We start from the raw sequence: 57,421 nt of genomic DNA, 5'->3' as shown, positions 1-57,421 counted from the left end.
CGCACGACCTGCCCGGCTTCGAGCTGCATCGGCTTGAACCGCGGGATCGCGTAGAGCTTGCGGAAGTCGTCGACCTCGTCGCTCGTCCGGACGAGCGGCGGCCCCGCGCTCTCGCCGAGCCGCGCCTTGCGCCCGTTCTTCATGTAGTCGACGAGCCCGTCCGTTCCCCCGTACAGGCCCACATCGGCCGCCTCGCGCAGGCCGTACACGCACGCGCCGTACGCCGCGTAGTACTGCGCGTTCTCCGGGACGAAGATCGTCTCCTCGATCGGCCGGTCCTTCGGCCACGCGTAGCCGCGCTCGTTCCACGTCTCGGGGATCCGCTTGCGCCAGCACTCCTGCAGGAACGGCAGGTACGTGTTCGGCCCGCCGAGCAGGATCACCTTGTGTTTCAAGGTTGACCCGCGCGTCAGTACGGACAGGTTCTGCAGGACGATCGCGTCCGCGAGCGAGCACAGGATCTCCGTCGACGGGATCCCGCTCTTCACGAGGTTCACGATGTCCGTCTCGGCGAACACGCCGCATTTCGCCGCGACGTGGTGCAGCTTCGTGTCGTCGAAGTGGATCTCGCGCACGACCTCGGGGGGCAAACCCACCTTGATCATGCACTTGTCGATCGTCGCGCCCGTGCCCGAGGCGCACTTGTCGTTCATCGACGGCGCCGCGGTCTTGTCGCCGGTCTTCTCGTCCTTCTTGAAGATGATGATCTTCGCGTCCTGCCCGCCGAGCTCGATCACGCTCCCCACGTCCGGGTGGAGTTTTTCCACCGCGAGCGTCACGGCGTTCACTTCCTGAACGAACTTGGCGCCGAGCGAGGGGCAGAGCGGAGCTGCGCCCGAGCCCGTCATGAACACGCGCCATTCGGGGCGCGGCGAGTCCGGGAACGCCTGCTCGATCTGCTGGAGCATCTCCAGCACCTTCTCGGGCTGCTTCGTCTGGTGGCGCTGGTAGTCGCTCCAGAGGATCTCGAGCGTCCCTGGATCGAGCACGACGGCCTTTACCGTCGTCGAGCCCACGTCGATCCCGACCACCACCGGATCACGTCTCTCCATGCCGTCCCTCTCCCGTCCCGTTTGCCCCCGACTGACTGTCCAGTCAGTCAGAATGGGGTATCATGGTGACCCGATCGGGGCAAGGTAGAGCCCGCTCGTCTGGCGCGTATCCGTTGTGCGCATCACGCGGGTGAGGTGGTACAAGGCCCTTCATGGACAAGGCCGAGCGCCGTCTCGAGCTCCTCCGTGCGGCTCGCGACGTCTTCGCGACGAAGGGCTATCACGCGGCGAAGGTCGACGACATCGTGGCCCGGGCGAGCGTCGCCAAGGGCACGTTTTATCTCTACTTCCCCGACAAGCGCTCGGTCTTCGTGGAGCTCGTCGACGGCCTCTTCTCGCGCCTCGGCGGCGCGATCCTCACGGTCGACACGCAGGGCGACATCGAGGCGCAGATCAAGCACAACATCCGCGGCATCGTGGCCGTCCTGCTCGACGACCCCGCGCTCACGCAGCTCCTGCTCTCCTTCGCGCCGGGCCTCGATCCGGCCTTCGCCGCGAAGATCCGCTCCTTCTACGACGGCGTGAAGACGCTGCTCCGCGTGAGCCTCGACGAGGGCCAGCGCCTCGGGATCGTGGCCGAAGGCGACACGACGATCTACGCGACGTTCACCGTCGGCGCGCTGAAAGAGATCTTCACCGAGAGCACTGATCGAGGCCAGGCGTGGCCCCGCGAGCAGCTCGTCGAACAGCTCTTCCGCCTCCTGCAGCGCGGCTACCTGCGCATCGACCGCGCCCTCGAGCCGCCCGTCTCGGTCCCCCCGAAGCCCCGCAAGACCCGCAAAACGAGCGCTTAGAGCGCGGAAACCCGCCGGTCATTCAGGACCTCCAAGAGGGTTCGTCCGGACCTGACCCGCGAGTCAGTTTTTTACGATGCTGACGTAACGTGAGGAGGGCGCCGGGGAACGTCAGCGCGCGTCGCGCGGGAGGATGTGGCGGATGAAGTTCAAGAGCGTGCGCCGCCCGAACTCCCCCTCTTCGATCCCGGCGTGCAGCGCCTCGACGGAAAATCCCTCGCCGGCGAGGACTTCCCAGCGGTGCTCGATGTAGCCGCGCATCACGTCAGCATCGAGCTCGGGGTGGAACTGCACGCCGTAGCAGGTCTCGGTGAAGCGGATCGCGTGGTGATCTTCGAGGTCGTTCTTCGCGAGCACCGTCGCCCCGTCCGGCAGCCGCACGACCGAGTCCACGTGCGTCACGTTTGCCGTGAAGACCTCGGGGAGGCCGTCGAAGATCGGGTCGGCGGCGAGCCTCTGGATCGAGCGCGTGCCGATCTCGCGGCCGCGCGGGTTGCGCTTCACCTCGCCCCCGAGCGCCTGGGCGAGAATTTGGTGGCCAAAACAAATCCCGAACGTGGGCAGGCCCATGCACACGACCTCGCGCAGGAACCCCTCCGTGGCGAGCATCCACGGCTCGCGGTCGGGCACGTTCGCCGCCGAGCCGGTGATCACCAGGGCGGCGGCGCCCTTCATGTCCGGCGGCGCGCCTTCGCGGGCGTCGAAGGTCTCGTAGCCTCCGCTCCAGGCGTCGCCGATCACGGACGTGATGAGATCCGCGAACTCGCCGCGGCGCTCGCGCACCTTCGGGACGGGCTCCCCCGTCTTCATGATGAAGATTTTCCGGTTCGAAAGGTCCGAGCGCTCGGCAGCCATCCCTCCGATCATAATCATGTTTCCGGAAAAGGTCCCCTCCCGGCGCCGCGCGCGTGATAGGGGCTCCCCATGTCCGCACCGCCCGTGGAGCGCCCCGTCTGGCGCAGGTTCCGACCGCGCTGGCTTCTGCGCGCGGCGGCCCACGTGCGCGCGGGCGGGCTCGCGGCGATCGTGGACGAGCGGGATTCCGTGCAGATCCTGCTCGGCCTGACCACGGAGGGAAAGCTCACCGAGCTCGGCCTCTGCGCCCTGCTCACCCTGGAGCAGCGGCGATTTCGGCGCGTGAAGACAAGCCCCCTCTCCGGGCTCGCCCTCGTGCGGGTCCGCCCGCGTTTCCGGCCGGTCGTGCTCGACTGGTGCGCGCGCGACGTGCTCTTCGAGGGGCCGACGCGGACGATGCCGCTCGATTGCACGACCTGCGCGGCTTGCTGCCACCACGCGGACGTGCGGCTCGACGAGCACGACCTCGCGCGCTTCCGCGCTGCGGGCCGGCGGGACCTCGCGGGCCGGGCGTACGTGAAGCGGTCGCGGGACGGGCGGGTCACGCTGCGCCTCGCCGCCGATGGCCGGTGCCAATTGCTCGGCCCGGACAAACGGTGCACGATTTACGAGATTCGCCCCGGCGACTGCCGGGCGTTCGTGGCGGGCAGCGAGGCGTGTCTTTCGGCGAGGCGGGAGACGCTCGGGCTCCGGGACGGAGCGGCGTGGGACGAGATCCTCGAGGCGTTCGAATCAGGCCCTCGGGAACGAGGGCCCTGAATCAACGCTCGGGGATGTCCTTGTTGAGGAATGCGTTCGCGGCCGCGTCTTCCACGCAGGTGAGCGTGTTGTCCGCATTGAGGTTGCAGCGCAAAAGCTTCGAGTTCGTGTCCGAGCAGCCCTTGCCGAAGCCGGCAAATCCGCTCGAACACGTACCCTCGAGGTACGTCTGGTACAGGGCGATGGGCTTGCGGTCTTCCGAGAAGAGCCAGCCGCCGGCGGTCCGGTAACGGACCTTGTTGCTGCACCCGGAGAGCAGGCAGAGCGCCGCACCGAGCAGGAATATCGTCTTCTTCATGGCAGTCGCTCCTCCGCTCAGTAAATGCTCTGGGGGACTACGTTCTGGAGAACCTTCGTCTCCTTGCAGTTCGTGGAGCCGGTCTCGGTCGCGTCACAGACCTGAACGGAGAAGTCGAAGAGCACTTGCTTGGTGCTCGGGTCGACCTCGCCGCGCGTCTGCATGCGCTCCTGGTACACCTTCTCCGCGCCGAGGAACGTCTGGCGCGTCAACACCTTCGGGGGCGGACCACACGCGATGCCGAAGAGGGCGATCAATGCGACGAGCGCGATACGAATCGATTTCATCGTGATTCCTCCTCAGCGGACGTTGCTCCCCGCGCCGCCATAGCCGGCCTGCCCCTGCGGGCAAACGACATCATTCTGGGCGTCGCAGGACAGCTTGCACACGAGCTTGTCGCCCGTGTCCTGGCACAGGTAGAACTGGTGCGTCCTCTTCGCGAAGAAGAGGTAGTTCTCGGTCTTCATGACCTCGAGCGCCGTCACCGGGCTCTTGAGGTTGTCCTCGAAGTTCGTGATGCTTCGCGTGACGCAACCCGTCGAGAGGGCCGCGAGAGCGAGGGCGAAAAGCGCCATCGGGATGCGGGACATGGTCATTCCTCTCAATCCTCGTCCTGCAGGACGAGCTGCATCGTTTTGCATCCGGAGAGCGCGCCGTCGGCGGCCACCTGGCACTTGACGATCTGCTGAGAATTGCCCTGGACGACCAGGAATTTCATCTGATCACGAGCGCTCGTGATCTGCGTGACGACCTTCGGCGGCGTACATCCGAAGGCGCCCGACAGCACCACGAAGGCACCCGCGCTGAGTAGCCATTTGCTCATCTGCACCAGCTCCTGTGATCGCGCGGAGCCTGCGTGAGGCCCCCCGCCGCGCGTAGAAATTCGCCAACTTTTACGTCCATGTCAACGTTTTACGACGCGCGCGTGGTGGCACGGAGCACGCGGACGCACCACGCGAAGGACGCGGGGCAGGCGAGGAGAAACGGGCTGCGGTGAGGCGAATCAGGGCGTCGGCGCAGGCTCGACCGGCGCGTCGAGCGCGCAGCGGAACCCGATCGTGACGTGCGCCGCGCTCGGGACGACGCCGAGGCGGCGGCTCGCGCGGACGCGGCTCGCCGGATCGAGGAAGCTGCCGCCGCGGACGACGCGCATGGGCACGCTGGTCGGGCCCTTGGGATCGGTGCCCGCGGGCGGCGGCGAGGCAAAGCCGTCGGCGACCCACTCGGCCACGTTGCCGCCGAGATCGTAGAGGGCGTCGGGCGTGCGATCGAGGGGCCTGCCGCCCGCGGGGCACGTCGCGACGCCCTCGCTGCCCTCGACGCACTTGCCGTTGCGATCGAAGCACGCGCGGTTGCACGTGGGCGCGTTGTCGCCCCAGGGGAAGGCGCGGCCCGCGGCGCCGCGCGCGGCGAGCTCCCACTCGGCCTCCGTGGGCAAACGGCGTCCGCGGAACGCGCAATACGCGTCGGCGGCCGCGTGCGTGACGCAGTTGATCGGGTGATCCGTGGCATCGCGCGTGTCGTTGCACTTCGACGTCCACGCCTGCGCGAACTCCTCGGGCGAGGCCTTCGCCTCGGGATCTTCCTCCGCGTCGGTCGACGCCATGAGCTGCGCGGCGCTCTCCGCCGGCAGGACGACCTGCTTCGCCGCCGGGCATTTTCCGGCCGCGACGCAGGCGCGGTACTGCCCCGTCGTGACCTCCATCGCGTCGAGGTAAAACCCCTTCGAGAGCGTCACCTGCCGCTGATCCGGTCCCTCCCCGAGCTTGGCCGAGGCCGGCGCGACGAGGACCATGTCTCGCGGCGGCACGAACGGCGCGGCCGCGGACGCCGAGGGCATCGCCGACGCGCTCGCGCTCGCGCTGGCGCTCGCGAGGGCCGTCGGCAGCGTGGTGTTCGGCCCGCCGGAGGGCGAGCCCTTCACGGGCACCGTCGCGCTCGCCACGGGCTTCTGCGGGAGTTTGCCCTTGGGCGAGCCCATCGTGAGCAGCGTGTAGCCGAGCGCCCCGCCGCCCACGAGCAGCGCGAAGGCGAGCCACGGCCAGACCGGCCGACCTTTCCCCTCGGCCGTCGCCGTCGCTTCGAGCCCGGTCTTCTCGGTCGTGTCCTTTGCGGGCGGCAGCGGCGTCGCGTTCGCGGTCGGCTGCTTCGGCCCCGTCTGCGAGGGCTGCGGCAAGCGCTCGCCGAGCGGCGTCTCCGCCATCGGATCACGATCGCGCGTCGCCGCGGGCTTCGCGCCCGGCTTCGCCACCGTGGGCGCGGCCTCGGTGGCACCGAACGCGTCGCTGTTCCGGATGTTGCCCGTCGCGCGGTTCTGCTCCGTGGCCACGCCGAGCTGCTTCTTCTCGGCGAACTCGGCCGTCGAGAGCAGGCTGTCCGCGGACTCCTGGATCGTCGGCGGGATGGACGCGGCGTGTTTGTCCGGGGACGAGGCCCTGGCCGCGCTTGCGTTGGCCTCGGCCGCGGATGCGACGAGCGCGTCCCAGAACGCGCCCGCGTCGGCGAAGCGGTGCTTCGGCTCCACGCTGAGCGCGCGCTCGATCACGCGCTCGACGGCCTCGCTCACGTTGGCTCCCCGCGCACGCGGCGTCGGCCGCAGGCTCGGATCCGCGGCGATGATGTAGAGCTCCGTCGGGTCGTCGCCTTCGAGCGCTTTGCGCGCGCTCACGAGCTCCACGAAGATCAGCGCGAGCGCGAACACGTCGGTCCACGGGCCCGTCGCGCCGCGTTGCTTGTTGAACTGCTCGGGCGCGCCGTAGCGCGGCGTGAACGCCGTCGGCCCCTGCCGCGTCGCAGCGAGCGCCTCGGTGAAGCTCGCGTGCTCGGTGAGCACCTTCGCGATGCCGAAGTCGAGCACCTTCACGGTGCGCTTGCCGCCGACGTCCGTCACGAAGAGGTTCGCGGGCTTGACGTCGCGGTGCGCGATCTTCTGCGCGTGCGCCACGGCGAGCGCGCGCGCCGCCGGTTCGAGCAGCGCGATCGCCTCGGCCGTGCTCATGCCGCCGCGGCTGCTCTGGTTCTTGATGAGCTCGCCGAGCGTCTCGCCTTCGAGCCACTCGAGCACGAGGTACGGCACCCACGTGCCGTTCTGCGTGACGAACGCGCCGACGTCGAGCGCCTGCACGATCCCCGAGGTGACGCGCGAGAGCCGATGGAGCAGCCGCCCCTCCTCGCGGAGCTGTTCGAGGAACTGGGCGCGCTGCTTCTCGCCGAGCTCCGCGGGCAGCTTCAAGCACTTGATCGCGATGCTCTCGCCGAAACCGATGTGCTCGCCGCGGTAGACGACGCCGAAGCCGCCGTCGCCGATCACCTGGGTGACGCGGTACTTGCCCTCGATGGTGGTGCCGCAGAGCTGGAAGGGATCGCGGTTCTTTTCGGGCTCCGACATGGGCGGGGCTAGCTTCTACCGCGACCGGCGCCGCGCGTCATCGCTTCGTGCCGACGATGTCGGCGATCGCCTGGTAGTCCGACTCCTCGACGGCCCCCTGGATGAGGCAGGCGAGCTGCCCGCTGGGCGCGATGAGGGCGTGGACGGGGAGGTTGCCCGCGTCCTTGACGCCGAGGGCCGCGATCCAGCTGTCGCGCCCGCCGCCCTCGGGCAGCCAGTAGGACGCACGCACCCCGGCCTCGGGTTGGGCTTCGAGGAACCGCGAGAGCTGCCGCTCGTCGTCGTCGAGCGAGACGAACGCGAGGTCGATCATCACCCCCGCATTGCGCAGGCGGCTCTGGAAGTTCTGGAGCCGGGGCATTTCTTCTTTGCACGGCCCACACCAGGCCGCCCAGAGGTTCACCCAGACCCATTTGCCGACGCCGAACGAAATGCTTCCGGGCAGCGCCGTCGCGCCCGGGGCCGCGGCGGTCCTCAGGGCGCCCTTCGGCGCCGGGCGCGCCGTCGTATCGGCGCAGAGCTTGCGAGGCGCGGCAGGAGCGGCGCTCGGCTTCGCGGAGGCCGTGGTTTGGGTCGGGCTCGTCGCGGCCGTGCCGCTTCCAGCCGTGACCGCATTGCTACGGCCCGTCACCGGAGGCTCTGGTTTGGCGCCGGCGCCGGTTTCGCAGGCGAGCGCGACGAACGCGAGCGGGAGAATCAGAGCTGACAGTCGACCCATGACACGAACGCGCTCCGGTTGATCGCCTCCGCGGCGCAGGCCTTGCCTTTCCGCGAGACATTCCATTCGCAGTATTCCTTGCCGAGCTGGGCGAACTCGTTGCCGAGCCAGAGGAGGCCCACCTGTTTGTCGAGGTCGGGCTCCTTGAACTTGTCGCCGATGTGGAAAAACGCGCTGTTCGCGCGCTTGTGCGAGAGCGACCGGTTGAAGTCCGGCGTGCCCGTCTTCGAGGCGCGCGCCACGATGAAGAAATACCGGGCGCCCTTCCGCTCGACCCAGAGCTCCTCGAGCATCTTCTTGCCGTCGTCGTCGAGCTTCTCCGAGCCGTCGTCGAACATCACGACGCCTCCGCGATCCTTCAGCGGCGTGAAGAGCGCGTTGAAATCGTCGTCGCTGATCGAGGCCAGGTTCTTCACGTCGGCCGGCTGGCAGCCGCGACGCGCCTCGCCGCCTTCGAGCCCGCACGCGTGAATCACGCGCGCCAGGACCTCCTTGAATTTCGGCGTGCAATACGGGGCCTCCGCGTCGTTCGCGATCGCCACCGCGGGCTTCACCGACTCCGCGATCCCCGTCTTCAGCCGCTCCGCCGACGACTTCACCTCCGCGTGCACCGCGAAGGCCGATCCCGCGAGCAGCGTGCACCCGGCCACGATACCGACGATCCCTGCGTATTTCATGGGAGCCCCAGGTCCGGCGCGAGCTTGCGGATGCTGTAGGCGAGGCCGATGTCGCTGTCCTCGTCACAGAGCCGCGTGTCGCCGAGGAAGAGCTGCGGCGTGGAGACCTGCAGCTGGTTGTTCACGATGTAGCGGAGCATTCGTTCGAGGCGGAGCTTCGTCTCTTTCGAGTCGATGCACGCGTCGAGGTTCGACCACTTCTCCCGGATCGCCGAGCGAACCGTGGCGAGCCCCGCCGGCGACTTCGCGCCTTCGAGCAGCCGCTCCTGGTTGTCGTAGGCCCATTCGAGCACGTCGACCGCGCGGTTCTCCCCGCAGAGCACGGCCTTCGAGACGAGGCACGCGCCCGGGTGCAGCGGGCGGTCGAGCATCCAGTTGCACTCGTTGTCGAGCGGGAAGAGCACGAGCGTCGTGTCGAGGCGCTCGAAGATCTTGTCGGCCTCGAGGCGCTTGTGGAAGGCCTTGCACGTCGGGCAGAGCGGGTCGACGAAGAGCGTCGCCGGCTGCTTCGCGCCGGCCGGCGTGTGCCGGAGCAGCGCGTTGTTCGGCTCGGTCGGCTTCGCGAGCTTGCCGCAGCCCGAGATGTACGAGGCGTAGCTCGGCAGCGCGCTCAAGTAGATCAAGGTCGGCGTGATCGTGAAGATCCCGAGCGCGACGAGCCAGGCGGGCACGAGCCAGATCGCGCCCACGGGCCGCCCTGCGCTCGCGCCTTCCGCGGCGCCCTCGGGTTTGTCCGCGGCGGGAGCCGGCGCGCCCTTGGCCCGCGCGTCGAGCAGGATCATGACGCCGCCCACGGCGAGCAGGACGGACGAGATGTAGATCCCGACGCACGTCTTGCAGTACTGCCCGAGCTTGAGCGCCGAGATCGCGAACATCAGGCCCGAGACGACGAGGGGCGTGAGGCTCACGGCGCCGTAGAACTGCGCGGCGCGGCGCGGGGCCCGGGGCCCTGCGAGCAGGAGGTAGAGCGCGAAGGCCGCGAAGAACGCGAAGGCCCCGACGGCGAAGAGCGAGATCGGGATGCCGCCCCAGTACCGGTCGCGGAAGAGCGCCGAGTACGGGCTGTACATGGCCGCGCGGCAAGCGTTCTCACCCGCCCCGCCCGCGGAGAGCCCGGGGACGAACGAGCAGTGGATGTCGTGGACCTGGCGGTCGAGGTGCTTCGAGTAATCGAGCGTCGAGAGGCCGCCAAAGACGAGCCCGAGCAGCGATGCGACGAGCGCGAGGGCCGGGGGCCAGCGACGAGGTGCGCCGGACATGTCGTCGGCTTACGCCGGAGGCCCCGGCCCGTCAAACGGTCTCTGGGGTGGAGAGGGCTCGTGGTCGAGCGTTTCGGGTCTGCGCAGCCGGACATCCCGGAGAAGGAGCGAGCGTCCGCGATCCGTCTCGGTTCGGGACGGCACCACCGTTGCGAGGCGGGAGGGGGGAGGCCCACCGGGACCTCGGGGGGGGAACCAGGCTCGTCATGGCCCGGCTTCCCGAGCGTCGAATGGGTCGGAGGAGACGGAAAGCCATGAAGAAACTCTTGGGTCTGATGGCCGCGGCCGCGCTCGTGGTGGGCGCCAGCGCCGTGATGGCCGAAGAAGGCACGCAGCAGCAGCCGCAGCAGCAGCCGCAGCAAGGCGCCCAGCAGCAGCAGCAGCAAGGCGCCCAGCATCAGCAGGGCATGCAGCAGCACAAGCAGCAGCGCGCCCAGAAGATGGCGCAGGCCGGGATCGGCCGCCATCAGGTGACCGGCCGCATCGTCGACATCGACAAGGAGAAGGGCGACCTCAAGGTGCAGACCGAGCAAGGGCAGCTCGAGTTCACCTTCCCGCCCGCGTCCCTCCAGAACTACAACGAGGGCGATCAGGTGCGGCTCGACGTCGTGCTCCGGCCGGCGCAGCCACAACCGGCGCCGCAGCCGAAGCAGCAAGCGCCGCAGCAAAAACCGTAGGGCAACGGCCCGTAGATCCCAATCGTTCCGTTCGTCGGGGGAGCGGCGCGCTCGCGCTGGCTCCCCCTTTCCGTTCGTCCGGGATCGTCCTTGCCCGAAAACGAGAGGGACCGGCGAGCTCGCGCCGATCCCCTCGTCGTTTCTTCTGTCGAGGATCGCCTGGAGCATCGAACAGTTCGATGCTCTGCGAGATCGCGAAGCGAGCTCGCCTCGGGGGGTGAATCGGCCGGGCTCCGCCTGGCCGAGAGGGGGACGCGAGGCGTCCCCCTCGGGACAAAAGAGCTAGAACGTCGAGCGGTTGTAAACCGATCGATGTTCTAGCGGCTGCTCTTCCGGCCGCTGCTTTGCTCCTGCTCGCCCGCGCCTCCGCCGCCGCCCTCCTCGGCCTCGTGCCCTTTTTGCACGAGCTCGCGCTCGCGTTGCCCACCCTTCTCGCCTCCGAGCCGACCGGCCTCTTGCACGGTCATCGAGCCCTTCTCGGTGTCCTTCTTTTGCTCGGCCATGGACCTTCCTCCTGGGCGGGCGTGCTGCAAGGTCGGGGCCGAGATCGCGAGCGTCGCGCGCGCCCGCGTGGAGGCAGCCCCGGGCATCACAATTGCCCCGGCACGTTCGTGCGCGGCGCGGACGCCGTGAAGGTGTGCGTGCGCCGCGAGGAACCGACCAGAGAGAGGGAGCCATGGCAGCACGGAGGTTCACGCAAGGGATCGTCGCGCTCGCGACGATCGCGGCGACGAGCGTGGCAGGAGCAGAGGAGGCGCCCGAAGAGCAAGGGGCCGTCCTCCTCGATCGCGCCTTTTTCGGGCTCGACGCGGATCAGAATGGGAGGATCGAGCGAGAGGAGGCGATGACGCAGCTCAACATGCTCGTCGGCGCCGTGTTCTTCCGGGCCGACGCGGACGGAGACGGCGTGGTGTCGACCGACGAGGCGCGCGAAGCGTCGGCGTCGATGCCAGCGCTGTCGCGGGCGCTCGGCGCGGTGATGGGGCAGATGACCGGGGAGTCACTCGACGCGTTCGAGGCGCGGCTCGGCGTGGATTTCGGCGCGTCGATCTCGGCCGCACAGGCGCACGAGGCGACCGCGCGCGCGGTCGACGCGCTCTTCTCCACCGTGGACCAGGACGGCGACGGGGGGATCTCGCGCCGCGAGCTGCACGAGGGGGCCGCCGCGTTCGCCGCGCGGATGGCGACGTCGGCATTCGAGAAGGCCGACGCAAACGGCGACGGCACGCTCGACGCGAGCGAGTTCGAGGCCGCCGTGCGGGTGCCGACGCGCGCGGCGTTCGCGGCCGCGGACGAGAACGACGATGGGCAGCTCACGCCGGACGAGGCGCGCGCGGCGACGGCGCTGCTCGGGGGCTGGGTCTCGCTCGTGCCGGGGGCGGCGGGGCAGCCGCAAACGAGCCCCGAGCTCGAGCGGCGGATGCGGGAGCGGATGCGACCCGAGGGGCCGGGGCGCGAGCCGCATTGACGCGCGGGGAGGGGCCTTGCTACCACGCGGCGCATGCCCCTTCAGCCGTTCGACGACGCGTTCCTCGCCGACCTGCCCTACGACCCGGAGGTCCTCTTGTTCGACGCGATCGTCGAGCTCGACCCCGCGGAAAAGCGCGTCGTCTGCCGGATGCCCACGGACAAACCGCTGCCGTTCACGACCTCGCAACGCGTGCACCCGGTGCGCCACCCGCGGCACGTGGCGGGCGGGGCGCTGGTGCACGCGTCGGGGATGCTGGGGTTCATCCATTCGTATTACCTGCACGGAATGCGGCACGCGGCGGGCTGGATCGGATACGGGACGCACCTCTATCAGGTGGTCTTCCGCAAGCTCGTGCCGCCGGGGGAGCCGATCATCGCGACCTGCCGTGAAGTGCGCGCGCGGCGCGGGGCGACGAAACACTTCGTGCGATATGCCTTCGAATTCCGGCACGAAGGCGACGTGTGTTACGAGGGGGAGCAGAGCGCGGTTTGGATGAAGGTGGGGGAGGGGGGCGCCGGAGCGGTCGTGGGGGACGACGAGGTGGGCGGATGAACCCGGTCGCTACCGGACAAACCTGACCCGAATGGGCGGCGTCTTGGAGGCCACCGGCTGGCCCTTTTCGTCCCGCGCAGGCGAATACTTTTTGCCCATCGCGCAGTCCGCCGCGACCATGCCGAACCCGTAACCCGGGTCATTCAAGATTTGCACCCACGCCGGTGCTCCACTGGCGTCTACTGCGACCGTCAAGACGACGGTGGCCGTGTCGATGCCTGGCGCATCGGCCGCTTTGGGGAAAGGACAGTCCCACGTGTTGCGCGGCGTAGCCCCGGAGAGCCTCGGATCGTCGCCGTTGCCCGGCGTGACGGCGAATGCGAGCTTCGTGATGCCGGCCTGCTGCAAGAGGGACATCGTGTTCGCGACGCTCTTCCACAGGGTGAGCGCGTCCGCCTGAATGAGGGCCCGGATCTCGGGGGCCTGCTCGCGGGCGCGCGCCGCGAGCGTACGGAGTTCTTCCTCGGATGCGATGTTCCGCCCGCCGACCGTCATGGTGCCGAACGCGCCGAGCACGACGGTGAAGACCGCGCCGCCATTCGCCCACGCGGCCACCTGCGGCTGGTCGTCGGGGACCGCAGACGTCACGGCCCCTTCGGAGGGCGACGACGCGGGAGGCGTCGGGGTCGCGGCCTGGCACGCGGTGAGACCGAGGAGGGATACGAAAAGCGTGCGAGGGAACGGCGAGGTTCGTCGCATGGAACGGGTTTGGCTCACGGCGACATCTTCATCAAGAAGATATCGTCATACCCGCTGCTCTCGAGCTCCGTGTTGTCAAACCTGATCTTCCCGTCGAACGATCCCGCGAAGACCGTGTTCCCCTTCGTGTCGACGGCCATTCCCTCGGTCACCTGCCGGGGCGCGTCCCCGAACCGCTTGGCCCACAGGTACTTTCCGTTCGGATCGAGCTTCAGCGCGAAGAGATCGTAATCCCCTGGGTTCAGCCCGCTGTTCACGAGCGCGTCGTCGCCCGTGAACTGGAGCGTCCCCGTATAACTGCCCGTGACGATCACGTTGTCGTCCGCGTCCACGCCAATGGCCTTCCCCTCCTGCGGCCCGACGCTGCCGGCGCGGAAGCTCCAGAGGTGGGCCCCGTCGGGCGCGAATTTCGCGACGAACAGATCCGAATCCCCATTCGCAGGGCTCGAGAGCTGCTCTCCGCCGAAGCTGATGGTGCCGGCGATGTCGCCGGTGAGGAGGATGTTGTTCTTCGCGTCGATCGCGAGGGCGCGGCTGCGTTGCTCGGCGTTGGCGGCGCCGAAGACCTTCTGCCAGAGCGGCATCCCCTCCGTGTCGAACTTCGCGAGCAGAATAGCGCGGCTGCCGGGGCTCGCCTCGTCCTGGAGCCCCCCACCGAGGCTCATCGTGCCCGAGAACGCCGTCTCCAGGACGATGTTGTCGTCGTGATCGAGCGCGACGCGGCAAAGGAGATGGTTCGGCTGGCCGCCCGGGTTCCCATTGCCGAGGCGCTTGCTCCAGAGCGGATTGCCGTCCTTGTCGAGCTTCGCCAGGAAGACGTCGCGGCCGCCCATCGCGTTGATCGGCTGGTCGGCGAAGAACACGAGCGAGCCCTCGAAATAGCCGGCGATGATCGTGTTGCCCTTCGTGTCGACGGCGATCGTCGTCGCGAGCTTCGGCGACTGCGAGCCGTCCCCGAACCCCTTCGCCCACACGGGCACGCCGTCCGGGTTGAGCTTCACGACGAACACGTCGTCTTTTCCGCCGGTGGTCGCGAGCTTGACGTCGTTCGGCAGCGCGAGCTCCCCCTCGAACGAGCCGGCGAGGAAGATGTGGCGATCGGCGGAGACCGTGACGCCGTTGACGAACTGCGCTGCCCAGTCGCCGGATTGGACGGACCATTGAAATGCGCCCGTCGAATCGAATTTCGCGAGGTAGATGTCGCCATTGCCGGCGTGCGGCAAGTCGTCCGTCCCATTGAACGAGAAAGCGCCCTCGTAGTTGCCCACGAGCAAGATGGTATCGTCCGTGGGATCCGTGGCGACGCCCGAGGCGCGCTCGTGGTTGAACGCGCCGCCGAACGCCTTTCCCCAGAGGACGTCGCCCTTCGCCGCGCTCGATCCGCCGCCGGCGCCGCCGCCCCCGCTCGACGAGCTGCCCTGCCCGCCCATGCCGCCCGCGCCGGCGTCGCGCTCCGGCGAGGGGACGGCGTCGGCCGTGAGGCAAGCCGCGAGGAAGATGGCCGACGAGCCCAGAGCGACAAAACGTTTCATTGAAATCGACCCCCGATGCCAGCGCCTGCGACGTTCGGTCCGATCCACGGGACGACGACAGTGCCCGCCGTCGCTGCCCGGGAGGGCGATCGGGATCCGAGGACGAACCCCGTCACCGCCGCGCCGAGCGCGATCACGCCCCCGGCGCCGAGGCCCACGAAGAGCGCGAAATCCCGCTTCTTGGTGGCGTTGTCGTCCGTCGGATCGTATTGCGAGAGCGGCGGGCACCCGCGCTCGAGGTCGCCCTTGCAAAGCGCGTCCTGCCGGCCTTCGACGCGGGCTTGATCGATACGGAACGCCGCGGCCGCGACGCCGAGCGCGACGCCCCCGCCCGCCGCGACCCACGCCCACGCCGGGATGCGCCCGCTCCCCGGCGCGGCCGCATCTCCGCGCTCCGGTTCGAGCTTCAGCGTGATGTCCTCGGTCTTGCCCTCGGTCGCGGTGAAGGATTTGCGGAGCGCGCGGAATCCCGGGGCCTGCACGGCGATCGTCTGCGGCCCTGGATCGACGGGAATGGCGCTCCCGAGCATGGCCGCGGGCATCTCCTGGCCATTGCGCGTGATGTAAAGGCCGACGGGCGCGTTCGCGATCGTGATCTTCACGCGCGGCAGCTTCGGCTCGATGTTGGTGATGCCTTCGTTCGCAATCGTGTCGAGCGCGCTTTTTCGCTCTGCGCCCGGCGTCTCCTGATTGAGCACGAGCGACCGTTTGTACGCCGACCACGCTGTGGCGAGCTTGCCGTCGTGCTCGTAACACTTCGCGAGGTTGAGCATCGTGCTCGGCGCCGCGTAGACCATCAAGCTCGCCTCGAACTTGGCGCAGCCGGCCGCCCAATCGCCGTTGTCCACGAGCTCCCGCGCGCTCTCGAAGAGCGCCAGCGCCGCGGGATCCGGCACGCTCGGCTCGGCCGCGACCGCAGGGCGAGCCCACGCGGCCAGGGCGAGGCCGAGCCACGCGGCGCGCCGAGAATGCCTAGAGAGTCTTGAGCTGATCATAAACGGATGTCTTGCGGGCGGGCTTGGACGGTGCATTCGGCGAGGTCTTCCCGCGAGGCGAGGCCGAAGCGCTGGCGGCCGCCGCGGCCGGGAGCGCCGAGGCCGTGGCCCCGACCGACGCAGGGACCACCGCGGCGGACGTGGGCGGGGCGGGCGCAGGCTCGGGCGGCGCCGCGTTCGGGGTCGCGGCCGCGGCGACGGTCGTGGTCTTCGTCTCCTCCGGCGCTCGGCGCGCGAGGAGGACGACGAGCGACGCGCCGAGGAGAAGGGCCAAGACCGCGACGAGGGCCGGGACGGCCCAGCTGACCTTGGAGATGGGTTTGTCCGCGGCGATCACCCGCGCCGCAGCACGTGCCTCCGAGGGACCCGGCGGCGTCACACCGAGGGACGTCGCGAGCGCGTTGATCTGGTCGGAGGCGCACTCGTACCGCACCGCGGGCATGATGTCGGTGGCCCGGGCAAACCAGGCGTCGAACGCCTCGGGCAAGGTCACGCCATATCGCTTCGCGCGGATCGTCGGCGGCTCCTTCGCGCCCTGCATCATCGTCATCAGGAACGCGTAGACCGTGTCGCTCGTCTTCGCCTCCTCGCCCCAGTAAGGCTGCCCCACGAGCAGCGCATAAGCGATGTGCCCGAGCGCATACAGGTCGGAGCGCGGTCCGATCGTCCCGTCGCCCGTGATCTGCTCGGGCGACATATAGGGCGGCGTGCCGAGGTTGCGGGTTTGTCGGTCCGCGGCCTCACTCTGCGCGACGATTTTCGCGATTCCGAAATCGAGCACCTTCACGCGCGGCGAGCCGTCGTCGCGGCGCGTGACGAACAGGTTCTCGGGCTTGAGATCGCGGTGCACGATGCCCGCGGCGTGGGTCTTGTCGAGCGCGCGCGCGACCTGCCAGAGCAGCGTCACGATCTCGGCGGGCGCGAACCGGCCGCGCTCGGAAAGGAGCGTCGCGAGGTCGTCGCCCTGGAGCAGCTCCATCGCGAGGAACGGCGCGCCCGTCTCGGGATCGACGCCGGCGTCGAGCGTCTCGACGAGGTGCTCGCTCACGATGTCCGCGGTGATCGTGGCTTCGAGCTTGAACCGCTCGCGCATCTCGGCGTTCTGGATGATGCTCGGCAGCATCACCTTCAGCGCGCGCCGCCGCTTCGTCTTGAGGTCGACGACCTCGTACACGGCGCCCATCGCCCCGGCGTTGACGGAACGCACGATCTGGTAGTGACCGTGAAAGATCGAGCCTTCCGAGAGCTCCGTTTGCGGGTGGGCGTTCACGCGAAGGTCATCGTACCCCGTTCGCGCGCGGCGGTTCAAGAAGGAGGAGGCGGCGAGGGAGTGCTCGTGACGGCGATTGCCCGCGGGCGCGGGCCCGGTTTCACTTGGGTGATTCCATCACGCATTTCTGATCGCAGCCGTCGCCGGGCGTCTTGTTGCCGTCGTCGCACGACTCGAAGCCCGTCTGCACGACGCCGTCGCCGCAGCGGGGCCCGAGCGTGCAGCCGGCGGCGCATTCGCCGTAGCCGCCGTCGTTCGTCCCGTCGTCGCAGAGCTCACCGAAGAGGCTGTCGATCTGGCCGTCGCCGCAGGACGCGGCCGCCTTGCAGCCCGGCGCGCAGCCATTGCCGTACGGGGTCAAATTCACGCCGTCGTCGCACGCCTCGTTGCCCTCCGGCTGTACGATGCCGTCACCGCAATACGGGCCCTTCTTGCAATCGGGCGTGCACGAGCCGTAGCTGCCGTCGTTCGTCCCGTCGTCGCAGGCCTCGTTCGGGGTGACGATGCCGTCGCCGCAGACGCTCTGGCAGGTCGACTTCGTGTTCACGAAATTCGAGAGCGTGAGCCTATAGTTCGATTGCGTCGTGTGTCGCTCGGCCTGGAGCACGACGGTCTCGTAGATCTTGCCGACCTCGAGCCCGAGCTCCACCGCCTTCGCCGCGTTCAGCAAGACGCTGCCCGTCAGCGCGCCGTGCACGCCGCCGAGGTTCACCGCGAGCCGCTTGTTCACGAAGACCCACACGTCGTCGTCGCCCGTGAAATCGAGCTGCTCGTTGCCCTTGTACTCGAACCAGTACCGGACCTCGCTCGTGAAATGGAAGTTGTTCGCGTTCCCCTCGTTGCCGAAGCCGAGGCCGTTCAGCGGGAAAAACGTCGTGTCGTCGAACCGGTACGCGCCCGAGGGCAATTTCGTGAGCGTGAGCTTCTGCAGCACCGTGAAATTCACGCCGGCGACGTCGTGGTACCATTGATCGAAGTTCGCTTTGCCCGAGGTGGTCGGCGTCGTCGGGTTGCCCGCGTAGACGGGTTTGCCGTCGGGTCCGAGCATGTTCTGCACGATCCCGAGGTCGCTGCCGTTCGGTCCCTCGAAATCGGGGTGCGCGATCTTGAAGTCGCGCAGCACGATCGGGATCTCCAGCGAGTCCCCCGCGTTCTCCGCGACGTCCTGGCAGGAAAAACCAGGCTCGATCTGGCAGGTCGCGGAGCAGCCGTCGCCGCTCGCCGTATTGCCGTCCTCGCATTGCTCGTCATCGCCCGGAAGCTTGAGCCCGTCGCCGCAGGTCGACTTGCACGCGCCCATCGCGCAGTCGGGCTCGCGCTGGCAGAACGGCGTGCAGCCGTCGCCCATGTCGTTGTTGCCGTCGTCGCAGGGCTCCTTGCCCTCGACCACGGCGTCGCCGCAGACGGTGGGCTTGCACGGCATTCCAGGCGGACAAACCCATCCGATTTCGAGCTGGCAATTCGCGTCGCAGCCGTCGCCGGCCGCGACATTGCCGTCCTCGCATTCTTCCTGTCCCGCGAGGATGCTGTCGCCGCACGCGGCCGCCTGGCAGGACGCGCCGATGACCGGGCATTGCCAGCCGAGCTCGACCTGGCAAAGCGTGTCGCAGCCGTCCCCCGCCGCCGCGTTCGTGTCGTCGCACGTCTCGGCGCCCGTCACCTTGCCGTCGCCGCAGACGACCGTGCTCACGCAGGCCATGCCCGGCATCGGGCACGCGTAATCCTTCTCGATCGTGGTGCAATCGTTCGAGCAGCCGTCCCCCGCGTCCACGTTGCCGTCGTCGCACGTCTCCCCCGGCTCGATGACCCCATTGCCGCACACCGGGCCGCACGGCCCGCCGTCACAATCGACCCCGCCAGCGCCCCCCGCGCCGCCAGCGCCCCCCGCGCCGCCGGAGCCACCGGAGCCGACGAAAAGGCCCCCGCCCTCGCCGCCACCGCCGGAATCGCCGCCGTCGGGCGCGCCGCCGCTCCCCGTTCCGCCCGGCGTCCCGGGGTTTTCGCCGCCTCCGCAGCCCGCGGCGAGCGCGGAGGCGAGGGAAACGGCCGCGAGGGGGAAGAAGAGCAAGGCGTGGTGACGTCGCATGGGCAAGCTCCTTGGCTGGGGGGCTGGGTGTCCTTTGGGGACAATCTTGAAAGATAGCGCGAACGGGCGAGCGCGCTCGCACATGGCAAGGGCTTGACGGGTCCGCTGGCCCGCTCTAGCCCGAAGAGCCCCGAGGCCTTGCCCCGATCCCGTCCGAACCCCCATGAAGCTCCGAGCCCCATGAGCGAAAACGACATCGCCCCGCTGCGCCGCGCCCTCGCCGAAGGCGCGCTCCTCCTCCGCGCGCCCGAGCTCGGGACGCTCTCGGTGCGCGGCAAGGACCGACAAACCTGGCTGAACGGCATGATCACGTGCGACCTCGCGCCGCTGAAAGCAGGCCAGGGCGCGTATGGATTCGCCGTCGCCAAGACCGGCAAGATCCTCGCGGAGCTGCGGATCCTGATCGACGACGACCGCATCCTCGTGGGCGCGCCGCGTGATCGGATCGCGACGCTCATCGAGCACTTCGACCACTACGTGATCATGGAGGACGTCGAGCTCGAAGACGCGAGCGCGGACGTCGCCTGGATCGTCGCGCATGGCCCTGGATCGAAGGATCTGCCGGCGCTCGCGCGCGCGCACGGCGCCCTCGCCGCGGCCTCGGTGGACACGTCGGGCAAGGGCGGGGCGCTCTTCGCGTTCGAGCCCGCGGCCGCGGACGCCGCGCTCGGACGCTTGGAGCGCAAAGGATCGCCGCCCGTGCTTCTCGCGGAGGAAGCGGCGTGGGAGGCGCTCCGCGTGGAGATCGGCCTCGGCCGCTGGGGCAAGGATTTCTCCGAGGAGAACTACCCGCAGGAGGCGTCGCTCGAGCCGCTCACGGTCTCGTTCCAGAAGGGCTGCTACCTCGGGCAGGAGGCCGTCTTCATGCTGCAAATGCGCGGGCACGTGAAGAAGAAGCTCGTGCCGATCTCGATCGAGGGCGACGCAGAGGTGCCCGCTTCCGCGGAGATCACCGATCCCACGGGCAAGGTGATCGGCAACGTGACGAGCGCGGCGAAGGGAACCGAGGCGGGTCGCGTGCTGGCGATCGGGTACGTGAAGTACAAGCAGGCGACGAAAGGCACGGCGATCTCGGTCGCGGGGCGGCCGGCCGTCGTTTCCTGAGGATTCGTTCGAAAAAAAAGCGGCGCGCGGACCTTCCGTCACGCGCGCCGCAAAGACGGCTCTTACCCGGATTGGATCAGGGGAAGATGTCGCGCTCGCCGTAGGCCGCGGCGATTCGCTGGAGCGCGACGGCGTAGGCCGCGACGCGCATCGAGCACTTCTTCTGCCGCGCGAGCTCGACGACCTCGCGGTAGGCGCGCTGCATTGCCTTCTCCAGGCGCTCGTCGACCTCTTCGAGCGTCCAGTGCTCCGAGCGCTTGTTCTGCACCCACTCGTAGTAGCTGACGGTCACGCCGCCGGCGTTCGCGAGCACGTCGGGCAGGATGTCGATGCCGCGATCGATCAGGATCTTTTCGCCCTCGGGCGAGCAGGGGCCGTTCGCGCCCTCGGCCACGAGCCGCACCTGCAGCGCCTTCGCCTCCTCGATGCCGATCTGGTTCTCCAGCGCGGCCGGGATGAAGATGTCCGCCTTGATCTTGAAGAACTCCTCGCGGCTGATCGTCTTGCCGCCCGGGTAGCCCGCGATCGAGCGGTTCTTCTTGACGTAGTCCTGGAGCTTGTGGGGGTTGAAGCCCTCGGGGTTGTAGAGGTAACCCGAATGGTCGCCGACCGCGATCGTCGAGGCGCCGAGCCGCGACAGGATGAGCGAGGTGAACGAACCGACGTTGCCGAAGCCCTGCACGATGAGCGTCGCGCCGCCGAGCTGGAAGTCGCGCTCCTCGGCCCACTCCTGGATCGTGTACACGAGGCCCTGGCCCGTGGCCTTCTCGCGGCCCAGCGTGCCGCCGCAGGCGACCGGCTTGCCCGTCACGACGCCCTTCACCGACTGGCGGAAGAGGCTGCCGACGGTGTTCATGTACGTATCCATGGCCCACGCCATGGCCTTCGCGTCCGTGCCGACGTCCGGCGCCGGGATGTCCGTGTCCGGGCCGATGTTCGAGCCGAGCGCGTGGAAGAACCGACGCGTGATCCGCTGCAGCTCGTCGCGCGAGACCTTGTTCGGGTCGAACTTGACGCCGCCCTTGCCGCCACCGAGCGGCAGGTTCATCAGCGCGCACTTCCAGGTCATCATCGCCGCGAGCGCCTTGACATCGTCGAGCGAGACACCCTCGTGATAACGAATGCCGCCCTTGTACGGGCCGAGCAGGTTATTGTGCTGGACCCGGTAGCCCTTGAAGAGCCGGATCGAGCCGTCATCCATCTTCACGGGGAAGTTGATGATGATCTCGTTCTTCGGCTGGCTGAGGATCGTCTTGATGTACTCGGGCAAATCGATGACGCGGGCGGCCTCGTCCAGATAGCCCTGTACGACCTTGAAGAACTCGTACTTGTGGTGCTTCTCGACAGCGGCTGGCGGCACGCTCACAGACCCGGCTGTGCTCACCGTCTGGTTGTTATCCATGGGTGGCCGTTCTAGTCCGTGCCAAAGCCCAAATCCATTTTTTGTTTCGCGGTTCTGCGCACGCGCCGCGCGTCATTCGCGGATGACGCGCGTCATCGGAGCTTTTGCGAAAAAATTGCCATTTGTGCGGTGCAACATCGAGGCCACGCGACGACACGCGTCATTGGGTGGTCACTCGATCGATCAAGGGCGAGGCCAGAAGAAGAGGACGTAGATGTACGTAAACGTCCCCGTCACCATCAGCGCGTCGACACGATCGAGGATGCCGCCATGGCCAGGGACGATGCCGCCCGAGTCCTTGACCCCGGCCGATCGCTTGATCATCGACTCCGCGAGATCTCCAGCCTGTCCGGCCGCGCCCGCCACGAGCCCGAGCACGATCGCGTGCTCGAGGGGCAAACTCTTCAAGTAGAAATAGTGCCCCACGACGGCCCCGACGACGGCCGCCGCGAGCCCGCCGACCGCGCCCTCGACCGTCTTCTTGGGGCTGACCGCCTCGTAAAGCTTGTGTTTGCCCAGGAACCGGCCCGCGAAGTACGCGCCGGTGTCGCTGAACCACGAGAGCACGAGCGCGAGCAGCACGAAGCCAGCGCCCGAAGTACCGGCGTCGCGCCGCAAGAGCGCGAGCGAGCCGAGGCCGCCGCCGAGGTAGAGCGGGCCGAACCCCATCGCCATCGCGCGGAGCGCCGCGGTCTCGATCGACCCGAGCCGCGCGAGCGTGATGAAGAGCGCGACCGTCGGCAGGAGGAAGAGCAGGGCGACGAGCGCAGCCGCGTTCGTCGTGAAGAACCAGAGCGTCGCCATCACGCCGAGCGACAAGAGGACGCCGAGGATCCGCGAGGCGCGATCCTGCGGGTGCGTCATGCCGAACAGCTCGATCGCGCCGACCGCGAGCGCGAGCGCGAGGAAGAGCGCCCAGCCCCACGTGGGAGCGCGATAAAGCAGCGCGAGGAGGAGGGGGATTGCGATGACCGCCGAGAGGAGGCGCATCGCGAGATTGCTACGGGCAGCCAAGGTTCAAACCCTCATCGCCCCGCCGTCGAGGGGCGAAGCCGTGCGCGGAGACGTAGCATGCGAAAGGACCCGACCGAAGCGCCTCTCGCGACGCTGGTAGCTGGCGAGCGCTTCGAAGAGGTCTTCCTCCTTGAAGTCGGGCCAGAGGACGTCGGTGAAGGCGAGCTCGGCGTAGGCCGCGCCGAAGAGCAGGAAGTTCGAGATGCGATGCTCGCCGCCCGTGCGGATGATGAGGTCGGGCTCGCCGACGCCAAGGCTCGGCAGGCGAGCGGCGATCGCCCGGGTGTCGATCGTCTGCGGGTCGAGCTTGCCCTCGCTCGCCTCCATCGCGAGGTCCCGCGCCGCCCGCGCGATCTCCTCCTGCCCGCCGTACGAGAGCGCCAGCGCGAGCGTCATCTTGCGGTTGTCCCCCGAGGCCGAGCGCAGCGGATCGAGCGCGTCGCGCACGAACGGCGGCAGTCGCTCGAGGTCGCCGATCGCCACGAGCCGGATTTCGTTGTCGAGGATCTCGTTTCGCTCCGCGACGAGAAACTCGTGCAAGAGCCCCATCAGCGCGTCCACCTCACCCGTCGGCCGCGCCCAGTTCTGCTCGCTGAACGCATACAAGGTCAGCGCCGTCAGCCCGAGCCGCCGCGCCGCCCGGACCACCCTCCGCACCGCCGCGCTGCCGGCCTTGTGGCCAGCCTCACGAGGTTCGCCGCGCAATTCGGCCCAGCGGCCGTTGCCGTCCATGATGATCCCGACGTGGTGTGGGAGGTTGCTCGCGTCTACGTACGTCATCACAGTCTCGAACGCCCGAGGGGTTCGGGGCGATTCGGAGCCCCGAGCGCGATCCGCGGCGCGGCGCAGTTTCCCCTGTTGACTACCGACTGTCGACTGTTGAGTCTCCCGCCATGAGCATCGGCCTAGGTTTGACCGTCACGCTTCGCGTTCGTATCGGAGCCCACGACGCCCACTACGCGGGCGAGCTCGTCGATGGAGCCCGGATCCTCGGGCTTTTCGGCGACGTCGCCACGGAGTTGCTCATCCGGCTCGACGGCGACGAGGGCCTCTTCCGCGCCTACGAGGCCGTCGAGTTCCTCGCGCCCGTCCGTGCCGGTGACTACATCGAGGCGACCGGCGTCATCACGAAGGTCGGCAACACGTCGCGCACGATGGCCTTCGAAGCGCGCAAGGTCGTCGCCAACGTGCGCGATCCGGCGCTCTCGCCCTCCGCGGCGGACGCGTTCGCCGAGCCGGTCGTGGTCTGCCGCGCGATCGGCACGTGCGTGGTGCCGAAGGATCTGCAGCGCCGGCCGCGCCTCGTGCTGCCCGCGCTCTCGTCGCCCGGCCCGGAGCTCGTCGCCAAGTTGCCCGAGCCGCGCCCGATCATCACGCCGCCTCCGCACGTGATCGTCACGCCGCCCGAGTCGCCGCTCGTGCTGACGGCCGCGATCGTGGGCGCCGAGGTGACGCGCGCGCACACGCCCTACCTGCCGATCACCGCGCAGGAGCTCGCCGACGAGGCCGCGCGCTGTCGCGACGCGGGCGCCGCCGTGATCCACCTGCACGTGCGCAACGCCGACGGCACGCCCTCGCAGTCGAGCGAGCTCTTCGGCGAGGCGATCGCCCGCATCCGCGAGAAGACCGACGTCATCATCCAGACCTCGACCGGCGGCGCCGTCGGCATGAGCGTCGAGGAGCGGCTCGGCCCGCTCGCGTGCAAGCCCGAGATGGCCACGCTGAACTGCGGCACGATCAACTTCGGCGACGACATCTTCGTGAACACGCGCCCCGACATCCGCGCGATCGCCCGCCGCATCCGCGAGGCCGGCAGCATCGCGGAGCTCGAGTGCTACGAAGTCGGACACATCCACGAGGCGCTCGCGCTGCTGAAGGAGGGCCTCATCGGCGCGCCGCTTCACTTCCAGTTCGTGCTCGGCGTGCCCGGCGCCATCATGCCGAGCGAGGAGGTCGTGCTCTTCATGCGCTCGCAGATCCCCGCCGGCGCGACCTGGGCCGTCGCCGCGGTCGGTCGCCACCAGAGGCCCATGACCGAGCTCGCGATCAAGCTCGGCGGCCACGCGCGCGTCGGCCTCGAAGACAACATCTACCTGGAGAAGGGCGTCCTCTCCGAGGGCAGCGCGCCGCTCGTCGCGCGCGCCGCCGCCTACGCGAGGAGCCTCGGCCGCGAGATCGTCGATCCCGATCGCGCCCGCGTGCTCCTCGGCATCAAAACAACCGCCGCGTGATCGTGCGATCCCAAATCATCCCCGTCCGGAAGCCATGACGTCGCCGCGAGGCACCTTTGTCGATACCCTCGCGGCGCACGCGCGCTCGCGTGGACCGTTCGTCCTCGGGATCGCGCTCGTCGCGCTCCTGATCCGCGTCGCCACGAGCCCGGCGCCTCCCGCGCGGAGCGTCGAGGCCGTTGCGGCCATGCTCGGCGCCACCGTGGGCGGCTCCGTGCGGCCCGAGGACTTCGTCTGGGAAGAGCGCGGCGGTCTCGTGCACGACGCCATGATCGGCCGCCGCGTGCTCTTTCTGGCGGCTCGGCCATCCGGAGCGAACGCTGCGCCCACGAACGATCTCTACCGCGCGGAGGTACGCATCTCGCGCGGCGGTCGTCCGGTCGCCGTGCGCAGGGTCGTCAACCTGACGAACACGCCGCTCGGGCACGAGCACGACCTCGTGGCCCACGGTCGCTGGGCCGCCTACGCCACCAGCGCGGACGGCCTCGTCCAGGGGATCACGATCCTCGATCTCGCGGGCGACGCAGCCGTGCAGGCCGCGCGTACCCGCAGCGAGCGGCTGCGCGCCTCCGTGGAGAACTGGCTCTCCGAGGGCGCGCTGCGCGGCATCGGGGAGATCGCGGTCCTCTTCGGCGCGCCACCCAAGGAAGCGCGCTTCGAGCTCACGGAGGACATGCTCGTCATGGCCCTCGGGCAGGACGCGTTGCCCGCCGCGGTGACGCTCTCCGACGCGTCGGTGAACCCCGGCCCGCGCGACGAGCACGCGCTCTCCGCGCAGCGCCTCCCGCACGACGTGACCCCGTGGTCGCCTTTCCTCGAAGCGACCACGCGCGAGCTCGTCGGCGAGGGCTCGGCAGGTCGCGTGAAGCGGATCGTCACGAGCCTCCGGACGACGTCGATCCGCCTGCGCGAGGCGACCGCATCCCCGCCGCCCGAGCTGCCCGCCGCGCCGTCGACGGAAGCGCCCTCGGACGAGGGCTTCCCGCCGCCCCGCGTGGCCACGAAGCGCGACCGGACGATGCCCGGCGAGGGCCTCTGGCTCCCGGCGCCCGCGCCCTTGCCGATGAGCAAGCCCGAGGCGCCGCCGGCCCTCTTCACGACGATCGTCCGTCCGGATCCCGATCGCCCGCACGCCGTCGTGCACCTCGTCGCGATGGATGGCAGGCGCCTCGAGCTGCGCCCGATGCCCGGCACGCTCGCGCCGCGCACCCCGACGGGCCTGCGCGGCGAGGGACGCATCCCGGCCGCCGACGTGCCCGCGGCCGTCGCCGTGTTCGCGGGTGGCCCGCCGGCAAACGCGCCTCCGCTCGGCCTCGTCGTCGAGCGCCGCACCTTCCTGCCGCCGCAACCCGACGCCTCCACGCTCGCCGTCGATCGCTTCGGCCGTCCCTCGATCGGCGCCTGGCCCTTCGGCGCGGACGTGCCGCCGGCGATCCGCTCCCTCCGGCAAACCGGCGCGCCGCTGGTCACGTCCGGCCACGTCGGAAAACTCTCCGAGGCCGACGCGGTCCTCGCCGATCGCTCCGCGCTCTGCGTGACCGAGGCGGGCCACCTGATCTACGGCTGGGGCGAGGCCCTGCCCGCCGAGCTCCTCGCGCGCGCGCTCGTCCTCGCCGGCTGCCGCGAGGCCCTTCCGCTCGCCACGAGCCCCGATCCCACGGGCATCGGCTTCTTCCAGCGAACGGGCGACGAGATCAGCGCCAGCGTGCACGCGGCCGGCATGTCCCTCGCGCCCGCGCGCGCGCTCTCCGGCTCGCCCACCGAGCTCGTCTACGTCGTCGTGCGCAAGGCGAACCCGGATGCGCCGCTGCCCGAGGGCGTCGCGTGGGAGCCGGATCCCGGCACGCAGCCCACGCCGCTCTGGCAACCGGGCATCTACACCGCGACGGTCTCCAAGCTCGGCGCGCAGGTGCGCGTCGCGTGGTTTGCCCCCGAGCGCTTCACCTTGCACATCCGCGCCGGCGAGAAGGAGCTCTCGCATCGCTTCGGCGGCACCTTCCCCGGCGCGCTCTCCGATGCCGAGCGTCCCCACGTCCTCGCCGCCGTCGGCCTCGGCGCGGGCCGCCGCAAGGGCCCGCGTGGCCTCGCGATCGACGGATCCATCGGCCTCAAGTTCGCCCCCGGCGCGGGTGCGCTGGTCGTCGGCGACGGCCCTGTGCGCATCGACAAGAGCGAGGCCTTCACGCCCACGCCCGACGCCGACGCGACCGAGCTCCCTCTCACCGCGGACGAGGGAAGGCCTCTGCCCGAGGCGCGTGTCGTCGGCTCGATGCGCCCGCGCGCGGCCCTCTGCGCGCTCGGCGATGGCGCGGTCCTCGTCGCGACGACGACCTTCGACACCGACGAGGCCACGACCGAGGCGCTCGTGGATGTGGGCTGCACGCGCGTCGTGGCGCTCGATCGCGGCGCGCATCTGAACGCCTTCGTCCACCGCGCCGGCGGCGAGACCGCCCCCGAGGCGCGCTACGAGCAGACGACGCTCTACGTCCTCGAGAGTCCCATGCGAGGCCGCGCGTCTGCGCTCCTCGGTCCTGCAAAAGCAAACTAGTTCCGCGGTGCCTCTCTCCCGGGAGGGAGAGGGGGGATGGAGCCGCCGTCTAGGCCGCGGCGCGCTGGATGAGGATCTTCAGCCGCCCGAGGGCGCGCGCGTGGAGCTGCGACACGCGCGGCTCGCTCACGCCGAGGTGCGCGCCGATGTCCTTCAGCTTCACGCCGTCGAAGTAGTGCATCCCGACGATCTGCCGCTCGCGCTCGGGGAGCTGCTCCATCGCCCGGAACAGCGCGCGGTACGACTCGCGCGCCTCGAACGCCGCCGCCGGGTCCTCGTCCTCGGCGATGAGGTGCACCTGCTCTTCGACCGGCGTCAGCTCGTGCAGGCTCACGAGGCACGTCGGCCGCGCGGTGCCCGTCTCGCCATCCCGCGCCGCCGTCACGGCAGCGCGCCTTCGCCGGCTCAGCCAGTCCTGGGCGCGCAGCTCGTCCACCACGGCGCCGCGGATGCGCATGCGCGCGTACCACTCGAACGTCTCGCCCCCGTTGCCACCGTTCCTGCGGAGCGAGTCGAGGAGCCCGAACACGCCGGCGGCGAGCAGGTCGTCCCGCAGCACGTTCGCCGGCAGCCGCCGCGCGATCTGCGCGACGATCTGGTTCACGAGCGGCAGGTAGCTCTTGAGGGTGTGTGGGCACACCGGTGCCAACCCTCCCTCCTGCGCCGCCCGCCCGCGCCGAGGCCGCACATCGGACGGCGGCGCCTCGGGGAGCGAGCGGCGACCGACCGTGCTGGCAGGCTCTTGCGGGGCGCAGGGGGACACCATGGCCGTACACCCGCTCAGATCCGCCTGGGCGATGACGGTCGCGTCTCGTTCCTGAACATCCTGTCGGTGGAAGTAGGACTGCTGCATCTGTTCAGGGACCTCGTGATGTAAGCAACGTTCGTGGCACATCCTTGTGAGGTGGCAAGGAGCGGCTCGTCCCAAACGTACACTGGTCCCGTCCTCCAGAGAAGGACCGCAAACGAATCTACACCACGGATTCTGCACCAGGAAATTCCCTCAGAGTCTCAGGAAAATCCCTAACGCTTCCTACCGAGGCAGGGTCAGTTCTGACCCGCCTTCGGCGTGTTTCGATGCGTCGGATCCTGGGTGCTGGAGTTTCCAGTTGAAGGATCAACGACTTGCGAAGGGGGGGGATGGGTATCCCCAGACCCACCTCCCTGCGCAGGGGGTGTGGTCGGCGTTTCTTTTCCTGCCCCAGCGGGGGCAGGGGTCGCGCCCGAAGGCGCTTGATCCACGTCCGCCGTCGACTCGTCCGCGGAGGCCTGGGCCACTGGGGAATCGTAGCGTGGCGCCTCACCGGGTCGGGAATAGTCGATCCAGAAGGCCTTCGTGGTCCGGACGTCGAGGTGAACGAATGTGCTGTTCGGGTAGTAACCTACCCCAGCATTGCGAAAGGTCCGACAGAAATCGCGCAGCATCGTGTTCGGCACGCCCTCGATGCTGAAATCCATCGCCCTGCCCAGGTTGTGGTTGGAGTGCTTGGTGTACTGGGTGGGAGAATAGGGTCGGAACCCACTCGTGATGTGGATCGTACGCCCGCCAAAGTGATCGCTGACCATGCCGATCAGCGTGGCGAGGCGCGGATCGATCGCGGTCTTCGCGCCCGAGGGCCCGTGCCGCATCATCTTGCCGAGCCCCGTCAGCGCCGACGGCACGAGCCGCCCGTGCTTCGTGAGGAGCTGCGTCTCCAGCCGCTCGCTGCCGCGCACGAGCTTCACGAATCCCGGCCGCTTCGGCTTCATCACGAGCGGCTCGGGCTTCGCGGGCTTCGGGTCGCCCTTCTTTTTTCCCTTGCCAGCGGCGGCGCTCTCCTTCGCGTCCGCCTTCTTGCCATCCTTGGCCGCCCGCTGCGCCGCCGCCTTCTTCGCGGCCTCCGCCTCTTTCCCCTTCTCGGGGATCACGAGCTCCTGGCCCGGCTTGAGGAGCTGCCCGGGCCGCAGCCCATTTGCCGCGCGGATCGCCTCGACTGTCGTACGATACCGCTTCGCGATCTGGACGAGGACCTGCCCCTTGGCAACGACGTGAACCACGTCCCCCGCCTCGGCGCAGACCGAGAAGAGCGCGACCGCCGCGCCGGCCATCAAGGCGGCGCAGCGGAGCCGGAACGAAGAACGAGCCGGTTTCGAGGCGAAAGCGTCCATGTGTGATGTATTCAACGTTGCCTGGGGGCTCGATACGGCCACGCACCCAAGGCTGTCTTACCTTCGGTACGCGGAACCGTTCGATGCGTAAAGCACTATTTTGGCCGCGGATTGGCGGGGGTGCGATGCTGGCTCGGACCCCCTCCCGGGGTCGGGCCGGCGGAGCCTGCGCGCGCCGCTGTTACGAGGACCAGGACTGATCGATGGCGGACGGAAACAACCTGGTGGGCGTCGACATCGGCTCGAGCGCCATCAAGGTGTGCCAGCTCAAGGAAGGTCGCAAAGGGCTGTCGCTGGTCCGGGCCGGCTACTGCCCGCTGCCGCCGCAGAGCATCGTCGACGGCCACGTGATGAACGCCTCGGCGATCGTCGCGGCCGTGGGCCGGGCGCTCGCGGACGCCAAGATCAAGCAACGCGAGGTCGCGCTGAGCATCAGCGGTCAGGCCGTGATCATCCGCAAGATCACGGTGCCGCTGATGACCCAGACCGAGCTCGACGAGCAGATCCAGTGGGAGGCGGAGCAGCACATCCCCTTCGACATCAAGGACGTGCACGTCGACTACGAGGTCCTGCGTCGCCGCCCCGAAGCCGGGCAGATGGACCTGCTCCTCGTCGCCGCGAAGCGCGAAGAGGTGAGCGACTACCTCGAGGTCGCGCGACAAGCAAAGCTAAAGCCCCTCGTCCTCGACATCGACGCCTTCACCGTCCAGAACCTCTTCGAGTACGGGCGCGGCATCCCCGCCGATCAGACGTTCGCGATCATCAACGTCGGCGCCTCGCTCACCTCGATCAACATCGTCTCGCGCGGCGCGAGCTCGTTCACGCGCGACATCCCGAACGCGGGCAACTACGTCACCGAGCAGATCCAGAAGCAGCTCGGCGTGACGTTCGAACAGGCCGAGGAGCTCAAGTGCCAGAGCGTCGCGCAGCCCTTCGGCCCGGCGGCCCAGGTGCCGCCGATCGTCGACGCCGTTTGCGACACGATCGCCGGTGAGATCCAGCGCTCGCTCGACTTCTTCCTCGCCACGAGCGGCGAGCCCGAGATGCACCGGATCTACCTCACGGGCGGTACCTCGAACCTGCCCGCGTTGCCTGCGGCGATCTCGCGCCGCTCGCGCGTGCAGGTCGAGATGCTCCAGCCGCTCGAGCGTGTCGCCGTCGAGGGCAAGGACGTGAGCGCCGACATGCTCCGCGCCCGCGGCTCGCAGCTCTGCGTGGCCCTCGGTCTCGCCATGCGCAAGGACAAGGAGAAGCGCGCGTGATCCGCATCAACCTCCTGCCGCACAAGCGCGGCGCGGCGACGGGGGCCCCGAGCCAGCGCTGGCTGCTCGTCGTGCTCGCCGTGGTGCTGCTCGAGATCGTGGGGCTCTTCCTCTTCTACCAGTCGAAGCGCGAGGAGCTCGACGCGCAGAACCGCACGAACGCGCAGCTCAAGAGCCAGATCGACGACATCAAGCGCCTCGTCGCCGACCACGAAGACATCAAGAAGGCCCTCGCCGTGCTGCGCGCGCGCGAAGAGGCGATCGTGAAGCTCCAGGCAGGGCGCAGCGGGCCGACGGCCGTCTTGCTTGAGCTCGCGCAGATCATGTCGACCGGCAGGGGGCCCTCGGCCGATCCGGACAAACTCGCGAAGCTGCGCAAGGACAACCCCCTCGCCGTCTTCAACCCGGCCTGGGACGCGCGCAGGCTCTGGCTCACGGCGTACGTCGAAGGACAACGCACGGTGCGCATCGAGGGCCTCGCGCGCGACGGCAACGACGTCTACGAGCTCGCGCAGCGGCTCAAGCTCTCGCCGTACTTCTACGAGGTCACGCTCTTGCCCGGGAAGAAGGACGAGGACCGCACCGCGAAGATCGATCTCGTGAGCTTCGCCCTGCAGCTCAAGGTGAGGTACTGATGGCCGCCAAAGCACCCGCGGCGGGGAGCTCGTCGCTCGATCGTCTGCCCCTCGCCGGCAAAATTGGCGTCGGCCTGCTCTTCCTGACGCTCGTCGGCGCGCTCTTCTTCGTCTTCGTCTACGAAGATCTCTCGAACGACCTCGCCGCCGCCAAGCAACGCGAGGGCACGCTGCGCGGCGAGCTCCGCGCGGCCGAGGCCGTGAAAGAGGCCTACCAGAAGGACCGCGACGAGAAGATCCGCAGCGAGGCGCGCGCCGAGCAGACGAAAAAGATCCTGCCCGACGAGCCCGAGACGCCCGCGTTCCTCGCCTCGCTCCAGCAGACGGCCACCATCGCCGGCGTGAACCTCACGAGCTGGACGCCCGTCGACGAGGTCCCGCAAGAGTTCTTCGCCAAGGTGCCGATGAAGCTCACGCTCACCGGTCGCTACCACCAGATCGCAAAGTTCTTCCACGGCGTGGGGCAGATCGACCGCATCATCAACATGGAAGACATCCAGATGAAGCTGTCGACGAAGACCACCTCGGCGAAGCCCGATCAGCCCGTCGAGCCGGAGGTCACCGTCGAGTGCCTCGGCACGGCCTTCCGCGCGCTCAAGCTCGACGGCAAGGACGGGGCGAAGCGAAGGGGGACCGGCAAATGAAGAGCCCGCGCGCGAAGCTCGGGATGCTGCTCGTCGCGCTCGTGCCGACGGCGCTCGCCGCCGGCTGCGAGGACGATGAGCTCTGGGTGCCGCCGCCGAGCGCGACCCCGCCGCCTGGCGCCACGCCCGACGGCGGCGCAGGCACGGGCGCGGACGGCGGCGCCCTGGCCGCGAAGAGCGAGCCACCGGAGCTCCCGCAGCGCGAGTTCCTCGAGGCCGACTTCACCGAGACCGAGAAGAACCGCGACCCGTTCCGCGGCTTCGCGAGCGTCTTCGCGCAGCAGGCCAAGAGCCGCACGGTGGTGCAGCGGACGGTGGTGATCGAGCGATACGGGCTCGACGAGCTCAAGCTCTCGGGCCTCGTCACGCGCTCGCAGCCCCGCGCGCTCTTCATCGACCCCGCGAACGTGGGGTGGGTCGTCAAGGTCGGCGACTTCGTGGGCAAGCCCGAGATCGTGCGTACGGGCGGCCCGGCGGGGATCGACGTGGCCATCAACTGGCGTGTCGACCGCATCCGCGACGGGGACGTCGTTTTTGTTCGCGAGGACCCGGCACACCCGGAAATCGCCCCCGTCACGCGAGTGATCGCGCTCTTCCCCGAAGAAAACGCGGGCAACGAGGCCCGGCGGTAACGACGAATTAGGCCCCTTCCGCGCGGTTTGGGTAGCATCGGGCGCATGCTGACGAAACCGCGCTCCGCGATGCTCCTCGGGGCGCTCCTCTCCTTCGCCTCCGCAAGGGCCTACGCCGACGGCAATACGCGGCTCGAGGTACGGGACGTCAAGCTCGCCGCGGTCGGCAAAGGCGAGGCACGCGTCTCGGTCACGACGAGCGCCGAGCCGCGCTTCTTCGCGCGCGTCGACGGCGGCGGAAAGCGCCTCGTGATCGACGTGTCGGGCGCCGAGATCAAGGGCGCGCCCGCGGCCATCACGCAAGGCAACGCGCTCGTCGGCGGCGTCCTCACGCAGACCTTCGATCAGGACGGCAAGAAGATCACGCGCGTCCTCGTGCAGCTCGCGCGCACGGCCGAGTACCGCATCAGCGCCACGTCCACGGGCCTCGTCGTCGACCTCGCGGCTGCGGACGCGACCGCGCCGATGCGCGCCGCCACGCCCGTGGTCACGTCGTCGTCCGCCGCGCCGAAGGCCGAGGAGCGCAAGGCCGAGCATGCGGCGGCCGGCGCGGCCGTCACGAACGTCCGCTACGACCATCAGGCTGGCAAGGATCGCGTCACGGTCGAGCTCAACGAGAGCGTGAAGTTCTCGCACGTGACCTCGGCGAGCGGCCGCTCCATCCTCGAGCTCGAAGGTGTGCGCTTGCCCGACGCGCTCGAACGCAAGCTCGACGTCAGCGCCTTCGGCGGCACGATCACCGCGATCTCGACGTACCGGCGCAAGAGCGATGCGTCCCGCGTCGTCGTCGAGGTCGAGCCCAAGGGCGACGCGGTCGGCGTCGCCTCGCGCGAGGGGAACACCCTCGTCCTCACGTTCGCGGACAGCGCGGCGCACCCGATGCTCAGCGGCGTCGGCGCTGACGGCGGGGCCGCGCGCCGCGTGCGCACGGTCGCGCGGGAAGAGGACGTCGCAGGGGCGCCGAGCACGTCGCGGGCTGCGGAGACGACGGCGTCTGGCGAAGAGGCCGCGGGCTTCTTGCCGACGACGCTCGCGCAGCAGCGCCGCTTCACGGGCCGGCGCATCGACCTCGACCTCAAGGACGCCGACATCCACAACGTCCTGCGCCTCGTCTCCGACGTCGGCCGCGTCAACATCGTCACGTCCGACGACGTGAAGGGCAACATCACGATCCGGATGCGCAACGTCCCGTGGGATCAGGCCCTCGAAACGGTCCTCCAGGCCAAGGGCCTCGGCATGGTCCGCCAGGGCAACATGATCCGCGTCGCGCCGCAGGCCGAGCTCAACAAGGAGCGCGAGCTCGACCTCGCGCGCAGGAAGAGCGAGCTCGCGCTGGCGCCGCTGGAGACGCGCCTCATCCCGGTGAACTACGCCGTCGCCAAGGAGCTCCAGGCGCGTGGCAAGGATCTGCTCTCGCCGCGCGGCTCGCTCGCCGTCGACGAGCGCACCAACGTCCTCGTCGCGCGGGACGTCGCGGGCAACCTCGACCAGCTCGAAGAGCTCGTGCGCGCGCTCGACACGCAGACGCCGCAGGTCCTCATCGAGGCGCGCATCGTCGAGGCCACGAGCCGCTACCTGCGCGACGTCGGCATCCAGTGGGGCGGCGACGGCACCTTCAGCCCGGCGACGGGCAACCCCACGGGCCTCGTCTTCCCCTCGCAGATCGGCGTCACCGGCGGCGCGAGTGATCAGGCGACGCCCACGGGCGGCCTCTCGCCGTTCCAGAACACCGTCCAGAACCCGAACTTCGCGGTCAACTTGCCGGCCATCACGGGCACGGGCCTCGGCGGCGCGATCGGCATGACGCTCGGCTCGATCGACAACACGGTCAACCTCGCCGTGCGCCTCTCGGCGGCCGAGGCGAGTGGCCTTTTGCGGATCGTGTCGAGCCCGCGCATCCTCACGCTCGACAACCGCGAGGCGCGCATCAGCCAGGGCACGCTCATCCCGTTCTCGCAGATCAGCGCGCAGGGCGTGCAGACGACGTTCCAGGAGGCGAAGCTCCAGCTCCTCGTCAAGCCGCACGTCACGAGTGACGGCAGCGTCTCGATGCACGTCAAGATCAACCGCGACGAGCCCGACTTCAACCAGACCTCGGCGCGCGGCGATCCCACGATCTTGAAGCGCGAGGCCGAGACGGACCTGCTCATCATGGACGGCCACACCGCGGTCATCGGCGGCATCTTCACGCGCAACACCGGCCGCAACCTCGATCAGGTCCCCGTCCTCGGCGACATCCCGATCCTCGGCGTGCTCTTCCAGCGCCGCCGATCGAGCGACAGCCGCAGCGAGCTCGTGATTTTCATCACGCCGCGCATCGTGAATCGGGCGGAAGCGCTCGGGAAGTAAGGTCGTTGACAGGTCCCTGGGAAGCCGGGTAACTGGCGGCCCAAATGACCTCGAACGACCTCCGATCCAAGCGCTCCTCGTTTTTCCTTTCTCGCGTCTTCCTCGGCATCTGGGGCACGGCTGCGCTCGTCGCGATCGTCGGCTGTGACGACGGAGCCGGCACGTCCGGCGCCGCGGGCGCGCCCTCCACGGGTGGCATGGGCGGGACCGGCGGGATTGGCGGGGCGGGCGGCGTCGGTGGAATGGGCGGCGTCGGTGGAATGGGCGGCGTCGGTGGAATGGGCGGCGCCGGCGGAATGGGCGGCGCCGGCGGAACGGGCGGCGCCGGCGGCGCCGGTGGAATGGGCGGCTCCGGCGGAACCGGCGGCGTCGGCGGGACCGGCGGAATGGGCGGCGTCGGTGGAATGGGCGGCTCCGGCGGGCAGACCTGCGTCGAAGAGACCTGCAACGGCGTCGACGACGATTGCGACAATGCCATCGACGAGGACATTCCCGGCGCCGGCATGTCCTGCGACACGGCGCTCCCGGGCGTCTGCGCGGCCGGCACCACGGCCTGCAAGGATGCCGCGCTTTCCTGCGTGCCGAACGTCCTTCCGAGCCCCGAGGTGGCGGATGCGCTCGACAACGACTGCAATGGCATGGTCGACGACGGCCTCGCGCTCGGCAAGGGGCTCTGGGCCAAGGGGTACGGCAGTGACACGTCGACGCAGAGCGTGACCCGCATCGCCTCGGATTCCGCGGGAAACATCGGCGTCATCGGTTGGATGACCGGCGGGTTCGTCACGTTCGGCGGCCCCATCATGACCGTCTTGGGCTCGGAGGATGCGTTCCTCGTCAAGCTCGACCCGAACGGCGGCTTCTTGTGGCAACAGCAATTCAGCGCCTCGAACAACCTCGGCTGGGTCTCGGCCCTCGCGTTCGATGCGACCGGGAACGCGTATACGGCCGGTTATTTCGTCAGCAACCTGACCGTGGGGAACACGACCCTCAATCCGATCGGCGGCGGCGGGGACATTTTCATCCTCAAGCACGACGCCGCCACGGGAGCGGTGCTCTGGAGCAAGGTCTTTGGCGAGTCCACCAACTCGCAAGGCGTGTCGGACCTCGCGACCACGCCGGCCGGCAACCTCGTGGCCACGGGGACCGTGAATGGTGGCGCCGTGAGCCTTGGCGGCGCCCCCTTGGCCGGATCTTCCACCGACGCCATCCTCGCCATGTACGACGCCACGGGCACTCATCTCTTCAGCAAGCGATTCGGGGACGGCTCGAGGCAGTCCGGCAAGAGCGTCGCCGTCAATGCGGCGGGCGAGATCGCCCTCGCCGTCGACATCGAGGGCACGGTCCATTTCGGCGGCGGCGTGCTCACGTCGGCGGGCTTCGCCGACGTCGCGATCGCGAAATTCGCTGCCGATGGGACCCACCTCTGGAGCAAGCGTTACGGCACCGCGATGGAGCAGAACGTCAACAAGGTCGCCTTCGATGCGCAGGGCAACCTCCTGCTCGCGGGCACCCATTACGATCCCATCGATTTCGGATGCGGGCCCGTCTCGCCGCCGAACAACCACGGATTCTTTGTGGCGAAGCTCGATCCGAACGGCGCGTGCCTCTGGACGAAGACCTACGGCACGACCCCTGTCAAGGGGGTGAACGCAGCCAGGCTGGCCGTGGATCCGGCGGGCAACGTCATCGTGACGGGGACGTTCCTGGGCAGCATGGACCTCGGCGGCGGCATGATGACCGCCGTGGAATCGTCTCCGGATATCTTCGTGCTCAAGCTGAGCTCCACGGGCGCCTATGTGTGGAGCAAGCACGACGGCGACCCGGTGGAGTACGAGACGGACACGTGCAACGACGTGGCGACCGATCCGATGGGGAACATCCTGCTCGGCGGTGATTTCGGCGGCAACATGAACTTCGGCTCGGGGACGATCTCGGCCGTCGACCTGAACACGCAGGACGCGTACGTGGCGAAGCTCTCGCCCTGAAGGCACCCCGCCGCGCATCGTCCACCGCGCGAAACCGCTTGAAAAACCGCGTCTGCGTGTCCCGAGGGGCGCTTGCAACGCGTGCAAACCGCACTTTGCGTGTACAGGGAGCCGCTTGCAACGCTTGCAGGCGGCTCTTTGTGCGTTCAGGGAGCCGCTTGCAACCGTTGCAAACGGCTCTTTGCGTGTACGGGGAGCCGCTTGCAACGCGTGCAAACGCCTCTTTGTAGGGTCATGGCGCCGCTTGCAGCGCGTGCAGGCGGGGTCCGGTACGCGCAAAGTGCGGTTTGCACGCGTTGCAAGCGGGGGAAGGGACGTGCATCGCGCGGAAGCCCTGGGGGCGTCGGGCTATTGACAGGTCACGGGAGAGCCTGATACCTGGCGGCCCGAATGACCACGAAGGATTACCAACTCAAGCGTTCGTACTTTTCCCTTCCTCGCGCCGTCGTCGGCGTCTGGGGCACGCTTGCCCTCGTCGCGATCGCGGGTTGTAGCGACGACCCGAGCACGTCGACCACCGCGGGCACCTCCTCCGGTGGCAGCGGCGGAGCGGGCGGCTCGATGCAGACCGGCGGCATGGGCGGGACGGGCGGGACCGGCGGGATCGGCGGCATGGGCGGGACCGGCGGGACGGGCGGGATGGGCGGCGTCGGCGGGATGGGCGGCGTCGGCGGGACGGGCGGCATGGGCGGCGCCGGTGGAACGGGCGGCGCCGGCGGCCAGAACTGCGTCGCCGAGACCTGCAACAACTTCGACGACGATTGCGACGGCGTGATCGACAACGGCAATCCCGGCGGCGGCGCCGATTGCGACACGGCGTTGCCCGGCGCGTGCGGCGCGGGTCATACCGCGTGCACGAGCGGCAGCCTCGTCTGCAAGGCCGACGTCGCGCCCGGATCGCAGGCCGAGACGTGCAACGGCGTCGACGAGGATTGCGACGGCACCGTCGACGAGGACGTCGCGGGCGTCGGCATGCCGTGCGACACGGCCCTGCCGGGCGTCTGCGCAGAAGGCACCACGGCGTGCAAGGACGCCGCGCTCGGCTGCGTGCAAAACGTCATGCCGAGCGCCGAGGTGGCCGATGGGCTCGACAACGATTGCAATGGCATGGTCGACGACGGCCTTGCGCTCGGCAAGGGGCTCTGGGCCAAGGGGTACGGCAGCGACGCGTCGACCCAGAGCGGCTTCCGCATCGCCACCGATTCCGCGGGGAACATCGGCTTCATCGGCACGATGAGCGGCGGCAACGTCAATTTCGGTGGCGCCACCATGACCGTGTCGGGCTCGGCCGACGCATTCCTCGTCAAGCTCGATCCGAACGGCGGCTTTTTGTGGCAGCAGCAGTTCAGCGCGACGAACCAGCTCGGTCACCTCAATGCCCTCGCCTTCGACCCGACCGGCAACGTCTTCACGGCCGGATACTTCCTCAGCGGCATGACCGTGGCGGGCAAGACCTATAACCCCATCGGCGGCAGCGGGGACATTTTCCTCCTCAAGCACGACGTCGCGACGGGTGCGGTGCTCTGGAGCAAGGTCATCGGCGAGAACACCGACTCGCAAAACGCGTCCGACGTCGCGGCCACGGCGGCGGGCGGCGTCGTGGTCACCGGGACCGTGAACGGCGGCCCCGTGAACTTCGGCGGCGGCGGCTTGAATGGGTCGTACGCCGACGCCTACCTCGCCCTCTATGACGCCGCGGGCAACCACGTCTTCAGCAAGCGATTCGGGGACGCCTCGTTCCAGTACGGCAAGAGCGTTTCCGTCAATGCGGCGGGGGAGATCGTGCTCGCCGTCGACCTCCAGGGGACCATCAATTTCGGCGGCGGCGTGCTCACGTCGGCGGGCAACAACGACATCGCGATTGCGAAGTTCGCCGCGGACGGGACGCACCTCTGGAGCAAGGTCTACGGCTCCGCGTCGACGCAGGAGATCTTCCGCGCGGCCGTCGATCCGCAGGGCAACATCCTGCTCACGGGCACGCACCAGGACGCCCTCGACCTCGGCTGCGGGCCTGTGACGCCGCTGAACAACGCGGGGCTCTTCGTGGCGAAGCTCGATCCGAGCGGCGCGTGCGTCTGGACGAAGACCTACGGCTCGACCCCTGCCAAGGCGTTCTACAACCCGACGCTCGCCGTGGATCCGGCGGGCAACGTCATCGTGAGCGGTACGTTCCTCGGCAGCATGGACTTTGGTGGCGGCGTGGTGAACGCCGTGGCCTCGTCGCCCGACATCTTCGTGCTCAAGCTGAGCCCCACGGGCGGCTACGTGTGGAGCAAGCAATACGGCGATCCGGTCGTGTACGAGGGCGACACTTGCAACGGGATCGCGACGGATCCGATGGGGAACATCGTGCTCACCGGCGAGTTTGGGGCCAATATTGATTTTGGTCTCGGGACGATCGCGTCTGGAGATACGAACACGTCGGACGTGTTCGTGGCGAAGCTGTCGCCCTGAGGAAGGGGAGCGCCTGGGGCCGCCGCCTCATGCTTGGGGCGGCGCGCCCAGCTCGGCCAGCCTTTCGCGGACCCATTGGTTCTGCTCGGGCGTGAGGCTCTGTTCGAGCGCGCGCTCGAGCGCCTCGATGGCCCCCGGTCGATCCCCCGCCATGATCAGCACGTGACCTTTCCGCGAGAGCGCCGTCCCGGCGTAGGCCGGTTCGCGGGCGGCCAGGTCGAATTCTTCGACGGCGTCGCTGCGCATCCCTAGTTCCAGGTAGAGGATGCCGCGATCTAAATGGGTCGCCGCGTCTGCCTCCGCGTCGTTTTCACGGTGCACGATCCATCCCGCGTCGGCAACGTCGAGATCGAACACGAACGGCTCCGACGACCGATCCTGGATCTCCACGGGTTTCCTTCGTTCTGGGGGCGCCAGGGCGACGCCGTCTTCCTCATCGAACGTAACGCCGGGTTGCTCGCGCCTCTCCCGCACGAACCAGCCGATCGCGGGCCGGAGCGCGAGGGTCGCCGGATCCTGAGCGATCCCCACGAAACCCCCGACGAGCTCCATGGCGACAGTTTGCTCCTCGGCGCGTTTCACGAAAGGCGCGACCGAAAGGCCCGTCGTGAAGGACGTGTGCTCGTTCCCCGATTCGTGCTTCATCCACGTCGAGAGTGGCGCCGTGCACGCCGTCGAGAGAAGCACGTTGATCCACCCCGTGACCACGGGCGTATCTCCGCCGCACACCTCCTCTCCGGATGGACGGAGGACGGTCTCCTTGTAAATGGATTGCCAGAACTCCACGTCGACGTCTCCTTCCGACGCCGCCACGAACTGGTCGAGGATGTCGAGGACCACGGCCGTCCACGCCGCCAACCCGAATTCGCCGAGCACCGCGGCGCGCTTCCGGAGATCCCGCCAATCGGCCGGCGTGCCGAGCAGCGTAATGGACGGAATGCCGCAGATGACGAAGAAGCTGTACTCGAAGTAATGCTGGAGCGTGTCGAGCAGGGCGATCTGGAACGCCGTTCGTTCGATCGGTCCGGTCGTGGAAAACCCCGCCACGAAGAGGTCGCGCTTCTTCCCGACCTCCTCGGCGACGCCCGCCGTGAGCGCGTCGATGGCCCCGCGCCACGCCTCGACGTCTTGCCCCGGCTCCTCCGCAAGCGCGACGATGATGTCCTTTTTCCCCTGGTGCCGCACGAAGCGCTCCCGCAGCGCCTCGGCGTTGTCGTTCACGTGGAGCGCGAGCCCCTGCACGAGGCAGAGCCACACATCGTCCGGGGCGAGCGTCAGCGGGCGGTGCTCCGCGTACGCGAACGCGACCGCCTGCAGGAACGGGTGCATCCCCTCACTCAGCTCGTTGTCGAGCTCGATGATCTCGGGCGCGTTGCACGTCGAGGCGATCGCGCGCTCTTTCTCGCGAAGCTTCTCTGCCGCAGGGCTCGTACCGAACGGGCGGTGTGCGAGCTTGACCGACGAGACCTCGAAGGTGCGCATGACCACCGCATCGTACGGTGATCCCGCCCCCCGCGTCTACGCGCGCGCCGGGCCAAGAATCCGCCGCCGATTTCTTTGCCTCTCGCCCGTCGGCCGCTAGGTTCCCCCCGATGAGTCCGCATTCGAACTGGTTCCGCGCGGCCACGGCGGCCCTCCTCGGCCTCGCCTCGGCGGGCGCATGTGGCGCGGCCATGCCGGAAGGCGAACCGGTGGGACGGAGCCACGCCTCCACCGACACGGAGGCGGACGCGCTCGCCCGCAAGGCGGAGGAGTCCGGCGATCCGTCGAAATGCCCCCACGGCGCCCTCGAAGACCCGCATCACGGATTCGTGCGTTGCTTGCGCCCCGACGAGCGCGACGCCGGCTGGCTCCCGCCGCCCCCGCAACCCGAGCCGCCCTCGCCGGACGCCGGCCCGCCGCCTCCGCCGCCGCCGCCGCCTCCGCCGCCGCCGCCACCGCCTCCGCCTCCGCCCGAGAAGCCCGCGGAAAAACCGAAGCCCGGCCCTCCGCCCCTCGTCACGGTCGCCGCGCCGAAATTCGAGGGCGGCGAGGTGCCGCGCGCCGAGAAATTCATCAACTCGAACCTCGAAGGCATTGCCAAGTGCATTGCCGACAATGGTGGCCTCGAAGCGGCGAAGGGCTCGCTCAAGGTGAGCTTCCTCGTCCGCGCGCGCGGACGCGCCGAGGGCGTCGAGATCGAGACCAAGAAGGGCGTCACGGAGGAGGCGGCTTCCTGCATCCGCCTGCTCCTCAAGAACAAGGCGGTCGGCGCCCCGAGCTCGGATCCCGTCGGCGTCACGGTCACCTTCTCGCTCGAACGACCTCGCTGACGATCGTATCCTGCCGGCATGGCACGGCAGCGCTTCCTCCCCTTATCCTGCGGCATCGGCGCCCTCCTCCTCGCCTTGTTCGGCGCGGGCGCGCGCCTCCCCGACGTCGGCCCGCGCTCGGCCCGCGTCGTCTCGCCCGGGGTCCCGCTCGACGCGCCGGCCTATGGTCCTTCCAAGGGAAAACAGGCGACCCCCGCGGTCGCCTATGACGGAACGAACTGGCTCGTCGTGTGGGAAGAGCACGCGGCGGACGGTTTTTCCTCGGGTCTGCGAGGCGTCCTCGTGGGCCCCTCCGGCGCGCCGCTCGATCCGCAGGGTTTCGAGGTCGAGCCGTCCGTCGGATACAACCTCGCGCCCGCCGCCGCCTGGGACGGCGCCGGGTGGGTCGTCGCCTGGGAGAGCGGCGTCCCCGGCGACGCCACGAGCTGGGACATTCGCGCGCGCCGCTTCGGCCCCACGGGCATTCCGCTCGACGCGTCGTTCGTCCTCGGCGGCGCCGCGAATGCGCAGCGCGCCCCGGCCATCGCCGCGGGCAATGGCCGCGTCCTCGTCGCCTGGGAGGATTTTCGGAATGGCACGTCGAACGACATCTTCGGCGCGCGCATCCTCTCGAACGGCGTCCTGCTCGACCCGCTCGGCCTTGCCATCGGCGCCGCCACGAACGAGCAGGCCCGCCCCTCGGTCGCCTGGGACGGCACGAGCTTCGTCGTCGCGTGGCAGGACTATCGCAGCGGCTCGAACCAGGACGTCTATGCAGCGCGCGTGACTCCGGCGGGCGTCGTCCTCGATCCGGCGGGCATCGCCGTCTCCGCGGCCACGGGCAGCCAGATGTACCCGGCCGTCGCCAGCAATGGCACAAGCTCGCTCCTCGTCTGGCGTGATTACCGCAGCGGCAGCTCGTACGACATTTACGGCGCGCGCCTCGCTCCGGACGGCGTGGTCCTCGACGCCGCGGGCCTGCTCGTCTCGGCCGCCTCGGGCTCCCAGCGATACCCGCAGGTCGCGTGGGACGGCGTGAATTTCGTCGCCGTCTGGGAAGACCTGCGTAATGGCGGCGGCGTGTACGATCTGTATGGCACGCGCATCGATTCCCAGGGCACGGTCCTCGATCCGGCCGGGTTCGTCGTGGTGAAGGGCGGCGCCGACGACCTCTCCGTCGCGCTCGCCCCCGGCGCGACCCATACCCTCGCCGCCTGGGACGCCGACGCGGAGAGCCGCGACATCTTCGGCGCGCGCATCCCCCAGGGCGGCACGGCCGTCGACACGCCCCCGGCGCTCCTCTCCACGGCGCCGAACGAGGAGCGCGTCGGCGACGCCGCGTTTGACGGGACGAACTGGTTCGTCGTCTGGGCGGACTCTCGCAAGGGGGGCAGCGTCGTGGCCGGCGTCCGCGTGAGCCCTGCGGGCGACGTCCTCGATGCCTCGGCGATCCTCGTCGCGACCGGCCAGGGCCCCGTCGCGGACCCGCGCGTTGCGTTCGACGGGAAAAACTACCTCGTCGTCTGGACCGACCGTCGCACGACGCAAAACCAGTCCGACGTCTATGCGGCGCGCGTGACCCCTGCCGGCGCCGTCCTCGATCCCGGGGGTTTTCCCGTCGCCACGGGCGGCCCGTCCCAGGAGTCGCCCTCCGTCGCCTCCACGGGCAGCGCGTGGCTCGTCGCCTGGATCGACGATCGCAATGGTTCCACGGCGTGGGACATCTATGGCGCCCGGGTCTCGCCGTTCGGCGCCGTGCAGGATCCGCAGGGGTTTTCGATCACGAGCGCGCCGGGCTCCCAGTATCTCTCGGACCTCGTCTCGAATGGCTCGCTTTACCTCGCCGTGGCCTCCGATCAACGCACCGATACGAAAGGCGACATCTATGCCTTCCGCATCGACCCGAGCGGCGCGGTCCTCGACCCTGCGGGCATCGCCGTCTCCGTCGCGCCGAACGCGCAGACGAACCCCGCGGTCACCTTCGACGGCACGGATTTCCTCGTGGCGTGGTCCGACGAGCGCGCGCCCACGGCCCCCGACATTCACGCGGCGCGGGTGACGGCCGCGGGCGTCGTCCTCGATCCGGCGAGCCTCGTGCTCGCCGCGACCCCCAGCGCCGAGCGCGCTCCTTCCGTGGCCTTCGACGGCGTGCGGCACATCGTCACGTATTCGATTGCGTCGGCCGAGTCGAGCGACATCGCGGGCCTCCGGCTGCATACCGACGGGACGCCCGTGGACGCGACGCCTTTCGTGATCAGCGCGCAGCCGGCGGACGAGACGCCGTCGATCGCCTGCGCGGGGCCGGTTGGAAAGGCGCTCGTCGCGTACGGGGCGTTTGACGATGCGACGGAGCGAATGCGTGTCCGCGCGCGCGTCGTGTCCGACGACGGAGGCGGGGCAGGTGGCGCCGGAGGCGGAGGCGGAAGCGGAAGCGGAAGCGGAGGCGGAGGCGCAGGCGCAGGCGGAAGCGGCGGCGGCAGCGGCGGCGCAGGCGGCAGCGGCGGAGACGGCGGCGCAGGCGGCGCAGGCGGGAGCGGCGGCGCAGGTGGAGCCGGCGGCGGGAGCGGCGGCGCGGGAGGAAACAGCGGAAACGGCGGATTCGGCGGCATGGGCGGCGCGGCTGGAAATGGCGGCGCGGGCGGCGGGGGTGGCCTCGGGGGAATGGGCGGCGGCGCATCGTCGGGCGGCGGGGATCGTCCGACGGGACCGCTCCTCATCGAAGACGGTTGTGGGTGCCGGATGACGGAGCCCGCATCGAGCGCCTCGCCGGCCCTCCTCTCGCTCGCCGCGCTTTTTCTCCTGCGGCGACGCCGGTTCGAGCGTAAGCTCCCGTCCGCGTGACTTTGGCGGGGGATCCATCGGTGGGCACGGAGCTACGTTTCGGCGCGCACAGGCTTGCCTTCGAGGCGACGGACACGGTTCACGTCGAGCTGTGCGGCGAGCTCGGCGAGGAGCTCCAGTCCCTCGCCGAGGCGCTCGAAGTCTGGGGCGTGGGGCGCCCGTACATCCTCACGCTCGCCTCGGTCTCGCGCGTCACGACCTGGACCGCGGGCGCGCGCAAGGTCGCGCTTTCGTCGCACCGCATTCGCCTCCCGCCGCGCGCCCTCGCCCTTTATGGGGGAGGTTTCGCATTGCGCATGTCGGTCGAAATGCTCATGCGCGCGACCGCCGCGCTTGGCGCCCGCGATCGATTCTTCTTCCACGGCCACGACGAGGCCGAGGCGCGCGCGTGGCTCGCGGGCATGCGCCCGAAGCTCGTGGGCGTCGCGAAGGCCTGACGGGCCGAGCGGCCCCTCGGCCTCGTCCGCGAGGCGATCGCGAGCGTAGCCCGGGGCGGAACCGGTGCTAAGGTGCGCGCGCCGCCGTGTCCGATCCTCAACTCCTCCAGCGCGAGATCGCTCGCCGCAAGACCTTCGCCATCATCTCCCACCCCGACGCGGGCAAGACCACGCTCACCGAGAAGCTCCTGCTCTACGGCGGGGCCATCCAGCTCGCGGGCGCGGTCAAGGCCAAGCGCGCGCGCGCGCACGCCGTCAGCGACTACCTGGAGATGGAGCGCGAGCGCGGCATCTCCATCCAGTCGAGCGTCCTCCAGTTCCCTTACAAGGGCCGCTTGCTCTCGCTCGTCGACACCCCCGGCCACGCCGACTTCAGCGAGGACACCTACCGCGCGCTCATGGCCACCGACGCGGCCATCATGCTCCTCGACTCGGCCAAGGGCGTCGAGGCGCAGACGAAGAAGCTCTTCCGCGTCTGCAAGCTCCGCTCGATGCCCATCTTCAGTTTCGTCAACAAGATGGACCGGCCCGGCCGTGATCCGTTCGAGCTCATCGGCGAAGTCGAAGAGGTCCTCGGCATCGGCGTCTACCCGATCACGTGGCCGATCACGGTCCGCGGGCAATTCAAGGGCGTCTACCACCGGATCCTCCGGCAGGTGTTTCTCTTTCAGCAGGTCGCCCACGGCGCCGAGATGGCGCCCATGCAGGCCCACGATCTTTATGCACCCGACCTCGAAGAGGCCGTCGAAGAGGAAGGCGTCAAGCAGCTCCGCGAGGACGTCGAGCTGCTCGACGCGGCCGGCGACGCCCTCGACACGGGCAAGCTCGCGCGCGGCGAGGTCACGCCGATGTTCTTCGGCAGCGCATTGACGAATTTCGGCCTCCCGCAGCTCCTCGACTCCTTCGTCGAGATGATGCCGCAGCCCGCCTCCCGCGCGAGCGACAAGGGCGCGATCGCCCCCGACGACGAGCGATTCACCGCGTTCGTCTTCAAGATCCAGGCGAACATGGATCGCGCCCACCGCGACCGCATTGCGTTCGTCCGCGTCTGCTCCGGCCGGTACGAGCGCGGCATGAAGGTCCGCCACGTAAGGCTCGATCGCGACATTCGCCTCACGAACCCCGTGCAATTCCTCGCGCAGGAGCGCACCGTCGTCGACGACGGCTTCGCGGGCGACATCATCGGCGTCTTCGATCCGGGCATCTTCCTCATCGGCGACACCCTCACGGACGGCGCGAACGTCAAATATGCGCCGCTCCCGCAGTTCCCGCCCGAGCATTTCGGCCGCGTGGTGATGGTCGATCCGATGAAACGCAAGCAGCTCAAGAAGGGCCTCGAGCAGCTCGCGCAGGAGGGCAGCGTGCAGCTCTTCCGGCCGCCGGAGGGCCGCGAGGGCGAGTCCATCCTCGGCGCCGTCGGCGAGCTCCAGTTCGACGTCGTCAAGCACCGCCTCCTCAACGAATACGGCGCGGACGTCCGGATCGAGCGACTCTCGTGGAACATCGCGCGCTGGGTCGAGGGCGAGCCCGTGCCGCTCGCGGAGCTCGAATCGCAGCTCTACGGGTATGGTGCGCTCGACGTGCACGGCCAGCCCGTCGTCCTTTTCAAGGGCGACTGGCAGCTCGAGACGTGCGCGAAGGCGTTCCCGAAGACCCGCTTCGTCGAGCTCGGCGCGGGCGCGCTCAAATTGCCCTCGGCGGACTGAGCGCCTCTCCACGAGGCGCGCCTTTCGGGGCGCGTCCGGCGCATGATACAAGGGATCATGCGCTTACGAATTTCCTCCTACCTTCTCCTCACGGCACTCTCCCTCGTCGCGGCGCCGGCTTGCGGACCGGATGGGCAAGAGCCTCCGACCATCGCCCCCGTCCGGCCGAACCCGCCGACGGAGAACGACCCTGCGTTCACCGTGACCGGCGTCCCGCGCTACGTCCTCGCCGGGGGCGACGGCTTCACCTCTCCCACGAAGGCCTTCGAGGTTCGCGTCTCGGCGCCCAAGGACGTCGTCGACATCGACGTCTGGATCGACGGCGCCGAGGAGCCCGTTTCGCTCGTCTTCAATGCCGACGCCGTCCAGTCGCACGGCGAGATCCCGACGGAAGAACTCTCGATCGGCACCCATCGCATCATGTTTTCGGTGCGCGGCTCGAAGGATGCATTCTTTCAGGGCGAGTTCATCAAAGGCCACGCGCTCTACATGATCATCTCGACGGACTGGGATTTCTCGGACGTCGACGATCGCGTCCTCGACCACCACACCGAGCTCCACAAAGCGCATCCCGAGCTCAAGATCACGCACCTCCTTGGCCCGTACACGTTCACGGATCCCGCCGTCCCCCAGAATCGCCGCGATGACATCGTGAACTGGGCCAAGAGCATGGCGTTCGACCACGGCGACGAGATCGGCCTCCACATCCATCCGTATTGCAACTTCGTCGAGGCGGCGGGGGTGACGTGCAAAACCGAGCCCTCGGTCGCCGACCCGGCCGGCGATCCCACCGGCTACACCGTGCGCCTCGGGGCCTACACGCGCGAGGAATGGAAAACCCTGTTCGGCAAGGCGAACGAGATCTGGGAGCAGGTCGGCTTCGGCAAGCCCACGTCCTTCCGCGCCGGCGCCTGGACCCTGGAGACGCACGTCGCGCAGGCCCTCGTCGACACGGGCTTCCTCGTCGACTCCTCCGCGAACAACTGGAAGCTCATGGACGAGTGGATCGGCTACGACATCTACGACTTCAACGAAACGCAATGGGCGCCGATCGGCGACACGAGCCAGCCGTATCGCCCGACCGAGGACAGCATCGTCCCGGGGGGCAGCGGCGCCGCGCTCGGCCTGCTCGAGGTCCCGGACAACGGCTGCATGGTCGATTACTGGGCCGTCGAGGAAATGCAGAACATCTTCGACGCGAACTACCGCGACGGCGACGCCCTCGCCGCGCCCACGCAGGTCTCGACGGGCTTCCACCCTGCGACCACGCAATATTACTCCCCGTACGAGTTCGAGCGCCTCGACACGTTCTTCACGTACGTCGACCAGTTCCTCGCCTCGAAGGGCGAGGGCCCGGTCGTTTACATCAACATGACCGACGCCACGAAGATCTGGTGAACCTCAATCGCGATCACGCCGCGTCCTCCGCGGCCGGATCGCTGTCTCCGGCGGCAGGACCGGCGTGACGCCCGTCCACGCTTCCAGCGCATCGAGCGCCTTCGCGCGGTCCGGCTCCGTCAGATCGACGATCGACGCGGAATGGTTCATCCCCGGCGCGAGGAAAAGGTAGCTGTCCTTCGCATTGCCGACCTCGTACGCCGCCGCCGTGTACGGATCCGTCTCCCCGTACACGAACAAAAGCCTCTCCCCCTCTGCCGAGATCCACGTCGAAATGTCCTGCATCGCCGACGCATCGAACACCGGCGTCTTGCCCGGCACGAGGAATGTCTCCGGCACCTCGATCCCCGGGAATTGCAGCAGATCCGCGACGTTCGATTCGTCGAACGCCGGATACCCGAGCTCCACGCCGGCTTGCCAGTAATAAGGCTCGTACGTGCGGAACTCCTCGTCGGACCACAGGCTCGGCGAGGCGATCTCGTCGAGGAACGCCCATACGTCGTCGTCCGTCGGCGGCGCGCCTCCCATCACCGGACAAACGCTCTCGTCGTAATACTGCCAGAACGTGAAGATGAGCTCCAGCGTGGCCACTTCGAGCGCCTTCTCCCGGCCGAGCAGCTCGTAGCCGAGCCCGTCCATCGCGGCCTGCTCGTCGATCCGCGCGAGCATCGCCTCGCGCCGCGCGAGCACCTCCCGCTGGTAATATCGCAGCGCGTCCTTGCAGGTCGAGCTGCCGAGCGACGCCACAAAATCGAGGTATCGCGCATCCGACGTCCCGAAGCTGTGCGGCGCCACGTACGCGACCGTCCCGTCCACGTCGTCCGGGAAAAACCGCCGGTGGTACACCGACGTCATCCCGCCTTTGCTCGCGCCGGACGAGATCCATTTCCCCGTGTAGATCGGCTTGAGCGATTGGACGATGCGGTGGTGATCCGTCGCGGCTTGCTCGATCGTCAGGAGTGACCAGTCCGCCGGCTCCGGCCGCGAGGACGCGAAGAACCGTTGCTCCACGAAGAGCTGGTTCGCGCCGAGCAGGCTTGCCGGCTCCCGCAGCCTCGGGAAGCTCGGATTCACGGTGTACCCCGACGTCCCGAGCACGAACGGCGCCGCCTCGTCCCTGTGGAGCAAGACCATCCGCTGCCGGAAGACCGGCCCGCCCGCCGCGCCGTGATCCGCCGGCTGCTCGTACTCCATCACGAAAGAACGATATCCCTCGATGTCCGCGTTTTGCTCCGTCACCACCATGCCGGGGATGGCCGTGAGCCGGTCGAGAATGTCGGCCGGCGGCGGCGGGCTCGCGGGCTCGTCCGAGCAGGCGGGCAGAAAACCAAGGGCGAGCGGAGCCACGAGGCGAAGGGCGCCGCGCATGATTCGAGACATCATCGTTCCCTCAGAGCGGCGCGACCTTCACCCAGAATCGCGGTTCGTATGTGAAGAGCGTATTGACGCTGCCGGACCCCATGAGCCCGAAGCCGACGGGCGTGAATCCGATGGCGAAATGCGAGGTGAGCGGGAAGCCGAAGCCGAGCTGGAATCGCGCGCCGAACCCGTTCGCGGGCTCGAAGTAGGCCGAGTCGAAGACCACGCGCGAGTAGAACGGGATCGTCGTGAACTCGATCTCCGAGTACCTGCCGAGGCCCGCGACGAACCGCATCGGCACGCCGATCCCCCCTTGCGCCGCGTCGGTCGTCCCCACGAAGCGCCCTTCGAGGCCGATCTCGAAGCGCTGCCGGGGCCCCGTCGTGATGCGGTACGTCGCTTCGAGATCGACGAGCGCGCCGTCTTTCACCGCGAACCTGCCCGGCGCGAAATACCCGCCGCCCGCGAGCCCGATGCTGAAGCGCCGCTTGTTGTAATCCTTCTGCGGATCCTCGAGCCGCTCCTCCGGCGGGAGTTCGTCGGCGGGCACCGATTTCACGCCCGCCTGCGGCGTCGCGCCCTGCGGAGGCGGCGGATACGGATAGGGATAGGGGTACGGATACGGCGCGGCCCCCTGCGGAGGCGGCGGATACGGGTAGGGATAGGGGTACGGATACGGCGCGGCCCCCTGCGCGGGCGGCGGATACGGATAGGGATACGCCCCGCCCTGCGGCGGCGGATACGGCTGCGCCTGCTGCACGGGCGGCGGCGGTGGCACGCTCGGAGGCGTCGCCGCGCCGGGCTTTTGCCCTGCCGGCGCCTGCGTGGTTTGTCCCGCCGGTTTCGCGGGCTGCGCCGGTTGTGCCGGTTTGGCAGGCTGCGCCGCTTGCCCCGATTTCGCCGGCTCCGCCGCGGCCTCCTCCGGCACGACGAGCGCCGCCGCCGCGAGCATCGCCGAGGCCAGGGACAAACGCGGACCCCGCCGGGCGAGCACCACGGCCGCGCCGACCCCGACGAGCAGCACGATCGAGACGACCTGCGCCGAGCTCAAGGGCCCGTACGTCCCGCGCGACGCGTCGCCGCGCACCATTTCCACGAAAAACCGCCCCGTGGCATAAAGCGCGATCCACGTGCCGAACGCCCGCCCGTCGCGCCGCGGCCCGAAGAGCCAGAGCGACGCGATCGCGGCCGCCACGAGCCCCACGGCCGCCTCGTAGAGCTGCGTCGGGTGCACGGGCAGGCTCGGCGCCCCCTGCGGGATCCAGCCGAGCGAAGCGTGATCGAGCGCCGCCGGGCTCTCTGCCGGGAAACGCACCCCGAACAAGCCCGCCGTCGGTTTGCCGTAATCACACCCCGCCAGGAAGCAGCCCGTTCGTACGAACCCGTACGAGATCCCGCAAAGCGGAACGGCCCGATCCAGAAACGGCAGCGCCTTCGCGCCCCCGCGGCGCAGCACCCAGGCCGCCGCGAGCGCCCCCAGGAGCAGCCCCCCGTATGCCGCGCGCCCCGCGTGGAGCAGCGGATCGAGCGACCCCGAAAGGAGCGCCTCCGGCAGGGCCCGCAGCCATTCGAATACGTATCCCCCCGCGAGCGCCCCGGCATATGCCGCGATGAGCGCCCGCCCTTCGAGCCCCGCGTCGGCCCCGTCGCGCCGCGACAGCCTCTGCGTCACGGCTGCGCCGAGCAGCGACGCGAGCCCCACCATCACCATGTAATCGGGCGCGAGCCACCCGGGCAGCCCGTGGCGCTCGAGCCACGCGACGACGAGGCTTCTCATGGCCGCCTCCGCCGCGACAGGAGATACAGATACGCGACCGGCAGCGACAACCAGAACGCCGTGCCGACGGGCGAGGGCAGGGGAGAGCGCCCGGTCCGCCGCGCGACCGAGCAACGCGCGCCGCCCATGTACGCCGCCGAAGCGCCGCTGCTATTGCAATTCTTGCAATCCTGATAGTTCTGATTGCAATCCTTGCAGTTCTGGTTGCAGTCCTCGCAGTTCTGGTTGCACTTCGAGCAACTGTCGTTGCACTTCGAGCAATCGTTGTTGCAGCCGTCGCACGAGCTGCCCGAGCAACCGCCGCAGCTCGACGAGCTGCTGCCGCCCGACGGCTCGCCGGAGAGGCTCCCGTCCGAGAGGCATTGCTGGAGCAGGCTCATGCAGCTCTCGCTCGCCACGAATTCGAGCGCCTTCTCCCGCGACGTCACCGGCAGCGCCGCGCAGATCGATCCGCCCGACTCCACGCACGCCCGCACCCCGTCGATGTTCATCAGCGCGAGCACGCAGAGCGCCGCCGCGTTCGACGCGCCCTGGTTCACCCACGCGCACTCCGCATTCGCGTCCGCGAACGTCGGATCCGTCACGTCGTGACCACATGACCCGCTCGTCGCGCAGGCGCACGTCGTCTGCACTTGCAGCGAACACTCTTCGACGCTGTCGGGCAGCTTGTACGGATTGAAATCGACCGACAGGGGCTTCGATTCCGGCAGCCCTGGCATCGGGACCACGGCGGGAGCGGGCGCGAGCGGCGCGCCCTCCTCCTCCAGCGCCGCGAGCGCGACGAGCCACGACGCATTCACATACAGCGTATCGTCGAAGGCCCAGGCGCCCATCGGCAGGCCCGTCGTCCGCACGATCTCCTTCGCCTCCGACCGCTTCGCCAGATCGCGCACCCAGCGCCCCGCGCGCCCCGCGAGCGCCGCTTCTTCGAGCGCCGCCGTCGTGCTCCCTGGGCGCCCCCGCATCTTCGGCGGCTCCTCGTTCGTATCGCCCGCCTCCTTGGCTTCACGCGCTTCGACGAGAAACTCCGTGCCTTGCCGCTCGATCGTGCCGAGCACGAGCGCGTCTTTCCCTTGCTCCTCGCGCTCCTCGTCCGCCGCGCTCGCGAGCGTGTCGATCGTCGTGATGTCCCGCGGCGGCAGGACGAGCCGCTCCTCGACGGGAGCGATCCCGGCCTCTTCCAGCCGCGAAGCCACCTCGCGCCGCGTCTCCTTGGGGAGCGACGCCATCACCTCGGGCGCTGCGCGGAGCGCATCTCGCAGCGGCAGCGCGTCATAAGGCGGCACCTCCTCCCCGCACCCCGTGGAAAGCAGAGCGACCACGAGCGCCCCACAGCTCCCCCAGAACCTCCCCAACCTCCCCATCGCCGTCCCCTTCCTCATTCCCGGGCGATCCACGAATATCAGACCCCTCTCCGGGCGCCAAGCCCCTCCCACGAGGGAGATTCTTGCTGCTTGGCACCCTGCGTCAAAATGCTGTCGCTGGTCACACCTCGCACGTTTTTTCAAAGCTACGCAATCCGTATCGACCTCTCCCGGCGCACCCTGCGAAAATGGCGTGGCACCGGGCGCGGGCAGAGCGGCATGGCCATTGCTATTGCATCGATTGCCTCTCGAAGGAGGGCCCATGCGCTCGCTTTTTTCTTCCTTGGGCACGGCGGGCCTCGCGCTCGCTTCCTTTTTGCCTGCCGGCCCCGCACGCGCGCAGATCGACGTGAATCCGCCGTTGCCCGAGGTCCTCCTGCTCGTCGACACCTCCGGATCGATGGAGAACATGGCCGACGGCAGGAGGCCCGAGGAGGCGGGCGCCGCGTGTCTTCCCGGCGCGACGACCCCGATGAATCGCTGGGCCACGCTCGTCTCCGTCCTGACGGGCACGATCCAGGATTTCTCGTGCCTTGCGCAGGACCGCGACCGTGCGGCGTTCCTCGACGAGTATTCGATCGGCGGCGCCCCGCCTGCGGACGCGAAATATCACCTCCCGTTCCACCGCATTCTCTCGAACGGATGCACCCACGGCCCCGGCGCCTTGCCCTCGCCCTGGTACGACGCCTCCGACGACGCGATTCGCACGCACGCCTGGAACGATCGACAAAAGCCCTGCGACGCGCCCGGCTTCTTGCAAGACGCGGACGGCCTGCTCGATACCTATCGCGATCGCGTTCGTTTCGGGCTCATGACCTTCGATTCGCTCCCGCACCCCGGCACGGGCGCGGAGGGCGGATACAGCTATTTCCTCGGATGGAACGACGGTGGGGCGCCGGCCCATGGCCATCCGGCGGGGTGCGCGGCGCAGCCATTCGAGGTCGGCGCGAAACACCCTGCGGCGCCGCCCTGGGAAGGAGGGCTCGTCGGGTTTGGCGGGTACGACGCGCCGATCGCCGAGGTCCGGGCCCACAACGCGCAGATCCAGCGCACGCTCCTCGCCCTCCGCCCTTTCGGCGCCACGCCGCTCGCCGGCATGCTCGCCGACGCGCGTGATTTCTTGCTTCACGACACCACGAAACACCCCGCGACCGGCGTCCCCTTCGGCCCGGCCGACGATCCTTATCACAAAGGCGGCTGCCGCCCGCGGTTCGTCCTCGTGCTCTCCGACGGCGAGCCGAACCTCGACCTGCGCGACGCCTGCGCCGCGGGCGACGGAAAATGCCCTTATCCTAGACCCTGGGAGATCGCCCACGACCTCGCCACGGCGGCGAACCCCATTGCCACGTTCGCCGTCGGGTTCGGCCTCTCGGGAGCCGGGGGCGTCGATTGCGCGTCCCTCTCGCCCGCGGAGCTGCTCGACGCGAGCGGCCCTTGCGCGCACGCGGACGGGAGTCTCGCCGCCTGCTGTTCCCTCGCGCGGATCGCGCACGAAGGCGGCACCGAGCGCGCCTATTTCGCCACGGACCTGCCCTCGCTTCGAACCGCCCTCGACGCGGTCCTCGCGTTCGTCTCATCGAGCTCCACGAGCCGCACGATCCCCGTCTTCGCGTCGGCCGGCGCGGCGATGGCCCAGGGGGACGCGTCCGCCGCGGGATACCAATTCGTCACCTCCTTCGACGCCCCGCCCGGCGAGCCCTGGAGCGGAAACCTCGAACGAAAACGATACGTGTGCGAGAAACAAGGCGGCCTCGACGTGCCCGTCCTCGCCCCCGTCGACCCCCAGAAAGGTGACGATTTCGAAGCGAACCTCGCTACCGGCGTCCCGGCCCGGCGCTTCTTCACGGTTCTCGCCGATCCCACGGGACAAACCATTCCGTCACGCGCCAGCATCCGGCCGTACCTCCAGAACGGCGACGGCCTCGCCTCGACGGGCGGCGTCTCCACGGGCCTGCTCGAAGGGACGCATTTCGCCGAGACCCTCGCCCTCTCGCCCGCCGCGCTCGGGATCGACGCCGGATCCCTCCCGGAGACGTGCAAAGCCTTCGCGCTCCCGTCCCCCACGACGAACGCCTGCGCCGAGGCCGTGATGCGCTGGGAAATCGGCGATCCCCTCGTCCCGCACGCACGCGCCGGCCACGAGCTCGGCAGCATCTATCACGCGATTCCCGCCGTCATGACCCCGCCGCGTGCATTCCTGCGCGATGAAGCCTATGCCGCGTTCGCCTCCGATCCGGCCTCGCAAAAACGCCCGCCCGTCCTCTTCGTCGCCACCACCGACGGCCAGCTCCACGCCTTCAAGATCGCCGCGAACGACCCGGCCGATCCCTCGCGCGTCGATTCGCTCGCGAACAACGAGCTCTGGGCGTTTTTCCCGCCGCACGTGCTCCCCGGCATCCTCCCGACCTACCGGCAGCAAGCCTTCCTCCTCGACGGCAGCCCCGTCGTCCGCGACGTCGTCTTCTCTCGCACCCGCGGGGATGCAAAGGCCGGCGCGGCGAGCACGCAATGGCGCACCGTCCTCCTCGCCGGCGGGGGCATGGGCGGAGGGTTTTATGATGCGCTCGACGTCACCGACCCGGAACACCCGCGCTTCCTCTGGCAGCTCTCGACGGACGAAGCCGGCGCGCCGCTCTTCGGCGCCGAGACGCCCCGCCCAGCCATTGCCACGATTGCCCTCGAGGACGGCAAAGGCGATATCGAGGAGGTCGCGGTCGCGCTCCTCTCCGGCGGGCATTCCGGCTCGCCCGGCGCAGAAGCCTGCCCGCGCCTCGTGCAAGGCTCGCTCGTCGCGCCCGACGAACCCCAGAAGCCTCCGTTCGGCCCGCTCGCCGCGCGCTGCCACGGCGCTTCGAGCGGCGCAGCCCTGCCCGCGCGCTCCTTGACGATCGCCCGCCTCGACACCGGCGAGATCCTCGCGACCTTCCGCGGTTTGCCCTCGGACGGCCCGGCCCTCGCGCCCGCGCGCGTTCGCCCCTTTTCCTTCGATGCCCCGGTCACCGGCGTCCCGACGCCTTTTCCGGCTCTGCCCGGGCAAGTCGCGGATCGCGTGTACGTCGGGGACGCCGACGGAAACCTCTATCGGATCGACCTCGGGAGCCCCGATCCCTCGCAATGGACCGCGCGCCTCGCCTGGGACGCCTATTCGCTCCCCGAGGACACGGCCTCGGCGCGCCAGCCCGTCGAGACCCCGCCCATCGTCAGCGTCGACCCGCTCGGCCGCCCCGTCATTCTATTCTCCACGGGCGATCAGGAGACATTCACGAAGAGCGCGGGCGTCCGAGCGCGCATCACCTCGATCCTGGAGGACGCCTCGCCGGCCGGCCTCGTGACCCGCCACAACTGGACGATCCCCTTCGAAAACGGCGTCCGCGTCACGGGCCCCATTTCCCTCTTCGACGGCGTCGCCTATTTCGCGACCTTCACGCCCGAAGGAGACCCCGCCGCCGCCTGCTCCGACGGGCACGGCTCCGTCTGGGGCGTCGATTATCTCCGCAAAACCGCTTGCAGCCCGAGCGGCCCGACCCCGCCGCCCGGCTGGCCTTGCCCCCGGTACGTGAAAGACCCGTTCGTTTTTCCAAGCCAAACCAGTTACTTCGAGGAACAACCCGCGGGCACCGTCGTCTTCGGCGTCGCCGTCGAGCGCACCCCGAGCTGTTTGGCCCCCGTGACCCTGCCCGATCCATGGCTCGGATCCATCACGACGATGGGCCCGTCCTCAGGTGGCGATTTCCAGCTCGTTTTCCAGACCGGGCGTGGCGGTCAGGCGAGCGAAGGATCCAAGACGCGCACCTTCACAAAACCCCTGCCGCGCCCGCGCGGGGCCGTGAAAGTCGATTCGTGGGGCGTCGTGCTCGATTAACGCCGCCGCTCGGCCCGCGCACGGGCCTCCGCCTCGCCCATCTCCGCCTCGGCGAGCGCCTCCGCCTCGGCCGCATGCGAAGACCCCGGCGCCCCCATCCCCACACGGACCCGCGGCGCGCCAATCCGCGCACCCCCCGTGCCTTTCACGTAATACCGGAGCGTCCCGTCATCGTCGACCTCCAGCGAAACCTGCCCATCCGGGCGTTTCGCCATTTCCGTGAGCAGCGCGTCGGCCTCGGTCTCGGTCACATTCACAGCCCGCGCGAGCTCAGCAGGCGTGACCGAGCCGGAATTCCGCCGCGCCACCGCAAAGACCGCCAGCTCGTGCGCCCCGCGCTCGCGCTCCTTGCCCGTCTTCCAGAGCAAACGGCCGCCCAGGATGAACAGGAGGCCAAACAGCACGCTCATGGCGCCCAGGAACCCGCCGACGATCCACGCGACGCTCGCGCTCACAAGCGAGACCAGCCCCCCGATCGTGAGCGCCAAGAGCACGCCCGTCACGAGGATCACCCAGCCAGCCACGCTCGCCACCCCGCCGCCAATCTTCGACGGCTGGCCCGCGACGTTGACGGGCGTATCCTCCAGAAGCGAGCGAGGCGCGCCGCAGGCCGTGCAATACGCGCGAGCACCTCGCACGATGGTAGGCGCATCCTGACGGCAATTCTGACATCTCATCGTTCGGGCTCCAGCTCCTAGCGGCCGAACATAAGGCTCACCTTTCCCGTTGTCGCGGGGAAAGCAGCCAGGCGACGGGCGAGCCACGCCAGGCGCTTGCTCGCAGGCCGTCGCGCCGGGGCGCTGCCCCGGGCCCCGCGGGGGCTATCCGCCCCTCGACCCGGACCAGGGCCAGCCCTGGACCTCTGGGCATCGACTGCGCGAAGCGCAGTCGATGCG

General features: G+C 69.2%; 47 protein-coding genes (1 of these 47 cut by a window edge). 21 read left to right on the top strand and 26 right to left on the bottom strand.

Going from position 1 to position 57,421, the window contains the following annotated elements; all coding sequences use genetic code 11:
• A protein-coding gene (locus QHF85_RS29830; RefSeq protein WP_281330752.1) for a BadF/BadG/BcrA/BcrD ATPase family protein crosses the window boundary here: on the bottom strand, positions 1–1,052 show its 5' end (the start). It extends 2,545 nt beyond the left edge of the window; only the first 1,052 of its 3,597 coding nucleotides appear in the window; the start codon lies at positions 1,050–1,052; its stop codon lies beyond the left edge, outside the window.
• Between the two features lie 152 nt (positions 1,053–1,204).
• On the opposite strand from QHF85_RS29830, the gene QHF85_RS29825 reads away from it, so the two are divergent.
• Positions 1,205–1,846: a TetR/AcrR family transcriptional regulator gene (locus QHF85_RS29825; protein WP_281330751.1), complete on the top strand. Its 642-nt coding sequence runs from the start codon at positions 1,205–1,207 to the stop codon at positions 1,844–1,846.
• 111 nt (positions 1,847–1,957) lie between these two features.
• On the opposite strand, the gene QHF85_RS29820 is transcribed toward QHF85_RS29825, so the two are convergent.
• A complete protein-coding gene (locus tag QHF85_RS29820) occupies positions 1,958–2,701 on the bottom strand; it encodes a glutamine amidotransferase (protein ID WP_281330750.1) in 744 nt (247 codons plus the stop codon).
• A gap of 69 nt (positions 2,702–2,770) precedes the next feature.
• On the opposite strand from QHF85_RS29820, the gene QHF85_RS29815 reads away from it, so the two are divergent.
• Positions 2,771–3,460 carry a YkgJ family cysteine cluster protein gene (locus QHF85_RS29815; protein WP_281330749.1) on the top strand — a complete coding sequence of 230 codons (690 nt, stop codon included), beginning with the start codon at positions 2,771–2,773 and terminating at the stop codon, positions 3,458–3,460.
• 1 nt (position 3,461) lies between these two features.
• Here QHF85_RS29815 and QHF85_RS29810 read toward each other — a convergent pair whose 3' ends face one another.
• The 8 genes from QHF85_RS29810 to QHF85_RS29775 form a co-directional block, all read right to left on the bottom strand.
• On the bottom strand, positions 3,462–3,758 hold the full coding sequence (locus QHF85_RS29810) for a hypothetical protein (protein WP_281330748.1): 297 nt from the start codon (positions 3,756–3,758) through the stop codon (positions 3,462–3,464).
• Positions 3,759–3,775: 17 nt separating this feature from the next.
• Positions 3,776–4,045 (bottom strand): hypothetical protein, encoded by a 270-nt coding sequence (locus tag QHF85_RS29805; RefSeq protein ID WP_281330747.1) that lies wholly within the window; start codon positions 4,043–4,045, stop codon positions 3,776–3,778.
• A 12-nt stretch (positions 4,046–4,057) separates the two neighbouring features.
• Positions 4,058–4,348, bottom strand: coding sequence for a hypothetical protein (locus QHF85_RS29800; RefSeq protein WP_281330746.1), 291 nt, complete (start codon positions 4,346–4,348; stop codon positions 4,058–4,060).
• A gap of 11 nt (positions 4,349–4,359) precedes the next feature.
• Positions 4,360–4,581 carry a hypothetical protein gene (locus QHF85_RS29795; protein ID WP_272420767.1) on the bottom strand — a complete coding sequence of 74 codons (222 nt, stop codon included), beginning with the start codon at positions 4,579–4,581 and terminating at the stop codon, positions 4,360–4,362.
• A gap of 180 nt (positions 4,582–4,761) precedes the next feature.
• Positions 4,762–7,146 carry a bifunctional serine/threonine-protein kinase/formylglycine-generating enzyme family protein gene (locus QHF85_RS29790; RefSeq protein WP_281330745.1) on the bottom strand — a complete coding sequence of 795 codons (2,385 nt, stop codon included), beginning with the start codon at positions 7,144–7,146 and terminating at the stop codon, positions 4,762–4,764.
• A 37-nt stretch (positions 7,147–7,183) separates the two neighbouring features.
• Positions 7,184–7,864, bottom strand: a complete 681-nt coding sequence (locus QHF85_RS29785) for a TlpA family protein disulfide reductase (RefSeq protein ID WP_281330744.1) — start codon at positions 7,862–7,864, stop codon at positions 7,184–7,186.
• Positions 7,843–8,541 (bottom strand): hypothetical protein, encoded by a 699-nt coding sequence (locus QHF85_RS29780; protein ID WP_281330743.1) that lies wholly within the window; start codon positions 8,539–8,541, stop codon positions 7,843–7,845. The genes QHF85_RS29785 and QHF85_RS29780 overlap by 22 nt, the downstream gene beginning before the upstream one ends.
• Positions 8,538–9,800, bottom strand: a complete 1,263-nt coding sequence (locus tag QHF85_RS29775; RefSeq protein WP_281330742.1) for a vitamin K epoxide reductase family protein — start codon at positions 9,798–9,800, stop codon at positions 8,538–8,540. The genes QHF85_RS29780 and QHF85_RS29775 overlap by 4 nt, the downstream gene beginning before the upstream one ends.
• Before the next feature lie 254 nt (positions 9,801–10,054).
• On the opposite strand from QHF85_RS29775, the gene QHF85_RS29770 reads away from it, so the two are divergent.
• Positions 10,055–10,477, top strand: a complete 423-nt coding sequence (locus QHF85_RS29770) for a hypothetical protein (RefSeq protein ID WP_281330741.1) — start codon at positions 10,055–10,057, stop codon at positions 10,475–10,477.
• A 317-nt stretch (positions 10,478–10,794) separates the two neighbouring features.
• On the opposite strand, the gene QHF85_RS29765 is transcribed toward QHF85_RS29770, so the two are convergent.
• Positions 10,795–10,980 carry a hypothetical protein gene (locus tag QHF85_RS29765; protein ID WP_281330740.1) on the bottom strand — a complete coding sequence of 62 codons (186 nt, stop codon included), beginning with the start codon at positions 10,978–10,980 and terminating at the stop codon, positions 10,795–10,797.
• Positions 10,981–11,153: 173 nt separating this feature from the next.
• Between QHF85_RS29765 and QHF85_RS29760 the strand changes: the two genes are divergently transcribed.
• Positions 11,154–11,945, top strand: a complete 792-nt coding sequence (locus tag QHF85_RS29760; protein WP_281330739.1) for an EF-hand domain-containing protein — start codon at positions 11,154–11,156, stop codon at positions 11,943–11,945.
• Between the two features lie 33 nt (positions 11,946–11,978).
• The gene (locus QHF85_RS29755) at positions 11,979–12,500 is read left to right on the top strand and encodes a hotdog fold domain-containing protein (RefSeq protein ID WP_281330738.1); all 522 of its coding nucleotides are present in this window, start codon (positions 11,979–11,981) and stop codon (positions 12,498–12,500) included.
• Positions 12,501–12,509: 9 nt separating this feature from the next.
• On the opposite strand, the gene QHF85_RS29750 is transcribed toward QHF85_RS29755, so the two are convergent.
• From QHF85_RS29750 to QHF85_RS29730, 5 genes are all read right to left on the bottom strand, one after another.
• Entirely contained in the window at positions 12,510–13,088 is a 579-nt protein-coding gene (locus tag QHF85_RS29750; RefSeq protein ID WP_281330737.1) for a biopolymer transporter ExbD, read from the bottom strand.
• A gap of 125 nt (positions 13,089–13,213) precedes the next feature.
• Positions 13,214–14,731: a hypothetical protein gene (locus tag QHF85_RS29745; RefSeq protein ID WP_281330736.1), complete on the bottom strand. Its 1,518-nt coding sequence runs from the start codon at positions 14,729–14,731 to the stop codon at positions 13,214–13,216.
• On the bottom strand, positions 14,728–15,726 hold the full coding sequence (locus QHF85_RS29740; RefSeq protein ID WP_281330735.1) for a hypothetical protein: 999 nt from the start codon (positions 15,724–15,726) through the stop codon (positions 14,728–14,730). The genes QHF85_RS29745 and QHF85_RS29740 overlap by 4 nt, the downstream gene beginning before the upstream one ends.
• Positions 15,704–16,996: a serine/threonine-protein kinase gene (locus QHF85_RS29735; protein ID WP_281330734.1), complete on the bottom strand. Its 1,293-nt coding sequence runs from the start codon at positions 16,994–16,996 to the stop codon at positions 15,704–15,706. The genes QHF85_RS29740 and QHF85_RS29735 overlap by 23 nt, the downstream gene beginning before the upstream one ends.
• Before the next feature lie 100 nt (positions 16,997–17,096).
• Entirely contained in the window at positions 17,097–19,082 is a 1,986-nt protein-coding gene (locus tag QHF85_RS29730) for a DUF4215 domain-containing protein (RefSeq protein ID WP_281330733.1), read from the bottom strand.
• Between the two features lie 180 nt (positions 19,083–19,262).
• Between QHF85_RS29730 and QHF85_RS29725 the strand changes: the two genes are divergently transcribed.
• On the top strand, positions 19,263–20,186 hold the full coding sequence (locus QHF85_RS29725) for a glycine cleavage T C-terminal barrel domain-containing protein (RefSeq protein WP_281330732.1): 924 nt from the start codon (positions 19,263–19,265) through the stop codon (positions 20,184–20,186).
• Between the two features lie 76 nt (positions 20,187–20,262).
• Here the strand turns inward: QHF85_RS29725 and QHF85_RS29720 are convergent, their stop codons facing one another.
• The 3 genes from QHF85_RS29720 to uppS all read right to left on the bottom strand — a co-directional run bounded on the left by QHF85_RS29720 (position 20,263) and on the right by uppS (position 23,382).
• Positions 20,263–21,588 (bottom strand): Glu/Leu/Phe/Val dehydrogenase, encoded by a 1,326-nt coding sequence (locus tag QHF85_RS29720; RefSeq protein WP_281330731.1) that lies wholly within the window; start codon positions 21,586–21,588, stop codon positions 20,263–20,265.
• A gap of 183 nt (positions 21,589–21,771) precedes the next feature.
• Positions 21,772–22,578: a phosphatidate cytidylyltransferase gene (locus QHF85_RS29715; RefSeq protein ID WP_281330730.1), complete on the bottom strand. Its 807-nt coding sequence runs from the start codon at positions 22,576–22,578 to the stop codon at positions 21,772–21,774.
• Positions 22,579–22,605: 27 nt separating this feature from the next.
• Complete coding sequence (uppS, locus tag QHF85_RS29710; protein ID WP_281330729.1) at positions 22,606–23,382, bottom strand: polyprenyl diphosphate synthase; 777 nt, start codon at positions 23,380–23,382, stop codon at positions 22,606–22,608.
• A 113-nt stretch (positions 23,383–23,495) separates the two neighbouring features.
• Between uppS and QHF85_RS29705 the strand changes: the two genes are divergently transcribed.
• On the top strand, positions 23,496–24,833 hold the full coding sequence (locus QHF85_RS29705; RefSeq protein ID WP_281330728.1) for a 3-keto-5-aminohexanoate cleavage protein: 1,338 nt from the start codon (positions 23,496–23,498) through the stop codon (positions 24,831–24,833).
• A gap of 34 nt (positions 24,834–24,867) precedes the next feature.
• Positions 24,868–27,381, top strand: a complete 2,514-nt coding sequence (locus QHF85_RS29700; protein WP_281330727.1) for a hypothetical protein — start codon at positions 24,868–24,870, stop codon at positions 27,379–27,381.
• 49 nt (positions 27,382–27,430) lie between these two features.
• Here QHF85_RS29700 and QHF85_RS29695 read toward each other — a convergent pair whose 3' ends face one another.
• Both QHF85_RS29695 and QHF85_RS29690 read right to left on the bottom strand, forming a co-directional pair.
• On the bottom strand, positions 27,431–28,021 hold the full coding sequence (locus QHF85_RS29695) for a sigma-70 family RNA polymerase sigma factor (RefSeq protein ID WP_281330726.1): 591 nt from the start codon (positions 28,019–28,021) through the stop codon (positions 27,431–27,433).
• A gap of 407 nt (positions 28,022–28,428) precedes the next feature.
• The gene (locus tag QHF85_RS29690) at positions 28,429–29,529 is read right to left on the bottom strand and encodes a DUF882 domain-containing protein (RefSeq protein ID WP_281330725.1); all 1,101 of its coding nucleotides are present in this window, start codon (positions 29,527–29,529) and stop codon (positions 28,429–28,431) included.
• A gap of 203 nt (positions 29,530–29,732) precedes the next feature.
• On the opposite strand from QHF85_RS29690, the gene pilM reads away from it, so the two are divergent.
• The 7 genes from pilM to QHF85_RS29655 all read left to right on the top strand — a co-directional run bounded on the left by pilM (position 29,733) and on the right by QHF85_RS29655 (position 39,490).
• Complete coding sequence (gene pilM, locus QHF85_RS29685; RefSeq protein ID WP_281330724.1) at positions 29,733–30,791, top strand: type IV pilus assembly protein PilM; 1,059 nt, start codon at positions 29,733–29,735, stop codon at positions 30,789–30,791.
• Entirely contained in the window at positions 30,788–31,426 is a 639-nt protein-coding gene (locus QHF85_RS29680; RefSeq protein ID WP_281330723.1) for a PilN domain-containing protein, read from the top strand. Before pilM ends, QHF85_RS29680 begins: the two co-directional genes overlap by 4 nt.
• Complete coding sequence (gene pilO / locus QHF85_RS29675) at positions 31,426–32,070, top strand: type 4a pilus biogenesis protein PilO (protein WP_281330722.1); 645 nt, start codon at positions 31,426–31,428, stop codon at positions 32,068–32,070. Before QHF85_RS29680 ends, pilO begins: the two co-directional genes overlap by 1 nt.
• A complete protein-coding gene (locus QHF85_RS29670) occupies positions 32,067–32,702 on the top strand; it encodes a pilus assembly protein PilP (RefSeq protein ID WP_281330721.1) in 636 nt (211 codons plus the stop codon). Before pilO ends, QHF85_RS29670 begins: the two co-directional genes overlap by 4 nt.
• Positions 32,703–32,747: 45 nt before the next feature.
• Complete coding sequence (gene pilQ, locus QHF85_RS29665) at positions 32,748–35,051, top strand: type IV pilus secretin PilQ (protein ID WP_281330720.1); 2,304 nt, start codon at positions 32,748–32,750, stop codon at positions 35,049–35,051.
• 44 nt (positions 35,052–35,095) lie between these two features.
• Positions 35,096–37,036 (top strand): hypothetical protein, encoded by a 1,941-nt coding sequence (locus QHF85_RS29660; RefSeq protein WP_281330719.1) that lies wholly within the window; start codon positions 35,096–35,098, stop codon positions 37,034–37,036.
• Between the two features lie 390 nt (positions 37,037–37,426).
• Positions 37,427–39,490 (top strand): MopE-related protein, encoded by a 2,064-nt coding sequence (locus tag QHF85_RS29655; protein WP_281330718.1) that lies wholly within the window; start codon positions 37,427–37,429, stop codon positions 39,488–39,490.
• 27 nt (positions 39,491–39,517) lie between these two features.
• On the opposite strand, the gene QHF85_RS29650 is transcribed toward QHF85_RS29655, so the two are convergent.
• The gene (locus QHF85_RS29650; RefSeq protein WP_281330717.1) at positions 39,518–40,972 is read right to left on the bottom strand and encodes a DUF4419 domain-containing protein; all 1,455 of its coding nucleotides are present in this window, start codon (positions 40,970–40,972) and stop codon (positions 39,518–39,520) included.
• Between the two features lie 110 nt (positions 40,973–41,082).
• Here QHF85_RS29650 and QHF85_RS29645 point away from each other — a divergent pair, with 110 nt between their 5' ends.
• The 5 genes from QHF85_RS29645 (at position 41,083) to QHF85_RS29625 (ending at position 48,163) form a co-directional block, all read left to right on the top strand.
• The gene (locus QHF85_RS29645; RefSeq protein ID WP_281330716.1) at positions 41,083–41,802 is read left to right on the top strand and encodes a hypothetical protein; all 720 of its coding nucleotides are present in this window, start codon (positions 41,083–41,085) and stop codon (positions 41,800–41,802) included.
• Positions 41,803–41,820: 18 nt separating this feature from the next.
• Entirely contained in the window at positions 41,821–44,622 is a 2,802-nt protein-coding gene (locus tag QHF85_RS29640) for a hypothetical protein (RefSeq protein WP_281330715.1), read from the top strand.
• Complete coding sequence (locus tag QHF85_RS29635) at positions 44,619–45,059, top strand: hypothetical protein (protein ID WP_281330714.1); 441 nt, start codon at positions 44,619–44,621, stop codon at positions 45,057–45,059. Before QHF85_RS29640 ends, QHF85_RS29635 begins: the two co-directional genes overlap by 4 nt.
• Positions 45,060–45,145: 86 nt before the next feature.
• Positions 45,146–46,765, top strand: a complete 1,620-nt coding sequence (locus QHF85_RS29630; RefSeq protein ID WP_281330713.1) for a peptide chain release factor 3 — start codon at positions 45,146–45,148, stop codon at positions 46,763–46,765.
• 57 nt (positions 46,766–46,822) lie between these two features.
• Positions 46,823–48,163, top strand: coding sequence for a hypothetical protein (locus QHF85_RS29625; RefSeq protein WP_281330712.1), 1,341 nt, complete (start codon positions 46,823–46,825; stop codon positions 48,161–48,163).
• Positions 48,164–48,166: 3 nt separating this feature from the next.
• Here QHF85_RS29625 and QHF85_RS29620 read toward each other — a convergent pair whose 3' ends face one another.
• From QHF85_RS29620 to QHF85_RS29610, 3 genes are read right to left on the bottom strand one after another with little or no spacing between them, the layout of a single operon-like run.
• Entirely contained in the window at positions 48,167–49,546 is a 1,380-nt protein-coding gene (locus tag QHF85_RS29620; RefSeq protein ID WP_281330711.1) for a S28 family serine protease, read from the bottom strand.
• A gap of 7 nt (positions 49,547–49,553) precedes the next feature.
• A complete protein-coding gene (locus tag QHF85_RS29615) occupies positions 49,554–51,299 on the bottom strand; it encodes a prolipoprotein diacylglyceryl transferase family protein (protein WP_281330710.1) in 1,746 nt (581 codons plus the stop codon).
• On the bottom strand, positions 51,296–52,621 hold the full coding sequence (locus QHF85_RS29610; protein ID WP_281330709.1) for a hypothetical protein: 1,326 nt from the start codon (positions 52,619–52,621) through the stop codon (positions 51,296–51,298). The genes QHF85_RS29615 and QHF85_RS29610 overlap by 4 nt, the downstream gene beginning before the upstream one ends.
• Before the next feature lie 304 nt (positions 52,622–52,925).
• Here QHF85_RS29610 and QHF85_RS29605 point away from each other — a divergent pair, with 304 nt between their 5' ends.
• Entirely contained in the window at positions 52,926–56,525 is a 3,600-nt protein-coding gene (locus tag QHF85_RS29605; RefSeq protein WP_281330708.1) for a PilC/PilY family type IV pilus protein, read from the top strand.
• Here QHF85_RS29605 and QHF85_RS29600 read toward each other — a convergent pair.
• On the bottom strand, positions 56,522–57,163 hold the full coding sequence (locus tag QHF85_RS29600) for a hypothetical protein (RefSeq protein ID WP_281330707.1): 642 nt from the start codon (positions 57,161–57,163) through the stop codon (positions 56,522–56,524). The two genes, QHF85_RS29605 and QHF85_RS29600, sit on opposite strands and share 4 nt — an antisense overlap.
• Between the last annotated feature and the right edge of the window lie 258 nt (positions 57,164–57,421).

This window comes from Polyangium sp. 6x1 (assembly GCF_029946515.1).
GTDB lineage: Bacteria > Myxococcota_A > Polyangia > Polyangiales > Polyangiaceae > Polyangium.
The sequence above is the reverse complement of the archived record's forward strand: the minus strand, read 5'-3'. Positions and strand labels throughout refer to the sequence as shown.

Excerpts from the sequence above, each read along its gene's own strand:
- QHF85_RS29825 (WP_281330751.1), top strand. The coding sequence starts at position 1,205 with ATGGACAAGGCCGAGCGCCGTCTCGAGCTCCTCCGTGCGGCTCGCGAC.
- QHF85_RS29820 (WP_281330750.1), bottom strand. The coding sequence starts at position 2,701 with ATGGCTGCCGAGCGCTCGGACCTTTCGAACCGGAAAATCTTCATCATG.
- QHF85_RS29815 (WP_281330749.1), top strand. The coding sequence starts at position 2,771 with ATGTCCGCACCGCCCGTGGAGCGCCCCGTCTGGCGCAGGTTCCGACCG.
- QHF85_RS29810 (WP_281330748.1), bottom strand. The coding sequence starts at position 3,758 with ATGAAGAAGACGATATTCCTGCTCGGTGCGGCGCTCTGCCTGCTCTCC.
- QHF85_RS29805 (WP_281330747.1), bottom strand. The coding sequence starts at position 4,045 with ATGAAATCGATTCGTATCGCGCTCGTCGCATTGATCGCCCTCTTCGGC.
- QHF85_RS29800 (WP_281330746.1), bottom strand. The coding sequence starts at position 4,348 with ATGTCCCGCATCCCGATGGCGCTTTTCGCCCTCGCTCTCGCGGCCCTC.
- QHF85_RS29795 (WP_272420767.1), bottom strand. The coding sequence starts at position 4,581 with ATGAGCAAATGGCTACTCAGCGCGGGTGCCTTCGTGGTGCTGTCGGGC.
- QHF85_RS29790 (WP_281330745.1), bottom strand. The coding sequence starts at position 7,146 with ATGTCGGAGCCCGAAAAGAACCGCGATCCCTTCCAGCTCTGCGGCACC.
- QHF85_RS29785 (WP_281330744.1), bottom strand. The coding sequence starts at position 7,864 with ATGGGTCGACTGTCAGCTCTGATTCTCCCGCTCGCGTTCGTCGCGCTC.
- QHF85_RS29780 (WP_281330743.1), bottom strand. The coding sequence starts at position 8,541 with ATGAAATACGCAGGGATCGTCGGTATCGTGGCCGGGTGCACGCTGCTC.
- QHF85_RS29775 (WP_281330742.1), bottom strand. The coding sequence starts at position 9,800 with ATGTCCGGCGCACCTCGTCGCTGGCCCCCGGCCCTCGCGCTCGTCGCA.
- QHF85_RS29770 (WP_281330741.1), top strand. The coding sequence starts at position 10,055 with ATGAAGAAACTCTTGGGTCTGATGGCCGCGGCCGCGCTCGTGGTGGGC.
- QHF85_RS29765 (WP_281330740.1), bottom strand. The coding sequence starts at position 10,980 with ATGGCCGAGCAAAAGAAGGACACCGAGAAGGGCTCGATGACCGTGCAA.
- QHF85_RS29760 (WP_281330739.1), top strand. The coding sequence starts at position 11,154 with ATGGCAGCACGGAGGTTCACGCAAGGGATCGTCGCGCTCGCGACGATC.
- QHF85_RS29755 (WP_281330738.1), top strand. The coding sequence starts at position 11,979 with ATGCCCCTTCAGCCGTTCGACGACGCGTTCCTCGCCGACCTGCCCTAC.
- QHF85_RS29745 (WP_281330736.1), bottom strand. The coding sequence starts at position 14,731 with ATGAAACGTTTTGTCGCTCTGGGCTCGTCGGCCATCTTCCTCGCGGCT.
- QHF85_RS29740 (WP_281330735.1), bottom strand. The coding sequence starts at position 15,726 with ATGATCAGCTCAAGACTCTCTAGGCATTCTCGGCGCGCCGCGTGGCTC.
- QHF85_RS29730 (WP_281330733.1), bottom strand. The coding sequence starts at position 19,082 with ATGCGACGTCACCACGCCTTGCTCTTCTTCCCCCTCGCGGCCGTTTCC.
- QHF85_RS29725 (WP_281330732.1), top strand. The coding sequence starts at position 19,263 with ATGAGCGAAAACGACATCGCCCCGCTGCGCCGCGCCCTCGCCGAAGGC.
- QHF85_RS29720 (WP_281330731.1), bottom strand. The coding sequence starts at position 21,588 with ATGGATAACAACCAGACGGTGAGCACAGCCGGGTCTGTGAGCGTGCCG.
- QHF85_RS29715 (WP_281330730.1), bottom strand. The coding sequence starts at position 22,578 with ATGCGCCTCCTCTCGGCGGTCATCGCAATCCCCCTCCTCCTCGCGCTG.
- uppS (WP_281330729.1), bottom strand. The coding sequence starts at position 23,382 with ATGACGTACGTAGACGCGAGCAACCTCCCACACCACGTCGGGATCATC.
- QHF85_RS29705 (WP_281330728.1), top strand. The coding sequence starts at position 23,496 with ATGAGCATCGGCCTAGGTTTGACCGTCACGCTTCGCGTTCGTATCGGA.
- QHF85_RS29700 (WP_281330727.1), top strand. The coding sequence starts at position 24,868 with ATGACGTCGCCGCGAGGCACCTTTGTCGATACCCTCGCGGCGCACGCG.
- QHF85_RS29690 (WP_281330725.1), bottom strand. The coding sequence starts at position 29,529 with ATGGACGCTTTCGCCTCGAAACCGGCTCGTTCTTCGTTCCGGCTCCGC.
- pilM (WP_281330724.1), top strand. The coding sequence starts at position 29,733 with ATGGCGGACGGAAACAACCTGGTGGGCGTCGACATCGGCTCGAGCGCC.
- pilO (WP_281330722.1), top strand. The coding sequence starts at position 31,426 with ATGGCCGCCAAAGCACCCGCGGCGGGGAGCTCGTCGCTCGATCGTCTG.
- QHF85_RS29670 (WP_281330721.1), top strand. The coding sequence starts at position 32,067 with ATGAAGAGCCCGCGCGCGAAGCTCGGGATGCTGCTCGTCGCGCTCGTG.
- pilQ (WP_281330720.1), top strand. The coding sequence starts at position 32,748 with ATGCTGACGAAACCGCGCTCCGCGATGCTCCTCGGGGCGCTCCTCTCC.
- QHF85_RS29660 (WP_281330719.1), top strand. The coding sequence starts at position 35,096 with ATGACCTCGAACGACCTCCGATCCAAGCGCTCCTCGTTTTTCCTTTCT.
- QHF85_RS29655 (WP_281330718.1), top strand. The coding sequence starts at position 37,427 with ATGACCACGAAGGATTACCAACTCAAGCGTTCGTACTTTTCCCTTCCT.
- QHF85_RS29650 (WP_281330717.1), bottom strand. The coding sequence starts at position 40,972 with ATGCGCACCTTCGAGGTCTCGTCGGTCAAGCTCGCACACCGCCCGTTC.
- QHF85_RS29645 (WP_281330716.1), top strand. The coding sequence starts at position 41,083 with ATGAGTCCGCATTCGAACTGGTTCCGCGCGGCCACGGCGGCCCTCCTC.
- QHF85_RS29640 (WP_281330715.1), top strand. The coding sequence starts at position 41,821 with ATGGCACGGCAGCGCTTCCTCCCCTTATCCTGCGGCATCGGCGCCCTC.
- QHF85_RS29625 (WP_281330712.1), top strand. The coding sequence starts at position 46,823 with ATGCGCTTACGAATTTCCTCCTACCTTCTCCTCACGGCACTCTCCCTC.
- QHF85_RS29620 (WP_281330711.1), bottom strand. The coding sequence starts at position 49,546 with ATGATGTCTCGAATCATGCGCGGCGCCCTTCGCCTCGTGGCTCCGCTC.
- QHF85_RS29615 (WP_281330710.1), bottom strand. The coding sequence starts at position 51,299 with ATGAGAAGCCTCGTCGTCGCGTGGCTCGAGCGCCACGGGCTGCCCGGG.
- QHF85_RS29605 (WP_281330708.1), top strand. The coding sequence starts at position 52,926 with ATGCGCTCGCTTTTTTCTTCCTTGGGCACGGCGGGCCTCGCGCTCGCT.